Raw genomic sequence first — 57,671 nt, 5'->3', positions numbered from 1 at the left:
AGCGGGTGAGCTCTGGCATGGGAATCTCCCTGGTTTGCAGGAGAGATTCAGGTTTGCAGAACTAGCCACCAACTCGCCAGCTCGATATTCGCTCAAATCCGGCCAATCCCGGCAAACCTGCGTCAGGCGGCTATTCCCCCGAAATCTCCCTACCCCGCCAGGTAAATGCTACCCGCCTGACCTGCTGCGACTCCCGATCAAAAGCGTCCCACAGCGCGGCGTAGCTGCGCCCATCGACCGGGTGGCGATCCTCCGGCGCGAGTTCCGACAAGGGGCGCAGCACAAAGGCGTTGGTGAGGATTTCCGCCCGCGGCAGCTGCACGCCGTCGACCTCACCGGCGCTGTCGCCGTAGGTGAGCAGGTCGATATCGAGCTGGCGCGGGGAGTAGCGCGTGGCGTCGGGCAGGCGGCCGTGCTCGGTCTCGATGCGGCGCAGGTCGCGGGCCAGTTCGGCCACGCTGGCCTCCGTGTCGATGCCCACCACCATATTGAGGAAGGGCTGGCCGCTGAAGCCGATGGCCTCGCAGTCATACACCGGGGACAAATCCAGATGACCGTACAGTGCCTCGAGGGCATCCAGGCCCGCCGCCAGGTAGCGCTCGCGCTCGATATTGGAGCCAAGGCCGAGGTAGACGCGGGGCATCAGGGCCGCTCCCCGCGCTCGATCAGCACACCGACATCCTTCGCCGCCGCCACGGCGCCGGGCTTGCACAGGCGCAGGCGCAGCCAGGGCACGCCGAACTCGGTGCGCACCAGGGCGGCGATTTCCTCGGCGGCGGTTTCAATCAGCTGGAACTGCTGTCCATCCATAAAGGAGGCAATGCGCGCAGACACGGCGGCATAGTCCAGCGCGTGTTGCAGGTTGTCGCCGGCCGCGGCGGGGCGGTTGTCCCAGCCCATGTCCAGGTCCAGCAGCAGGGTCTGGCGCACGGCGCGCTCCCAGTCGTAGACACCGATCACCGTATCCACGGCCAGTTCCCGGATAAACACGGTATCCATCAGCCCGCCACCTGTGTAATGGGGGGCAGTTCCGCCATCGGCCAGCGCGGGCGCACTGCGGTGCCACCCTCGTCGCGCTGCCCGGCGGCCAGGCGCTGGGCCCCGGCGTAGGCGATCATGGCGCCGTTGTCGGTGCAGAATTCCGGGGCGGGGTAGAAGACTCTGGCGCGATCCTTTTTCAGTGCCATTTCCAGGCTGGCGCGCAGGTTGCGATTGGCGCTGACCCCGCCGGCCATCACCAGGGTCTTGAGACCCTCCTGCTTAAGCGCCCGCCGGCACTTGATGACCAAAGTGCCCACGACGGCCTCCTCAAAGGCGCGGGCGATGTCGCACTTGTCCTGCTCGGTGAGCTCACCGGCGGCCCTGCAGTCATTCACGGTGTTGAGGGTGTAGGTCTTGAGGCCGCTGAAGCTGAAGTCCAGGCCCGGCCGGTTGACCATCGGTCGCGGGAAATCAAAGCGCGACGGATCGCCCTGCTCCGCCAGCCTGGCGATATGGGGGCCGCCGGGGTAGGGCAGGCCGAGCATCTTGGCGGCCTTGTCGAAGGCCTCGCCGGCGGCGTCGTCCAGCGATTCGCCGAGCAGCCGGTATTCGCCGATCGCGTCCACCCGCACCAGCTGGGTGTGGCCGCCGGACACCAGCAGGGCCACGAAAGGAAAATCGGGGCGATCTTCTTCCAGCATGGGCGCCAGCAGGTGGCCCTCCATGTGGTGCACCCCCAGCGAGGGTACGCCCCAGCCCCAGGCCAGGGCGCGGGCCAGGGTTGCCCCCACCATCAGGGCGCCCACCAGGCCGGGGCCCGCGGTGTAGGCCACGGCGTTGATATCGCCGGCGGTGCAGTTCGCTTCCGCCATTACCTGCTCGATCAGGGGCAGCGCCTTGCGGATATGGTCCCGGGAAGCCAGTTCCGGCACCACGCCCCCGTATTCCACGTGGATATCCACCTGGCTGAACAGGGCGTGGGCCAGCAGGCCGCGCCCGGTGTGGTAGAGCGCCACGCCGGTTTCGTCGCAGGAGGTTTCAAGGCCGAGGATGAGCATAGGGAGTCGTTTGTGGAGTCTGGTGGCGCATGATACGGGGTTGCGGGGTGGGAGTCATTTTTGATCTCAATTCACGCTTTGCAAATGCCTGAACTTGGGTATAGAATGCGCGCCCTTTCAGGCGTTGTCTGCTCAATTTGCAGGCAGCCATAAACTATTGGATACAGGTGAAGACTTAATGCCTCACGTTAAGGTCAAAGAGAACGAGCCGTTTGACGTTGCCCTGCGCCGCTTCAAGCGCTCCTGCGAAAAAGCTGGCGTACTGGCTGAAGTACGCAAGCGCGAGCACTACGAAAAGCCCACCACTGTACGCAAGCGCGCCGCCGCGGCTGCCGTCAAGCGTCACCTGAAGAAGCTGTCCCGGGAAAATCGCAAGCGCGTCCGCCTGTACTAAGCTGTACAGCGCCCCCTCCCTATGAGTGATCCAACCCCCGTCGGCTCTTCCCTGGTAGAGCAGGTCAAGGCGGCCATGAAGGCCGCCATGAAAGCGCGGGACAAGGAGCGGCTGGGCACCATTCGGCTGATTCAGGCCGAATTCAAGCGAATCGAAGTAGACGAGCGCGTCGACGTGGACGATGCTCGGGCTCTGGCAGTGCTGGACAAAATGGTCAAGCAGCGCAGGGATTCCGCCAGCCAGTACCACGACGCCGGCCGCACCGATCTGGCCGAGCAGGAAGAGCGCGAAATCGCCGTGCTGCAGGAATTCCTTCCGGCGCAGCTGTCCGAAACGGAAATCATCGAACTGGTGGACGCCGCCATTGCCGCCTCGGGCGCCAGCGGCATGCAGGCCATGGGCGCCGTGATGGGCCAGGTCAAACCCCAGGTTCAGGGCCGCGCCGATATGGGCGAGGTCAGCAAGATCGTCAAGGCCCGGCTCGCCAGCTGAGCTGACCGCGACTCCCCCGGCGTGGTTCAATAGCCCGCCAGACCCACAACTCACCTGAACTGCGCATGGCCGGACGGATACCGCAATCCTTTCTCGACGAGCTGCTCGACCGGCTCGACATCGTCGAGGTGGTGGACCGTCGGGTCAAACTGAAGAAAACGGGCAAGAACTACAGCGCCCGCTGCCCCTTCCACGAAGAAAAAACCCCCTCGTTCAGCGTCAATCCCGACAAACAGTTCTACTACTGCTTCGGCTGCGGCGCCGGCGGCAACGCCATCGGCTTTGTGATGGATTACGAGAACCTGGACTTCCCGGCGGCGGTGGATACCCTGGCCGGCAGCCTCGGGCTGGATGTACCGCGGGAGCAGAGTGGTGGCCCAGGTGCGGCGGCGGCAGAACAAAGCAACAAGCCCCTCTACGCCCTGATGGAGGACATCGCCCGCTTCTACCAGCAGCAGCTGCGCCAGCACCCGGACGCCAGGCGCGCGGTGGACTACCTCAAGGGCCGCGGCCTCACCGGCCAGATCGCTAAGCAATTTGACCTCGGCTTTGCACCACCGGGCTGGGACAACCTGCTGCAGCGCTTTGGCGGCAGCGAAGCCCAGCGCAAGCTGCTGCTGGATGCGGGCATGCTGGTACAGAACGAGGCGGGCAAAACCTACGACCGCTTCCGCGACCGCGTGGTGTTCCCCATCCGCGACCAGCGCGGCCGTGTCATCGCCTTCGGCGGCCGGATGCTACCCGACGACGATGCACATGGAAGTGCAAGTGCCGCGGGAGGCAGGAAGCCGGGAGCGGCCCAACCCAAATACCTGAACTCCCCGGAGACGGCCATTTTCCACAAGGGCCGCGAGCTCTACGGCCTCTATCAGGCACGCCAGGCCAATCGCAAACTGGAGCGCATTCTGGTGGTGGAGGGCTATATGGACGTGATCGCCCTGGCCCAGCACGGCATCAACAACGCCACCGCCACACTCGGCACCGCCACCAGCAAAACCCACCTGGAACGCATCTTCCGCCTGTGCCCGGAAGTCCTGTTCTGCTTCGACGGCGACGAGGCCGGGCGCAAGGCCGCCTTCCGCGCCCTGGAGTCGGCCCTGCCGTCCCTGGAAGACGGGCGCCAGGCGCGCTTCCTGTTCCTGCCCGAGGGCGAAGACCCGGACACCGCCGTGCGCGCCCAGGGCACCGAGGGTTTTGAGAAAATGCTGGGGCAGGCCCGCCCGCTGGAAACTTTTCTGTTCGAGTCGCTGTCAGATGGCGTAGACACCGACAGCCTGGACGGCCGCGCCCGCCTCAGCAAGATGGTGCTGCCCTACATTCGCCAGCTGCCCGAGGGTGTGTACCGCCAGCTCATGTTTCGGGAGCTCGCACGGCGCACCGGCCTGGAGTTGCAGAGCCTGATGCAGCTGGAAGTGCCGCCACTGCCGCAGCAAACGGAAGCAACGGCCCCTAGCGACGAGGGCAGCGGTGAAGAAGAAACCCTGCCGCGCCAGCGCAGCCCGCAAACGGAGCTGCCCCGCGGCTACTCCAACCTGGCCCAGGCGGCCCTGGCCCTGTTGCTGCACAAGCCGGAAGTAGCGCGCCTCGGCAACACCGATATGCTGGCCTCGCTGGACGGTGAGGACATTGACCTGCTGCGCGACATGCTGGGCCTGCTGCAGCGGCGGCCGGAGTCCTCCACCGCCATGTTGCTGGGGCACTGGTACGGCACCCCCCAGGGCGAATTGCTCAACCGCCTGGCCGGCCAGGAACGGCTCATACCGACCGAGGGCATCGAGCAACAATTTGCCGACACCATGGCGGAACTCGCGCTGTTACCGCGCAAATCCGCCCTGGCCGCGCAAGTCGACAAACTGAAACTCACCAACTACGCTCAGATGAGCGCAGAGGAGAAGCAGCAGCTGAGAGAGCTGCTAAAAGAAAAGCAGAAACTCGATGCCGAGCGGGGCAAGCGCGGACGCTAGACACTCGGCGGCTGACAGCGCCACCTTGCAATTGCAGGACTCGCCCCCATGTAACGGCGTGCCCGCCCCCGACACGCCGGGCCGCACACCGCGCAGGCACCGGAAATAGCCGTTGAAATGACGTGATTCGGGGCAAATCAGCGGTAAAAAGCCTGAAATTACCCGCCCTTGCGGTGGTTATACCGGCGCCCCATCCGCTACAATATGCGGCTACATTTTTTTTACGTTTATAGGTATGCACTCGATGACCAACGTCGTGCAACAACAGTCCCGCCTCAAGGAGCTTATCGCCCGCGGCAAGGAGCAGGGTTACCTGACCTACGCCGAGGTGAACGACCACCTGCCGGAGGACATCTCCGATCCGGATCAGGTCGAAGACATCATCCAGATGATCAACGACATGGGCATCCAGGTGTTCGAAGTGGCGCCCGACGCCGACGAGCTGCTGATGAGCGAAGGCGACGGCTCTGCCGACGACATCGCCGCTGCCGAAGCCGCCGCCGCCCTGGCCGCGGTGGAAACCGAAGCCGGCCGCACCACCGACCCGGTGCGCATGTACATGCGCGAAATGGGCACCGTGGAACTGCTGACCCGCGAAGGCGAGATTGTTATCGCCAAGCGCATCGAAGAGGGTATCCGCGAACTGATGGCCGCCCTGGCCCACTACCCCGGCGCCGTGCAGTCCGTGCTCGACGAGTACGACCAGGTCACCCGGGAAGAGCGCCGCCTGGGCGACGTGATGGTCGGCTACCTCGACCCCGCCGATCACGTGCCCTCCGCCGCCGAAGTCGCCGCGGAGAACAACAACAACGATTCCGACGACGAAGAGACCGAGTCCGGCCCCGACCCGGTCGAGGCCAAGAAGCGCTTCACCGCGCTGAAGCGCCAGCTCAACAAAGCCGATAAAGCCATCGCGGCCAAAGGGCGCGGCGACGCTGAAGCCCAGAAGGAGATGGAAAAGCTCGGCGAACTGTTCAAGTTCTTCAAGCTCACCCCGCGCGTATTCGACCCGCTGAGCGATTCACCGCGCAACATCCTCGCCGGTGTCCGCGACCAGGAACGCGAAATCATGAAAATCGCCGTGCGCGAGTGCAACATGCCGCGCAAGGATTTCATCGAGAGCTTCCAGGGTTCGGAAGCCGACGCGAAGTGGTTGAGTCGCGTCACCCGCGGCAAGAAGGACTATGCCGCCAAGCTCAATGCGCGCAAGGAAGACATCCAGCGCCTGCAGCGTCGTATTGCCCAGATCGAGGAGCAGAGCGGCCTGACCGTTGCCGAGATCAAGGAAATCAACCGCCGCATGAGTATGGGTGAAGCCCGTGCCCGGCGCGCCAAGAAAGAAATGGTGGAGGCCAACCTGCGCCTGGTGATCTCCATCGCCAAGAAGTACACCAACCGCGGCCTGCAGTTCCTCGACCTGATCCAGGAGGGCAACATCGGCCTGATGAAGGCGGTGGACAAGTTCGAATACCGCCGCGGCTACAAGTTCTCGACCTATGCCACCTGGTGGATTCGCCAGGCCATCACCCGCTCCATCGCGGACCAGGCACGCACCATCCGTATCCCGGTGCACATGATCGAGACCATCAACAAGCTGAACCGTATCTCCCGCCAGATGCTGCAGGAAATGGGCCGCGAGCCCACGCCGGAAGAACTGGGCGAGCGCATGGACATGCCGGAAGACAAGGTGCGCAAGGTACTCAAGATCGCCAAAGAGCCGATCTCCATGGAGACGCCGATTGGCGACGACGAAGATTCCCACCTGGGCGACTTCATCGAGGACCACACCATTTCCTCACCGGTCGACGCCGCCACTGGCCAGGGCCTGCAGGAAGCCACCAAGGAAGTGCTGGCCGGCCTCACCGCCCGCGAAGCCAAGGTGCTGCGCATGCGCTTTGGTATCGACATGAATACCGACCACACCCTGGAAGAGGTGGGCAAGCAGTTCGATGTCACCCGCGAGCGTATCCGCCAGATAGAGGCCAAGGCACTGCGCAAGCTGCGCCACCCGACCCGTTCGGACTACCTGCGCAGCTTCCTTGACGAGTAAGCGAATCCTCCGCTCCACCAAAGGCCCGCCATGTGCGGGCCTTTTGCTGTCGGCGAAGAGGCCGGCAGGGCAATCGCTCAGAGCGGCTACAACACCAGCAGGGTGAGGAATGTGGCGGCACCCGCTGCCACCCCCAGGCGCGTACAGCGCCTGAACAGTGGCTTGCCCTGACCGAAGTGCCCCATCATGGCGTCGATGGGCGCCTCGCCCGAGCGGATGCGCCGTGTCACCGGCAACTCCAGGAACAACACGAAGACCAGGCTGCCCACCATGCCCGCCAGCAGGGCGGCCCGTCCAGGGCTCACCACCGGCAGGCTGTACAGCGTCAGCACAATAACCAATACATTGCCCAACGGGCCGCCGGCCGAGAGCGCAAGCGTCTGCCGCGCCGTGCTGCCGGCGTAGTCAAAATCAAAAAACAGCGGCGCTGGCTGCGCCTTGATGGTCGTTGCGGCCCCGGCCAGGCGAGCGCCGAAGAAGTGCCCCCACTCATGAAAAATATGGCTCATGAAGAAGCCTGCGAGCAGCCCCGCCAGTATTGCGAGTAGCGTGGGCACCCCCGCCCCGGTTGCCAGGGCCCAGTTATCGAGGCTGATAAATACGCCCGCCGACGCGAGGAAGGCAGACAGGTGCACCAGCGCCTGCGTTCTCAGTTTGCCGGTGGGCCCAGCCGCGGAATCTTCATTGCTCACCGGCTGCCCTCTCAAAAGTTATAGCGGAATTCCAGCCCGTACATGCGCGGCGGCGCCGTCGTGGTCTGGAAGGCGCCGGTGCTGTCACCCACCGCAGCGGCACCGAAGTAATACAGCTCGTCCGTCAGGTTGGTTGCATACACCGCCCCTTCCAGGCGGCCCGACTGCGAGCGCCAGCCCAGGCGGGCATTCAGCAAACCGTAGTCATCGAAAGTGGACTGGTCGAGGTTCTGCCCGGCGCCGGCATCCAGCCCCATGAAAATCTCGTCCACGTAGCTGTAGTCGAGACGCGGCACGAAGGTACCCCAGGACGTATCCCAGGTGTACTGTACGGCCAGGCTGTAGGTCAGCTTGGGCACCTCGGCAAAGGGCTCGGACGAGCGGTCAGTGATGGGCAGCGGCTGCTGGGCAAAGAGCGCCCTGGAACTGAACTGCGGCTCTTCAAAGTCGAGATAGTCGTAGTCGTTGTAGCTACCCGTTGCCATCAGCAGCAGGTTGTCGGTGGGCAACCAGGACCACTCGAGTTCCCCCCCGGTAATCCGCGTACTGGAGGCATTGGTCAGTACCACGCGCGGCGAACCGCCGCTGTCGAGCAGCACCTGCCGTAGTTGCATGTCATCAAAGTCGGTGCGGAACAGGGCGCCGTTCAGGCGCATGCTCGAACCGAAGAAATCGATCTTGAAACCCAGCTCGTAGTTGACCACCGTTTCCGGCTGTACCGTCGCCTGGCCATCGATACCCACCGGCTCGAAGGTGCCCGACTTGAAGCCCTCTGCGTAACCCAGGTACACCATGGCCGACTGCATGCCCAACGCATCCAGCGTCGCCTCCGGCAGGTGGTAGGCGAGACTGAGCATCGGCGTGACTTCTTCCCAGGTTTCGTCGGCATGGTGATCCACCGCCGGTAACAGGGGGTAAATCTGCTGGCCTTCGGCGTCCAGCGGGAAGGCATTGTTGATGGTGGTGAAGATATCCGCCGCCAGCAGGGCATCCAGGTCGGTCACCAGACCAACGCCGGCGGCCTGCAGGGGAATAATGCCGGGTGTACCGGCAATGGCGGCAAAGGCGGTTTCACGGAAGGCCGCCTCGTCCAGCAGCAACTGCGATACCGACTGCTCGCGCTGTTCGCTGGTCCAGCGCAGGCCGGCGGTCAGTTCCAGTTGGTCAGTCAGCTCATAGCTGCCCTGGAAGAAGGCCGCATAGGTGGTGTTCTCCAGTTCGTAGGTCTGCAGTTCGGCGGTGGGTGAGTTGATGAGCATGATGGGCACGGGCGCGAAAATCAGCGACCCCGTGGACCAGCTCACCGAACCATCGGTGCCGTCGTCGATATTCTCTTTCATGGCAAACAGGCCAAAGGTGTAATCGAGACGGTCATCAAAGGCGCTGCCGATAAACTGCAGTTCCTGCGAAAAATGGTCGCGGTCACTCGGGCTGCCACCGGGGCGATAGCGCGTTGAAAAGGGCAGCTCGGTAACGTCGTTGTCAGGGTTGCCGAAGTTGCCGGACTTCTCCTGCTCGCCGAAGCCGGTGATGCTTTTCAGGCTGAGGCTGTCGTTGATCTCCCACTCCACCGTCAGGCCCAGCAGCAGGTTGTCGAGGTTGTATTCGATGCGCTGGTCGGTGGTGGTGCGGTAGTCGTCCTGCAGGGCCTCGGAGCGACGGCAGGCGGCCTCGAAGCTTGGGCTCTGGGCGCTGAAGCCGGGCATCACCGGCGTGTCGTTATCGTTGTAGGCATCTACCGGCACCCGGTCGCCCGGCAGTATGCGGTTGCCGAACAGCGAATCCTCGCCGTTGAAACTGCTGCGCTCAAGCCAGCGGCAATTGGTGGTCGGCTGGATTTCCGCGGTCTCGCCATAGTAGGCCAGGGCATCCACGGTCAGCGTGTCGGCCGGCAGCCAGCGCAGTTGCAGGGCGGCGGAGAGGCGATCCTCCGACGCCGCCTCCTGGCCGGTCACGATGTTGCGCTGATAGCCGTCCCGGCGCACCGAGCCCACCGTGACCTTGGACAGCAACACATCGTCAACCAGCGGGATATTCGCCGAGGCCTTCAGGTCGCGCCGTTCATAGTTGCCCACTCGGGCATCCACGAAGCCACTGAATTCGGTATCTGGCATCTGGGTGGTGACCACCAGCGCCCCCGCGGTGGTGTTCTTGCCGAACAGCGTACCCTGGGGGCCGCGCAGTACCTGGATGCTCTCTACGTCGATCAGGTCCAGTAGCTGGCCGTCCTTGCGCGGAATGTAGAGGCCATCGACATACACCCCGACCGGCGCATCCACACGCGAGCCATCGTCGCGCTGGCCAATGCCGCGAATCCAGATCTGTGCCGCGCTGGACTGGTCAATCTGCACACCCGGCGTCTGGTAGCCCAGGTCCTTCAGGTTGACAATGCCAGCGTCCCGCAACTGGTTGCCGGTAAAGGCGGTCACCGACACCGGTACGTCCTGCATCGCCTCCTGGCGTTTACGGGCGGTGACGATTACTTCTTCAAGCACCTGCGCCTGCACCCCGGCAGTGGGCACCAGCAGGGCGCCACCAACGGCAAGTGACAGAACATTGAGGCCCAGGGCCGGGCGCATCCAGGTACGGTCTCCGAATTTCAACATCGCATCACCTTTTCGCTTATTGTTATATCGCTGGGTCTGTCGATCGAACTCTGACCTCAGTGTACCCGCCCCCATCGCGGTGACTATGGCGAAACCGGCCACCCAAAGGCGGCACGATTTAGCACCACACCGCGGGCAAATTGCCGTGTTGGGGCTTCAATGGCGCCGTCCGCCACACAGTCACTATCCGTCTGACAGTTCCCGCTCTGCCATCGCCAGCTCGAAGTCCTCACGCGCCGCCTGGGCGCGGTGGCTGGCGTCGGATTTGCGTTCGGCGGCCTGGGTGGCCTGCAGCTCCAGGGTTTCGAGCTGGCGCAGTTCCTCTTCTCCCGGTTCACAGTCGCGCAGGCCCTGCTTGTAGTCCAACAGGGCGGATAGCGCCGCGCGCTGCTCCGCCGCGGCCTCCTGGGCCTGGGCCTTGGCCAGGCGGAAGCGCTTGCGGGCCAGGCCTTCCGCCGACCAGGGGTCGATGTCCGGCAACTCGTCCATGTTGAACACCGGCTTGCGATAGGCGGGGTGGTGGAACAGGTCGTAGTTCGCAGCCGTCACCGCCGACGCCGCCAGCATCACCGCGATCACCAGCAGCGGCGCGCCACCGACGATGGCTGCAGTCTGCAGGGTATCCAGCCCGCCCAGGAACAGCAGCGTGGTCGGCAGGATGGACAGGGCAAAGGCCCAGAACAGGCGGTTCCAGCGCAGCGGCTCACCCTCGATATCCGTCTGTACCACCGAGGCCAGGATGTAGGAAATGGAGTCGAAGGTGGTCGCCGTGAAGATCACCGCCAGCAGGGTGAACACCACAATCACCAGGGTGCCGAAGGGCAGGGTCTGCAACATGGCGAAGATGGCCGCCGTGGCTGACTGCTCCTTGAGAATGGCGATCACGTCCAGCTCACCGGTCAGTTGCAGATGCAGGCCGTAGTTGCCAAACACCATGAAGAACAGGAAGCAGCCCATCGAACCAAAGAAAATCGAACCCACCACCATTTGCTTGATGGTGCGCCCGCGGGAGATACGGGCGATGAACAGGCCCATGCTGGGGGCGAACACCAGCCACCAGGCCCAGTAGAAAATGGTCCAGTCCTGGGGGAAGTGGGTATCGGAAAAGTCCGCGAGGCCACCGAAGGGCTCGGCCCAGGTCGCCATCTCGAAGAAATGGGTGAGCATCCGTCCGAGGCTGTCCAGCCCGGTCTCGAACATGAAGTTGGTCGGCCCCACCGCAAAGATAAAGGCCAGCAGTGCCAGGGCGCCCCAGAAGTTGATGTTGGAGAGAATCTTGATGCCCTTGTCCAGCCCGGCATAGGCCGAGTAGGCGAAAATGGAGGTACACACCATCAGCACTACGATCTGGCTGCCCACGGTTTGCTGGATACCGAACAGGGTCGTCAGTCCCTCGTTGATCAAGGGCGCCGCCAGGCCGAGGGTTGTGGCGCCGCCGCCCAGCAGGCCGAAGATAAACAGCACGTCCAGGACCTTGCCCGGCCAGGCCTCGGCGCGGCGCTGGCCGATCACCGGCATCAGGGCGGTGGAAATTTTCAGCACCGGTCTTTTGCGAATGTAGAAAAAGTAGGAAATGGGCAGGGCGGGAATCAGGTAGATCGACCAGGGAATCAGCCCCCAGTGGAAGACACCGTAGGTGGCCGCCCAGCGAATCGCCTCGTGGCTGCCGGGCTCGGCCTGGAAGGGCGGGTCGTTGTAGTAGAAGGCCCATTCGATCGGCGCCCAGTACAGGATACTGGCGCCGATACCACCGCAGAACAGCATCGCCGCCCAGGAGCCGGTGGCGAACTCGGGGCGCTCGTCCGGGTCGCCGAGCTTGATGTTGCCGATTTCGCTGAACACGATGTACAGCATGAAAAACAGGGCGCCGATGCCCAGCAGCAGGTAGAGACCACCCAGTTGGTCTGTCATAAACGCCCTGGCATGGGCGACAGCCTGGGCGCCCTCCTCGGGCCAGACAACCAGCGGCACCGTGACCACAAACAGCAACAGCAGCGCGCCGATGAAGGTGGGGCGATCGATCAGGTGGAGCCCGGGGATTTGCATAGGCCTCTCGCATCTGCAGGGGTTACCCACACAGCGTAGACCATCTGGCAAGTCGGGCTTCAGTCGAGCCGCACAACCCAGCCGAAGGGATCTTCGACGCTGCCGTACTGGATGCCAGAGAGCGTCTCGTAAAGGCGCCGGGCGACCGGCCCGGGCTGGCCGCCGCCGATCACATGCTCGCTGCCGCGGAAGGCGAGCCTGCCAATCGGGGAGATCACCGCCGAGGTGCCGCAGCCGAACACCTCGGTAATCTCGCCGGCATCAATGCCCGCCAGTACCTCGTCGATATCCAGCTGCGCCTCTTCCAGCGAGTGCCCCAGCCGCGGCGCCAGCTGCATCAGGGAGTCGCGGGTGATGCCCGGCAGAATGGAGCCGGTCAGGGCCGGCGTGCGGATGGAACCATCGGCATAGACGAAGCAGATGTTCATGGAACCCACTTCCTCGATGAAGCGGCCCTCGCGCGCATCCAGCCACAGCACCTGCTGGTAGCCCTGGCGCGCTGCGGCATCGCTGGCGTAAAGGCTGGCCGCGTAGTTGCCACCGGTTTTGGCCTCGCCCACGCCCCCCACCACGGCGCGACGACACTGATCCGAGACCAGTACGTCCACCGACTGGAAACCGGCGCCAAAGTAGCCCCCCACGGGGCTGGCGATAATGAAATGCAGGAATTCGGTAGCGGCGCTGAGATCCAGCCTCGGCGCAGTCGCAATCATGGTCGGGCGCAGATACAGCGATGCGCCCGGCGCTGCGGGCACCCAGTGCCGTTCCAGGTCGACGAACTGCTTCAATGCCGCGAGGTGCAGCGCCGCGTCCACCTCGGGCATCACCATGCGCCGCGCCGAGCGATTGAAGCGCGCCACGTTCTGGTCGGGCCGGAACAGGTTGATGCCGCCATCGGCGCGGCGGTAGGCCTTCAGGCCCTCGAAAATTTCCTGGCTGTAGTGCAGCACCGCCGCGGCGGGGTGCAGTGCCAGCGGCTGCAGCGGGCCGATGCGCGCATCGTGCCAGCCGGCCTCTTGCCGGTAGCGCTGGCTGAACATGTGGTCGGTGTAGGTGGCGCCGAATACCAGGGTTTCCGGCAGCTGCCCACGCTCAGGAGCGACATCTATAGCAATTGGCACGGTCATCGTCACGTCATGTAGTTAAAACCGATCAGGTTCCAGTAGAAATAGAACCAGATCGCCAACAGCCCCACCAGCGATACGAGGCTGTGCCGCACTCGGGGCCAGTAGCCGGCAAACAGCCCTTGTCGCCAGACCTGTGCACTCTGGTAAATGTGGAAGAGTGTGATTGGCACCAGCAGCAGGGGAAACACCAGCGCGGCCTTGATGGTCCCCGCGATAGCAAAATAGAAGGTATCCAAGCCACTGCTGAGCCCCAGGCCGACCAACCCAAAGAAGGCCACCGTGCACACCGCAAAGGCCAGCGTGACATATTCCACGCGGCGTTCGTCAGCGGGGCCGCCGCGAATCGCGCGCCACTGGTAGCCGATACGGATAAACGACAGCGCAGCCACCAGCACAATCAGCCCTACCAGCAATAATGTCACGTCGGCCGTCTCATAGAACGGCACACGATACATCTGGAACACGCCGAAGCCGTCCATAACGAAGCCGTCTATGGCGCCATCCGCTGCCTCCTGGAAGGCGATTCGACCACTGCCGTACTGCTCGCGGAACAGCAGTGGCTCCACCTCGATGTAGCGTTTTTCACCGACCAGCAATGTGTTGTCCGGCATCGGTACCACTTTCATGCCGCCCAGGGCGCGCAGGACCGACTCCAGCGTGGAGAAATTGGCGCGGGAGCTGTTGTACACCCCGGCGTAACGGGAAGCTCGCTCGGCGAAGTCCGTCGGCGGCTCGAGCGCGGGTACCGGAACCGGGAAGAACTCGTCGTAGAACGCCTTCACGAACTTCCGGTTGACCGCGCCGCCCTCGGGCCCGCTGAAGGACGAGAACAGCATGAAATCCTCAGAGCTGGACACGCCGAAGTGGGAGAAGAACCGCGAGGTCGCCCCGTCATGACCAAAACTGTTAAATCCTGTGGGGCCATACTGGTACTTGAGAAAGCCAAGGCCAACGCCCCGCACCCGCTCGTCATGGACGAACCCCTGGTCCAGCATTTGCTGCAGTGTCTCCGCCTGGAGAATGCGCCTGCCTTCCAGCTCACCGCCGTTCAGCAGTGCCCGGGCGAAGCGCAGCATAGCCGACGCGCTGACTGCGGCGGCACCGGCAGGACCGAAGTTGGAGATAATCTCGTAGGGCGTTTCCTCGTACTGACCCGCCCTGAAACGGTAAGCACGGGCCATGTAGGGCTCAAGTGATTCTGGCAGGGGTTCGGCGAAGGTGGCGTGCTCCATGCCAAGCACATCGAAAATGTTCGCCTTGACGTAGTCGTTATAGGCCTGGCCGCTGACATTGGCAACAATCAGCCCCGCCAGGGCCGTGCCCCAGTTGGAGTAGGCCACGCGCTTACCCGGAGGGAAAACCCGCTTCGGCTGGTAGTAGGCGAGAGACTCGGCCAGCGGCTTGATCCGCGCGACATCATCCACAATCAGGAAGCCGAGAGCACCGTCTTCAAAGCCCGCAGTATGGGTCATGATATGACGCAACGTCACCGGCTTCCCGGGCCAGGTGTCGGCCACCTCAAAGGTCTTCAGGTAGGTATTCACGTCGACATCAAGATCGAGCCGGCCCTGCTCCACCAACTGCATGACCGCTATCCAGGTGAAAAGCTTGGAGATAGAGCCCGGGCGGAACATGGTCTGCTCGCCGTCCACCGGGATGCCCTGCTCCAGGTTCTGGTGGCCATAGCCCTTGACCAGAATGACCTCTCCCCCCTTCATCACCGCCACCACTCCCGAGGGACTGTGGTGCTCCTGCATGGCAGGCTTTACAGCACCGTCCACAAAGGCCTCGACGATCGCCGGATCAGTGACATCGGAAACAGGCGCCTGAGCGCGCAAGCCGATCGAGCAAAAGGCGAGCAGTACCACGACGGCCAACCTGGAGAAATGTGGGTAGGGCATGGTCAGAGTCCTTGAATCATCGAGTTCTTTGGGCCTCAACCCCACAACCGGGGCACGGGCGCTTCGACCACACCACCCTCGCCATAGGTCAGCCCGTATTCAATATCCCTGGCCAGCAGCAAGGGTCCGTCAATATCGACAAAACGGCAGAACTGGCCAATCACGAAGGCCGGGGCCATCGACAGGGAGGTGCCGGTCATATTGCCCACCATCAGCGCCTTGTTATCCGCCCGGGCGAGCTCGGCCAGGCGCAAGCCCTGGGTGAGGCCTCCGCACTTGTCCAGTTTGATATTGATGACGTCGTAGCGCGGCGCTACCGCGGCATACTCCCCGGCGTGCAGGCAGGATTCGTCTGCGCCCAGGGGCACCGGTGAGCGAAAGCCCTCCAGGCACTCGTCGGCACCGCGGGCCAGAGGCTGTTCGATCATGGCAATACCGAGACGCTGGGCGGCCGGCGTGTACTCGCGAAGCTCGTCAAAGCTCCAGCCCTGGTTGACGTCAATCACCAGTGTCGCATCCGGCCGTGCGGCGCGAATGGCTTCCAGCCGCTCGATAGGCCGGTCGTCGCTGAGCTTGATCTTGAGGTTGGGGTAGCGGCTGTAGGTGCGGGCCAGTTCAGCCATGGCCTCCGGCGTGTCGATACCGATCGTGCAAACGGTGTGCAGGGGCTTCGGGGACATGTCCAGCAATTGCCAGACAGACACACCCGCGCGCTTGGCTTCCAGGTCCCAGAAAGCACAGTCCAGGGCATTCAGCGCGCCTCCAGGGGGGAGCAATTCCTGGACCTCCTCGCGGCAAAGGCCAGACTCTACCGCCTGCCGCACGCTCTCCAGCTGCGCCACCATGCCATCAATCGTGTCGTCGTTGTAATAGACACCGATGCCCTCGCCACGTCCGCAATGCTCTCCATCTTTCAGGGTCACCTGTACCGTATCTGTAGAGTTGAATACATAGCCGGTAATCGAGAATGGCCGCGCCAGGGGGTAATTCCCGCGCTCAATCAACATCTTCACAGTGCCGCTCCTGCTTCTCGCGCGGAAGCGCTGTTCGTTTCCAAGCGCAGTCGCTCAACAATCGCGGCCATGCCGTCAATCAGCGGATCGACACAGGGCAGGCCCAGTTCGCGCTCCAGCTGCTCCAGATAGGGACGCCGCTCGTCGGGCGCCAGCGTTGATGTGTTCACACTCACCCCCACACAGTGGATACCGGGATTGGTGATCGATCCCACAGCGACGGTGCGCTGGATAATTTCGTCTATGGAAGGCAGCGGGTAGTCTTCCCATCCGGAGACCTGGCTACGCCCTGCCTCGTGGCAGACCACGAATGCATCCGGCTGGGACCCGAGCAGAAGTCCTGTAGTGACCGCCGCGTAGCCGGGGTGGGTCAGGGCACCCTGCCCTTCGATAATATCCCAGTGGTCCGGCGCATTATCCGGCGACAACAATTCCGCCGCACCGGATATAAAGTCGGCCACTACCGCATCGATGGGCAATCCCTCACCGGCGATCATGACGCCGGTCTGGCCAGAGGCGCGAAAGCTCGCCGCCATCCCGGCATCGCGCATGGCCGCCTCCAGGGCCAGCGCGGTGTACTTCTTGCCGACCGCGCAATCGGTCCCCATGGTTAGCAGGCGCATGCCGCTGCGTTTTTTACCGGTACCCACCGGCAGGTCCGCGGGGGGGATGCGCACATCCACCAGTCGGACTCCGGAAGCCTTGGCCGCAGTCGCCAGGCGAGCGTTGCTGGCAAGACGCACGTGCAGGCCGGCGACAATGTCGAGTCCTGCCTCGGCCGCCTCCACCAGAGTGCTTTCCCAAGAGGGCTGGATCCCGCCCCCCACCGAGGCCGTGCCCACTACCAGCGAGCGCACACCCTGAGCTTTAGCCTCGGCAACTGTCATGGCAGGCAGGCCAAGATCCACGCCACCGGTTACCAGGCTCAACTGGCCCGCACAAAGTTCCGGGCGCCACTGAGCCAGACCGGCGCCGGTTTTGGCGTATGTCATAGTCGTTACATCACCCAGGAAAATCAGGTAGGGCGGTGTCAGTTCGATTACATTCATGGTTTTGCATTCTCCTCGGCCGCCTGCCCGGCAGCGGAAGCTTGCGGACTCCCGTTACCCCGGCCTGTGATAGTTGAACGGTCAGCGCGACCGATTCGCCAGAGCCCGTAGCTCAGCAGCGGCAGCACCAACACGGCAATAAAGACCAGGGTAAGCGCATTGTAGCCTTGGGCAATCAGGTCAATGATGCCGATCCGGGCGGCGGCAAAGATCGCCACACACAGGAAGGCCAGTGCCACGGCAGGGCGGGCCAGCCTGGGCAGGGACTGTCCCGAGTCAACCAGCCAGCCATCCAGCCGCTCGTTCACCGCGTGCAACAGGGCCGTGCCTGTCTCGATGAAGGTGCCGAAGACGACAACCTGGAACAGCAACTCAAACCACTTCATTCCCAACAGGGTCATCAGGTAATTGGCGGGCACCGCCTGTTCGCCTATGGCGGGGTAGGCGCCCATCATCGCGACGTAAAATCCCATTGCCGGAATAATGGCGACAAGGCCGGCCAGTAGTCCCGCACCCACCGCCTGGCGGCGGCGGGTCTGCCGGGCAACCACAAACAGTACCGCGGGAAGCACAGCGAGGTTGTATCCCGAATACAGGATGCCGCTTTGCAGCCAGCCACTACCGACGTCAGCCTTGGTGTAGGCGGTGACAATGTCGTCCCCAAACTGGTGAAAGGCCAGTACAACCAGCAGGGCGTAAACGAAGTACAGCAGGAAAGACCAGCCAGCCAGCACCTGCTTGATTGTCTCCGAGCCCGTAAAAGTTAGCACGGAGATCGCGACCATCAGCAACAGCGTTCCCGCGAGTGGAGGCGCGCCCAGGTTGTCTGCCAGCATCTCGCCGGCCGCCGAACCAATTACAGACAGAATAAGTAACAGAAGCACGCAAAAGGCCAACTCAAAGAGAACCCAACCCCGGCCCAGCAGGGCCTGGCAGAAGTGCCGGTAGTCATAGGCGCGGAAAACACGTGCAAATTCGAAACCCGCGGCCAGAACCAGGCCGAACACAGCACCAGCAACCAGCAATCCCAGCAGGCCGCCCACCGGCCCGCTTGGCAGGAAGAACTCGATCAGCTCACGCCCTGTAGCGTAGCCGCCACCAATCACTACCGATTGAAAGACAAGACCGGGCAGCAGATAGGTGCGGTACCAGTTCACATTTCACCGCTGGATTGTGAGGGCTGGTCATTGCGAATCGCCTTGCCGGGAAGCACGTCTGTATCCAGTTCGCCGTTCTCGACCAGCACCTGGCCGTTGACGATGACGTAGTTAATTCCACTCGATGTTTGTGCAGGCGCCGTATAGGTCGCATTGTCGGTAACACGGACAGGATCAATGATCACAATATCCGCGTCTGCACCAACCTGAATGCGCCCCTTGCGTTGCATCTGCGGAACTGCAGCTTCAAGCAAGCGCGCAGGACCATAGCTGACTCGCTCAATAGCATCCAGCCAGCTTAGCGTATTACGCTCTACAACATAGTTGCGCAGAAAGCGCGCATAGGTGCCTGCACTGCGAGGGTGGCTCCAGGCTTTTTCTGGTAGTGGCCAGGTGTCGCTTTCCACTGGCTTGCCATCCAGACTCCAGTCGCCGCCGTCTGACGCTATCACTCCGCCGGGAAACAGTACTGACTGATCCAGGAATGCCTGGTCTTCCGGTACCGCGGTATCCAGCAAATGAACCACCACGCCCGTTTCAGGCGCCTCACTCTGCAAGCGTTCGAATTCTGCTTCCTCCAGGCGAGCCCCATTCACATCGAAATTGTGTGCGGTGATACCGCCAATTTTTTCCTGCCAGTTTTCTTGCCTGAACATGGCAGCACCGATATGGGTTGAACCTGCACCGTAGGGATAAGCCTCTGTCGAAAGACGCACCCCCTGATCCCTGGCCGAGGAGATCATTCGCCCGATGGGACCAATATCCCGCAGGCTGATGGAGTTCAGATGGACGATGTGAGCGTGCGCCCCGGTGCCGGCGGCAGCGGCGACGATTTCCGCCATTGCTTCGAAGGAACTATCGGGTTCCAGCATGGAAAGATAACGGGCATGCGTAAAAGTAGGCACCTCGTTCCGGGCTGCCAGATCCGTCAGATGAAAGTATTCCTTACGACCCACATCCGGCGCATAGCCCAGCAGAAAGCCAATACCCAGCCCCCCCTGATCCAGCCCCTGTTGCACGCGAGTCATTATTTCGTCGAGTTGGCTATCGCTGGTCAGTTTTGCCTGCCACTCCGCCCCCGCGAACTGCTCAGTCAACCAGTCATCATCCCCTTCTGGCCCGGACCCAAGCAGCGCGTCTACGCGTGCAAACGCCCAGTTTACTGAAGCTCCATAGTTAATGGGGCGCCCTTCCTTCGCCAACTCGGCGTACCAGCGATTGACCGGCCAAACACCGGCCTCAAGTTCCAGAGCCGTGGTGACACCATCCAGCGCCTGCACGCGACCACTCAGGATGTTCTGGCCGTGGGCATGCATATCAATGAAGCCCGGACTCACTAGCTTCCCTTGCGCGTCGATGACTCTTGAGGCAGACATATCGTCGGCAGTGACGGAAACAATCCGGCTTCCTCGAATTCCAACGTTGAGGACTGCGTCAGTTCGCGACTCGGGATCGATAACCCGGCCGTTAATGATCACCAGGTCCAGGTCGCTGCCCATGGACTTGCCACAAGCCCCTACAAGCAGGACCGCAACCAGAAAACGCGCGATTAAAACCATAAATCAGACACCATTCGCAGTGATTTTTCTGGACTGTGGAAACGTAAATGGCAACCTCCGGGCGCATCGCCCGGAGGTTGCCCCGGGTACCTTACCTAGAAGTCGACTCTGAAGCTTACTCCGAACGCTCGCGGGCGGTTAATGGCCAGAGAGTTGAGAGGCGCATCAAGTGCAACGCCATTCTCATCGCGCGAAGCGGACACAGCTGCAGGACCTTTTGCAACCGCTTCTATGTCATTCAGCGCGTTCGAAACGTAGGCCATGACGGAATAGCCGTCCTTTTCAAACCCGAGGCGCAAGTTCAGGTTTTCAATCGAATCAAGTTCTGTTGAAGGAAAGTTCTGGTTGCTTGAATACCGGCTGCCAATGTACTGGTAGGCACCTGAGGACTTGAGATTCCAGCCGCTGTCGCCAATGGCCATAATGTAGGTATAGCCTGTCGCAAATGACAGCTTCGGTGCGTTGACGGCGCGATCGCCCTTTTCAATGTCTACGCCCAGGCCAGTAATACTGAAATCGCCCTCAAACTCCGTATCCATCGCGGTCGCGTTGAAGAACGTGGTCAGGTTGCTGTTCCAGACATACTGAGTTTCCAGCTCAACACCGATGAGTCGCTGGTCTGGCCCGTTTGTGACACTGGTCGCAGGCGATTGAATAGTGATCTGGGTGTCTTTGAACTCAGTGTGAAACGCGCTCATGTTGACCAGCAGATTACCTTCCAGCCACGTTGACTTGAAGCCTGCGTCAATGGTCACCACGCTGTCGTCATCATAGAAGAGCTCATTGGCAAAGTTCTGCGCGAAGTTGGGGTCGTTCTCGTCACCCGCCGCGGCAAGCGCCGCAATGGCCTGCCCGACACCGCCGTTGCGAATGCCCTTTGCGACGTTCGCGTACAGCAGCATATTGTCCTGGACATCGAACTCCACCCCTACGTGGGGCAAATACTCATTGAGCTCGAACTCATAGGGCCCCGGTACACCGGCGATGTCCAGCACTTCGGCCGGATAGACGAATCCGATAGGGTTATCTTCGGTCCAGGGGCCATTGGACGGAATAAAATTAATGGTTTCATTAAAGACAATTTCGGAGGTGTAGGTGTCATCCACGTAGCGCACGCCACCGATCAACCGGAGCGCTTCAGTTAGCTCGTAGGTAGCCTCTACAAAAACAGAGAACTGTTCCGACTCATTGGCACTTGTCGAGGTGAAAATGTTCGACGTTGTGGGTTCAGTCACGGCAGCAATACCGGGAGACACCAGGGACTCATCAAGCAGCACGTCCCGATCCCGGTAATACAACCCCGAGGTGAAATTCAGAGGACCGTCGAAATTGGAGACGAGCCGGAACTCCTGCGAAAACATTTCACTTTCGTTGGTAATCGAGGTAAACGTGGTTGTATCGACCGTCGGGAAGAACGGCGCCAACCCCAGGGTATTTCCCACGCTCAGCGAATCAGCCACGATGTCACGGGTGTAGTACCCGGTGATGGAGGTTAGTTCAAATTGATCCCAGTTGTAGGTCAGCCTGCCGGAGAAGAGATCAAAGTCATCCTGCCCCTCGCCAATAAAATCGGGGAAACTGCCATCCGCGAAGCCTGCCAGCCCGTAGATCGCGTCTTCAGGATCTGTACCGACCTGAATTTGTGAATCCAGTTCATACTCGTCCCTTGCAACAAACGCTGACAGCCTGACTTCCAGGTTATCGGTTGGACGAGCCAGTACGACAGCGCGGCCGCCATAGCTTTCAAAACCATTGGCCTCTTCTTCGTCAGCCAGGCGGTTGTATATGAAACCGTCATCCTCAGTGCCGTAAGCAGACAGTCGTACGGCGAGTTTGTCTGGATTGAGAACAAAATTTGTCGCGCCGTCTATTCGCTTGGCATAGCCGCCGCCATCGATGGATTCCATCGAAGCATGCACCGTGCCAGTGACGTTTTCGCTGGCTAGATCGGGATCTGCCGTGAAGTAGCGTATTACACCGCCCACCGCACCTTCACCAAACAAGGTGGGCTGAGCACCCCGGATAATCTCGACACGATCAAGATCGACAACACCGAAATCACGCTGGCCTGTTGTCGCAGTCACGGAAACATCGTCGACATAGAAACTGATCACGTTACTCGATGCGTAGAATGCGCTCAGATCATTGGCAATACCGCGTATTTGCACGTTATTGCTGTTTTGCTGGGTTCGTACGTTAGAGATACCGACGACATTCTGAATGAGGTCGTCAAAGTTTTTGACTCCAAGGTTCTCAATCGAGTCAGCCGTAACCCCGGACACTGCAACACCGATGTCCTGCACCGTTTCCTCGCGGAACCGTGAGGTAACAACGACTTCCTCAATGGCATTTGAAGCCGATTCCCCCGAGCTGTCCGTGGACTGCGCAGAGGCTGGAATAGCTGTTGCCAATACAATCGGCCCCAGCAGGAGCGATGACCTGGAACGATGCTGCATGTGACTCTCCCCAAATTAAGGCTGCTCTAATAAGCATTATGGCTGTTTTGCCTGCGTGAACTTGATCATTCATTGACCAAATATAGCAGTTATAGCACCGATTATTGCATTTTAGAACAGCTGAAATTAAATATTTTTTACTTTAACGCAGCTATAATGGCGGGCATCTGGAGTATTGGGGCGATAACTCCATTGCGCGCCGGAGGCGGGTATAGTGTCAGCACGCAATGCGGACCAATAGCCCGGCTCCGCGGCTGATAACTGACCAGGGGGTGCCAATGCGCAGGCAGACATACAAAAAAGCAGAAGGTGATGACGCCTACAGCGCCATCATGGATGCGATCGTCACACAACAGCTGGCGCCGAGCCAAAAGGTGTCGGAGAACATTCTCAGTGACATGTTTGGCATCAGCCGCACCGTGGCCCGCAACCTCATCGAGCGCCTGATTGCCCAGCACTTCCTCGTTTCCATCTCGCCCAGGGTGACCCAGGTTGCACCGCTGACAGCACTGGAGATCAAACAGAACTTCGCCCTGCGCAAGGTATTCCTGCCCTCGATCTGGACCCAGGCCGCCGCCTATGTGGACTACGACGAACTGGACCGCCGCAATGCCGAGATCGAGGCCATGCACCCCATCGACAGCGACGACACCGCCCTCAACATCCTCAAGAAAAATAAAGAACTGAACATGATGGTGTGCGAGAAAACCGGCTACCCGCTGATGCTGGACTGGGCCGGACAGCTGGAAGACACCGCCATGCGCATCTACTGGCTGTACATCAAGGCCAACGACTCATCACCCTATTCCAGCGCCCAGCAGGGCATGATATTCGACATCATGCGCGGCTATGAACCGGCGCGCATCAAGATGGCGGTGCACGACACCCTGAGCCAGATTGAAGACCGGGTCCTCAATACGATCTTCTCGAGCAAACAGTTCTACACCCGCGACCTGAAAGTCTGACCCCGCGCCGGGGTCAGCCCAGCGCCCTGGTCAAGGCTATGCCGATAAAGGTCGCAATCGCGTAGCCCAGCAGCCCCACCAGCATCCCCGGCGACACCAGGCCGCGCCAGCCGCGACTGGCGGCGAGCGCCGCGGCCGGCGCCGGACCCAGGATGCAGGCGTTGGAGGCGATCATCACATCCGCCAGGTCGAGGCGCAGGACACTCCCCACCGCCAGCAGCAACAGCAGGTGAACCACCACCACCACCCCGATAAACCACAGCATGGGCAGGGCGGTCTCTATCACCAGCGCAATGTCGGCGCCGGCGCCGATGGCGGCAAAGAAGATGTACATGAACAGCGTGCCCAGTTCGAAGTCGTACTGCACATGGCGCACAATGCGGCCACCGGCGTTGGCCACCACCAGCGCCAGCAGCGTCAGCACCAGGATGAACAGACTGTCGGCTTCGAGCACCGCGGCCACGCCCTGGGCGATGGCGCATAACAACAGGCTCAGGGCCATCCCCAGGCTGATGCGGTGTAGTTGCAGGGGCTCGCCGGGTGCTTCCTCCTGCGGCGTTACAGTTGCATCCGCAGCCGCGCCGCTGGCCAGGTAGCGCGACGGCATGGCCCGGCGCACCCACGCCAGGGCCGGCAGGCTCATCAGGGCCATCAGGAAAAACACCGCGCCCACCGCATCCGCCGACATGGCGACACTGTAGAGCGAGGGATCTTCCAGGCCCACCGCTTTTGCAGTAGCGACGAAGTTGAGGGAACCACCGATATAGCTGGCCACCAGCGTACCCGCCACCTGCGGCCCGATCTCCCCGAGGTCGACCAGGTAGAACGCCGCCACCCCGCCCGCCACGGTAAACACCACCGCCAGCAGGAAGGCCAGCAGCAAGGGGCCCCCATCGCGAACCACGCGGCGGATATCGGCACGCAACATCAACAGGGGAATGGCCAGCGGCACCAGCAGGCCGCCAACCGTGTCGTACAGGCCACTGGCGTGGGGAATGACCCCGACGTTGGCGAGCGCCATGCTGAGGAACAGCACGATCAGCGGGCCGCCCACGTTCAGGCCGATACGGGTGCGCTCGGCCCAGAAGCTGAAGGCAACGCAGGCCAGCAGCACAGCGCCGAGGGTGAAGGTATCCGCGGCGTCTATCATGTGTCCTGTCGCACTCCGCGCTGGCTACGCCACCCGTTGCTAGGCCAGCCGGCCGGCAACACCGCGGTGCCTGCCGGCCGCAACCCCGTGGTGATCATACGAGGTAGTTGAAGCCCAGCAGGTTCCAGAAGTAGTAGAACCACAGGCCGAGCAGTGCCACCAGCGTCACGATGCTGTAGCGAATGCGCGGCCACAGCCCCTGGAACAGGCCCTCGCGCCAGACCTGCACGCACTGGTAAAAGTGATACAGCACGACCGGCACCAGCAGCAGCGGGAATACCAGGGAGAACTTGAGTGACGCCGGCAGAGCATAGAAGAGGCCTTCCAACCCGCCGCTGACCGCAACACCCACCAGGCCGTAGAAACCCAGCGTCAACAGGGCAAACGCCAGCGAGGTGTACTCGGCCCGCTGCTCGGCACTGCCAGCTACGCGAACCTCGCGCCGTTGATAGGCCAGTCGCAACACCACCAGCACCGAGACCAGCAGGGACAGGCCGATCAACAGCAGGGTGAAATCCGCCGACTCATAGAAGGGAACACGGTAGAACTGGAATACGCCGAGGCCGTCCATCACGAAACCTTCGATGGTGCCATCCTCGGCCTGCTGGAAGGCAATGCGCTCGGTGCCGTACTGGGCGCGGAACAGGTTGCGTTCTTCTTCCACGTAGCGCGTGTCGCCTACCAGCAGGGTGTTGTCCGGCATGGGCACCACCTTCATGCCGCCCAGTGGGCGCATGATGGCTTCGATCTTGGTGAAGCTGCCCCGGGAACTGTTGTAGATGCCGGCAAAGCCCGCGGCCCGCTCAGCGAAGTCTGCCGGGGGTTCGAGCTTCGGCGCCGGCCGGGGGAAGAACTCGTCGTAGAAAGCCTTCACAAAGTGCTGGTGCACCGCGCCGCCGTTGGGGCCGCTGAAGGAAGAGAACAACATGAAGTCTTCCGACTTCGACAGGCCGAAGTGGGAGTTGAAGCGGGTGGTAGAGCCATCGTGGCCGTAGTTGTCAAAACCCTCCGGACCGTACTCCCGCTTGAGAAAGCCCAGGCCGACGCCGCGCACCCGGTCGTCGTGCACAAAGCCTTCATCCAGCATCTGCTGCAGGGTTTGCGGCTTGAGGATGCGCCGTCCTTCCCAGGCGCCATCGTGCAGCAGGGCGCGGGCGAAGAAGGTCATGTCGCGGGCGCTCACCGCGGCGGCACCGGCGGGACCGAAGTTGGCCACGATCTCGTAGGGCGTCTCGACGTACTCGCCTGCTTCAAACAGGTAGGCCTTGGCCATAAAGGGCTCAAGACTCGCCGGCAGCGGTTCCACAAAGGTGGAGTGCGTCATGCCCAGCACATCGAAGATGTGGGTCTGCACATAGTCGTTGAAGGACAGACCGCTGACATTGGCCACAATATGGCCCGCCAGGGTGGTCGCCCAGTTGGAATAGGCCACGCGCTCGCCGGGGGCGGTGACGCGGGCGGGCTGGTAATGGGCCAGCGCTTCCGCCAGCGGCATGATCCGCTCAGGGTCATCGATAATCAGGTAGCCCACCGCGCCGTCTTCAAAACCAGCGGTATGGGTCAGCACGTGGCGCAGGGTCACCGGCTGGCCGGGGTAGGTATCTTCCACCTGGAAGGTCTCGAGGTAGGTATTCACATCCACATCGAGGTCGAGCTTGCCCTGCTCCACCTGCTGCATGACGGCAATCCAGGTGAACAGCTTGGAAATCGAGCCGGGGCGGAACATGCTTTCGCTGGCATCGACGGGAATGCGCTTCTCCACATCGATATAGCCGTAGCCCTTCTCCAGGATAACTTTGCCGTCCTTCATCACCGCCACCACACCGGAGGGACTGTGATGCTTTTCCATGGTCGGGATCACCGCGCCGTCGACGAAGGCCTCGACCACGGCCGGGTCTGTCACATCCGGCACACTCGCAAACACCTGCCCCACAGCGCTGGCGCACAGCACCGCCGCAGCGGCCACCCGGCGCACACTGCGGCACCAAAAACCTGCTTCAGTCATCGCTAACCTGTCTCCCTTATGTATTGCACTGCGGAACCGGGTCCGGCGCTATCGCCCGGCCCTGATTCAGCGTGTGTTGTTATGCTTTCCAGATGGTGCCCAGCGCGCGGGCGAAGTTGCCGCCCAGCACACCGCGGATGTCATCGTCGGAAAATTTGCGCTTGATCAGGCCCTCGGCGAGATCGTAGATCCGGCGCGGATGGTCGTAACCATCGACGTCCAGCTTCTGGCGGAAGGCATAGCTGGCCGAATAACCACTCTTCAGCGCCTGCTGGGCGTCTTCCGGCATATCGTCGTAGCCGTGCATGTCCTGGTCGGAGCCGACACCCACATGCTCCACGCCCACCAGGTCGGCCACGTAACGGATGTGATCGATGTACTGCTCGATGGTGGTCGGCTCTTTGTCACTCACAAACTGGCGCACCGCGGTAATGCCCATCACCCCGCCGCTGCGGGCCATGGCCCTGATCGCCTCGTCGGATTTACAGCGCACGTGGCCGCCGGCCAGGGCGCGCACATTGGAGTGGGTAATCAGGACCGGCTTGCTCGATACCTCAAAGGCGTCGAGGGTGGTCTGGTCGCCGCAGTGGGACACGTCCACCGCCATGCCAAGTTCGTTCATCCGTTCGACCACCGCCGCGCCGAGGGAGCTGACGCCACCGTCCACCCGGTCGGTAGCCCCGCTGCCCAGCAGGTTCTGGCGGTTATAGGTGAGCTGGCTGACGCGCTGACCCAGGTGGTAGTACACGTCCACGTCGTCGGGCTCGCGGAAATGGTCGGAGTTCTGCACACCGAGGATGATGCCGACACTGCGACCTTTCTCGAGCCGCTCCATGTCGGCCAGGGTATCGATGCGCACGATCTGCCCGGGGCGCTCCGCCACCAGCGCGTTCATGCGCCCGATAAAGGCCATGACTTCGTCGCCACCCAGCCCCACCGCCGGGTTGAACACATCCACACCGGACTCCAGCACCAGCGCCATCTGCTCATCGGGAATGGCAAAGCCGTCCTTGCGCTTGGGCTCTGCCGACATCAGGGCCTGCACCATCGGCCCGTAGGCGTAGGGCGCAGACAGCATGTCGAACACACGGGTGGAGGTCACCAGGTCCACGGCGCGGCGGCTGTAGCGTTTGTCGCTGGCCGCGAACACCTTGAAACTGCCGAGGTTGATCATCGGCGCCGCCACGGCGGCTGTACCGATTCCCTTCAAAAAACGTCGACGGTTCCACGCCGCCTGGCTGCCTGCGGTCATCTTTATCTCCGGTTATCCTGTCGCTTCGCTTTGACGCGGGGCTTCAGCCCCACAGTGCCGGTGACGGAACGGCCACTACGCCGCCCTCGCCGTAGTCCAGTCCGTTTTCGATATCGCGGCTCAGGAACAGTGCACCGTCGATGTCGACAAACTGGCAGAACTGCCCGATCACGAAGGCCGGCGCCATGGACAGGGAAGACCCTGTCATATTGCCCACCATCAGTGTTTTGCCATCCCGCTGGGCGAGCTTGGCCAGTTCCAGGCCCTGGGTCAGGCCGCCGCATTTGTCGAGCTTGATGTTGATCACCGAGTAATAGCGCGCCACCCGCTCGTAGTCTTCGGCGTGCAGGCAGGATTCATCGGCACCCAGCGGCACCGGTGACACGTAGCCCTCCAGCGCCTCGTCATCGCCGCGCTTGAGCGGTTGCTCGATCATCGCGATACCCAGGCGCTGGGTCGCGGGGGCGTACTCGCGCAGTTCCTCGATGGACCAGCCCTGGTTCACGTCGATCACCAGTGCCGCGTCCGGTCGCGCCGCGCGGATGGCTTCCAGGCGCTCGATAGGGGCGTCTTCGCTGAGCTTGATTTTGAGGTTGGGGTAGCGGCTGTGCTGGCGGGCGAGATCCGCCATCACCTCGGGCGTGTCGATGCCGATGGTGCAAACCGTGGTCAGCGGCTTCGGCTGCATGTTCAGCAACTGCCACACAGAGGTGCCGCCGCGCTTGGCTTCCAGATCCCACAGCGCGCAGTCGAGGGCGTTCAGCGCGCCCCCGGCCGGCAGCAAGTCGCGCACGTCCTGGCGGCCAGCACCGCTTTCCACGGCGCTCACCACACTTTCCAGTTGCTCCGCCATGCTCTGCTGGTTTTCACCTTGGTAGTAAACACCCATCCCTTCGCCGCGGCCGCTGTACTCGCCATCACTCAGGCGCACCTGCACGGTGTTGGCGGCTTCAAAGCGATAACCGGTGATGGCAAAGGGGCGTACCAGCGGGTAGCTCACCTGCTCGACTTGCATTTTCACGCTGCTTCTCCTTGCCTTAAAAATCGTAGCGCAGGTTGACACCGATGGTGCGCGGACGCTCGAAGACGCCGGTGGAGTTAAACACGCCCGGGCCGGCGATCTGGTCGGTGCGGCTGTTCAGGGCGCGCTCGTCGAACAGGTTGGTGGCGTAGACGCCGACAGTGTAGTTCTCGTAGTTCACACTGAGATTGACGTCTGTCAGGGTGCGGCTGTCCACTTTTACGGCCTGGTTGGTGGTGGACTGGCTATAGGCAGACTCGTACTCGCCGGTGTAACGCACACCGCCGGAGAAGGTGCCGCGCCAGTCACCCATCAACGGGAAGTCGTAGTTCCAGCGCAGTGACGCCGTCCACTCCGGCAGGTTCGGCACTTGCTCCCCGTCCACGCCGCCAAGGCCTGGCTCATCGTCATTGAGTGTGCTGTCGGCGTAGGCGATGTTGGCGAGGAAGGTCAGGTTGTCGGTCGGGTTGATCGTCAGCTCACCTTCCATGCCGTAGGCGCTCAACCCGTCCTCGGCGTTGGCGCCAGTATTAACGCCATTGGCAAAAATCGTGGTCTGGAAGTTGTCCCAGTCCAGCATCCACAGGGCCAGGTCATACCCCAGGAGACCATTGGCGCTTTGCCCCTTGGCGCCGAGTTCATAGCTCCAAACCTCGTCGGATTCGATCAGTGGATCGGCAAGGTTCTCACCGGTCACCGGATCCAGCAGGGGCAGGTTGGTCATGGCAGGGCGGTAACCACTGGCAATGCGGCCGTAGAGGGACAGGTCATCTGTCGGGCGGTAGCTGGCTGCCAGCAGGTAGGTGTCGACGGTGTCTTCAATCTTGTCGCCGCTGAAACTGCTCTCTCCCGCCAGAATACCCGCAGTATCAACCTGCAGGGTCACTTCAGAGCGACTTACCCGCACACCCGCGGTCACATCAAATGCCGGGGTAAAGTAATAGGTAACATCACCGAAGCCAGCCAGCTCCTTGTAGTCGGAGGGCAGCTTGGCGCTGAGTACTTCAAAGGGTAACACCGGCGTCGCCGACACCACCTGGTTGTTGAAGGTCTCCTCTTCCGTGTAGTAAACGCCGGCAATCCACTCCAGAGTGTCGCTTGGGGCGGAGGTCAGGCGCAATTCCTGCACGTACTTGTCAGAGCCCTGCTGCAGGTCAGCCACAACCAGTGTTGTGGTACCGGGTGGCTGCCCGGCCACCTGGTCCAACAGCCCGCCGATGGCGGAGGTAAAGTCCGACTGCTGGCCGTAGCTCAGCTCAACGTTGCTGCTGTTGAATGTCAGGGTGGCCCAGTCGAAATCGTAGTTCAGGGTACCGGCAATAATCTCGTATTCGACTTTTTCCGCACCGGGTTCGGAGATGGTCGTATAGTCGCCGAACATGGCGTCATCGCTGTCGATACCTGCCAGTTGTACCGTGGAAGCGATATCGAAGGTGGCTTCCTGCTTCACGTACTTGAAGCGGAGGTCCAGCCGTTCGACTGGGCGGTAAAGCAGATCAAACGAGCCGCCTTCATTGTCGGCCTGATCGACGTCTTCATCGACCACTTGACCCGTGGCCGGATTGACATAGTCCACGTAGCCGCCGCGGTCCTGGCGGAAACCCGACAGGGTCACGCCGAGGGTGTCCTTGATCAGCGGCAGGCTGATAGTACCGCTGATGGTATTGCCCGACTCGCCGTTCTCGATTTCATTGGCGTCCACGCTGATGGTGCCGCGCATCTCGTCGAGGGCGGGATCCCTGGAGATGTAGCGCATCATGCCGCCGACCGAGGTGGCGCCGTACAGCGTGCCCTGGGGGCCTTTAATCACTTCGATGCGCTCCAGATCCATCAGCAGGCCATCGAGGAAGGTACCGCCACCGGCGAAGTTGGTATTGGGGGACAGCGGGGTGTCATCCAGATAGACACCAAAGACCGGGATGGCCAGCACCTGGGGTACCCCGCGGGCGGAAATTGTACCGCGGCCAATGGCACCGGAATCGTCAAAGGTCACACCCGGGGTATAGGCGAAGATATCCGACACCTGCTGCAGGCCCTGGAACTTGAAGTCCTCGGGCGCCACCGCCACCACCGCGGCGGGCACGTCCTGCAGCTTTTGCTCACGGCGACTGGCGGTGACCAGCACCTCTTCCAGCTGCGCGCCTTCCTGGGCGCTGGACACCTGGGCGGACGCCGCCATGGATAGACTCGCTGCCGATACCGCAGCCCCCAGAATGGAATACTTCATCAGACCTGCTTTCATGACTTCCCCCTTCTATTTTTTTCAGCCCCCGCACTGGGCGGAAAGCGCTATGTAAAACCTTTCACGTAAGCTGTTATATCACGAGGAATGAAAGGTTAACACTGCCTAAACTAAGCTTGTTGCAATTTTATGGCTGCCATAAGACGATGAATTTCCGCAGGCGAAGCGGGAAAACGCGGCCCCACCATCCAGGAGCACACCAGAACATGAGCAAAAGCAGCGCGGCGACAACCACACCTCCACATTCATTGCAGGGCTCTCGGTCCAGCCGCGGGCTGCGGCCCCTGGCGCTGGCCATCGGCCTGCTGGCGGGCGCACCCGCCGCCCTGGCCGCCCCCTCGGCGTCCGACATCGAGAAAGACATCGCCCGCGCCATGGACACTTTCCAGGTACCGGGCATGGCGGTCGCGGTGGTGCACCAGGGCAAGACCTGGTACAGCGGCGGAACGGGCATCGCCGAGATGAACACGGCGAACAAGGTGGACGACGACACCCTGTTCCAGATTGCCTCGGTGACCAAGGCCTTCACCGCCGCCGCCCTGGCCCTGCTGGTGGACGAAGGCAAAGTCGAGTGGGACGCACCGGTGATCGACTACCTTCCGGACTTTCGCATGTACGACCCCTGGGTGACCCGGGAATTTACCGTGCGCGATTTGCTGACTCACCGCAGCGGCCTGCCGCTCGGCGCCGGCGACCTGCTGCTGGTGCCACAAACCAACACCACCCGCGACGAAGTCGTGCGCGCCATGCGCCACCTCAAACCCAGCTCCAGTTTCCGCTCCGAGTTTGCCTACGACAACCTGCTTTTTATTATTGCCGGCGAGGTAATCGCGGCGGCATCCGGTATGCCTTACGAGGATTTTGTCGAGCGCGAACTGCTGGCCCCCATCGGCATGGGCGACTGCACCGCCGGGCTGACCCGGGTACCCGCATCCGCCTCCAAAGCAACGCCGCACCTGCTGGTCGACGGCGAATGGCAGATCACCGACTCGCTCGCCAACCCGCTGATCGCCCCCACCGGCGGCATTAACTGCAGCGCCGGCGGCATGGCCCTGTGGATGCAGTTCCTGCTGGCCGATGGCAAAACCCGCAATGGCGAGCAGCTGGTCAGTCGTGAACAGATGAAGGAACTGTTCAACCCGGTCACCCTCACCCAGTCGCGCAGCTACCTGGTGGAACACGCCGGCGCCTTTCTCACCGCCTATGCCCTCGGCTGGAATGTCTCCACTTTCTATGGCCAGCCGGTGTACACCCACGGCGGCGGCCTGTGGGGCATGACCACCTACATCGCCCTGCTGCCGGAACAGGACCTTGCGGTATTCGCCAGCAACAACCTGATGTCCAGTGCACCGCTGGCGGTGGTCAACGACATCGTCGACAGCTTTCTGGCAGAGACCAGCAACGAGAGCGGCAAGGACTGGGTGGCCATCGCCCACGACGCCGCCAACACGCGTGTGGCCGATGCCGACAGCGAAGTGGCGCAAGCCGCCGCCGAACGCGACAGCGACAGCACCCCGCGGCTGCCACTGAAGGACTACACCGGCACCTACAACGACCCCTGGTACGGCAATATCGAGATCAGCCTGAACAAGAAGGGGCAACTCTGGTTCACCTCAGAGCGCAGCGCCACCCTGGAAGGCCCCCTTGAGCACTTCCAGTACGACACCTTTATCGCCCGCTGGACCGACACGACACTGAACGCCGACGCCTACGTGTCCTTTGAACTGAGTCCCGAGGGCGGGGTGGAAGGCATCCAGATGAAAGCAGTGTCGCCGGCGACGGACTTTTCCTTCGACTTCCACGACCTGAACCTGCGCTACGTGCCGGAAGAAGGCTGAACGAAAAAGGGCCGGGAGAACCCCGGCCCTTTTCGCTACTTTTTAGGCACTTCCCCTGCGGCGTCAGTACTCCAGGTTGAAGCCCATCAACTTGCCAACCCAGGCGACCCACACCACGCCCAGCAGGGCCGCGGCCAGCACCAGGCTGAACAGGATGGCGCCCCAGCGACCGCTGCCAATACTCAACCTCACATTCCACAGACCGACGGCAGCCGCCACCAGCGGCACCACCGCGGCGAACTGCAGGCTGCGCAGCAGGCCATCCATCCCCAGACCATAGGCGTCCAGCTGGTTTTGCAGCAGGGGCTGGAAGGCAAAATACCAGCCCACCAGGTAGGCCAGCGAGGCCAGTGCGGCGACCCGGGCCAGGCGGTAGGCCAGCAGCGAACGACCGGCCAATGGGGGCGGCTGGCGGTACAGGCGGCGATAGCGCCAGGCCACCGGCCAGGCCAGCACCGCGAACAGCAACACACCGGCAGAGGCCAGCAACACAAAAAGGTTGAGGCCCGCGCTCTCGGCGGCAGGCACCGCCTGCATCACAGAGACCGGGTTATCACTGTCGGTGAGCGTGAGCCGCCCGTCCACCGGCGCGATATGGAGCAGCTTGTCACCGCCCTCTTCCCGCCAGGTGTTGGCGGCCACGTAACGGAAGCGCTTGTCCGGCTCGGCGGACAGCCCCAGGGTGCCGTCTTCGTTGGCCACCACTTCCGCCTGCTGCAGCACATACACCAGCTTGAGGAAGGCCGTTTCGATACGGCGCGAGCTCTGGTAGTAACCCGCCACCGCCCGGGCCTGCTCGGCGGCATTTGCCAGCGCCGGCTGTTCTGCCGCCTCGGCGTCCGCCGGGAAGTAGCGATCCATGAAATCGTCGAACAGGCGCTGGCGCACACCGTACACCGCGTCCTGGCTACCGCGGCTGTTGAAACTGACGAAGAAGCCGACGCCCTCGTCGGGCAGCAGGTTCATGTCGGTATGGAACACCACCGTGTCGCCGCCGTGGCCGATAAAGCGGTGGCCGTTCTTCTCGCCGTAAAAGAAACCGTGGGCCAGGGTGGCAAAGCCGGGCTGCGACGGAGCGCTGGGACTGTGCATCTGCTGTGCCGTCTCCGCGCGCAGGATCACCTGGCCCCGATACTCACCCTGCTGCAGGTGCATCAGCATGAACTTCGCCATATCGTCGGCCGTGGCGCTCAGGCTGCCGGCGGGCGAGGAGGTCACAAATTCAAAGGGCCAGGGCTCATCCTTGCTGGTCATATAGCCGCGCGAGAGGTTTTCCGCCAGGGCCGGTGGCAGCGGCTGGCGGAAGCTGGAGTGCGCCATGCCCAGGGGCTCCAGCAGATGCCTGTCCACATAGTCGTCAAAGGGCTCGCCGGAAATGCGCTCCACAATGTAGCCGGCCAGCGCCGTACCGTAATTGGAGTAGGCGGGCGTCTCACCGGCGGCAAAAATGCGCGGCCGCATGTGCTCCTTGAGATAGGTCTCGTTGGAGATGTACAGCTCCGGGTCGGTGATCAGCAGGGCTTTCAGGCCCTCTTCAAAACCGCCGCGGTGGGTCATCAGGTCGTTCATGGTGACCGCGCGGCCGTCCCGCTCCGGCAGGCGGAAATCCAGGTACTCGTTCACGTCCTGGTCGAGATCCAGGCGGCCCTGCTCGACCAGTTGCATCACCGCCGTCCAGGTAAACAGCTTGGAGGTCGAACCCACGCGCACCAGGGTGCGGGCCGGGTCCATTGGCTTATCGGCTTCCACGTCGGCGTGGCCGTAGCCCTGCGACAGCAGAATCTCGCCGTCCTTCACCACACTGACCACGGCACCGGCGATATCCGCCGATGCCAGCGAAGCACCCAAATAACCGTCCAGCCAGATACGCAGATCCTGTGCAGTGAGCGCGGGCTGCCCGTCCTCGGCGCTGTCTTCCACACCCGCCTCTACAGGCGCATCCGCCACCTCATCCTGCAGTGTCTGTTGCGTAATACTCGGCGCGGTGATCGCCGGCTCCTGTGCGTAGACCGTCGCAAAACCCGCGAAGGCCAGCAGCATTGCCACTACCTTGAATCCCTTGTTCATGCGATATCGCCCTTTCAAGAATTTTCTTAACCTACAGTGTAGGTTTGTGTAACCTACAGCGTAGGTTTGAGACTGTCAAGGAGAACCACGCAGTGCCCAAGGCCCCACTGAACCGGGAAAAGATCGTCGCCACCGCCATCCGCATCGCCGACAAGAGCGGCCTGCACGCCGTGACCCTGCGCGGCATCGCCAAGGTACTGGGGGTGCACGTCACCTCTCTCTACAACCATATCCCCACCAAGGAAGCGTTAATGGTGGAAATGGCGATGGCACTGATGGCGGAAACGGAACTGCCGTGCGGCGCGATCAGCTGGCAGGCATGGGCGCGGGGCTTTGTGGAAGCGATACAGGCGCTGGCCCTGGAGCATCCCGGCGCCTTCCAGCTGCTGCAGCAGGGCCCGGCCCAGGGTGAGCGGGCCATGGAATCGCTGGAAGCCGGCATCAAGGCCTTCGAGGCGGACGGCTTTGACCTGGAGTCGACCCAATGCGCCATCAAGGCCGTGAGCGCCGCCGCCATCGGCCTGGCCCTCGACGGCCTGGCCAGGCGCCTGGATACCGCCCCCGAGCCCGATTTCAGCCAGCTGCCGCAGGACCGCTACCCCGCCATCCACCGCCTGGTGGCCACCGGCGATAACACCGACACCCACCGCTTCGTGATCGACACCCTGATCGACGGCATTGAGGCCAACCGGAACCGGGCCATGTTAAAGCCGGAAAGCTGAATGCCTAAACGTAGAGCTTGCTGGCCATCGCCCGGGATTTGGCCGCCAGGCGATCGGCGAGTTCGGTCGACATGCCCGCCAGGAATTTGAACGCCACATCCGGTGCTAGCCGCTGCAGCGTCGACAGGCTCGACTGCGTCATGCAGTAGCATTGCACCTCCCCCCGCGCATAAGCCGTACCGTAGCGCTTGCGGTTTTCCAGCACGCCGAGCTCCCCGCACAGGAACCCCGGACAGATGCTCTGTACCGTCTTGTCGGCGCTGTTTGAAACCCTGACCCGCACGTCCACCTGCCCGCTGGCCAGCAGAAACACGGTATCGGCGTCGCCATCCTCAAAGAACAGCGCCTCACCGTCGGCGTAATGGGTTAGGTGAAAATAGCCCCGGAGTACCTCGACATCCGCCGCTTCCAGCTTCCGGCACAGGCCAAAATCAGCAAAGGCGATTGCCGACTGGTAACGCTCCGACCCGAGAGCATTTGCCAGCAGTTGGTCCTCGGCGAAACGCAATGCGTCGTTCAGATAGACAAAGTGATGCCCCTCAAAGTTGTCGAGGGTGCCGATGCGCTGCAGGAAGGCATTGTCGGACTCGCGCAGGTCGACACCACTCAACAACAGTCGCTGGCCAGCCTCCCGGCAATAGGTGTTCATCCTGGACAGCATCTCGGCACCGGTAGCATCCACTTCAGTGATGCGCCGCAAATCGAGGACAAGGTACTCGGCCCGCTGCTCTGCGCACTGCCGGATGCGGTCGGCCACGGTATCCGCCGTGCCGAAGAACAAGGCCCCCTCGACTTCAATAAGCCGGATTGCCCGCCCGCGCGCCTTCAGCAGAATCTGCTCCCGGTGACTGCGAACGGCCCCTGAATTCACTTCAGTGCCATTGCTGTCGCCACGGATGATCTCCTGCCCCATACGCAGAAGAAACAGCGCCAGTGAAATTCCCATGCCCGCCGCGACGGCCTCCAGTACACCCAGCCCCAGCAAAATCCCCAGCACCAGCAGCATAATGCACAGATCGCGCAGGGCTTCGCGGGACTCCACACCACCGCCGAAGGCAATGCGCGCCATCCGCAGGCTCCAGGGATCGATGGCCTGCACCGAAAACACCACCAGCACGCCCGCCAGCAGCACGGCAGGGATATGCGAGATCAGCGGCCCCAGGAACATCAGCACCGCCAATGCAAACACGCCACAGCTGACCCGGGATACCCGGGTACGGCCGCCGTTATCGTAGTTGACCAGCGTATTCGAGTTGCCCGCCACAGAGACCCCGCCAAAACAGGCCAGCAGCATATTGCTGGCCCCCTGGCTGAGCAGCTCGACATTGCCGTTACTGCGCCCGCCCTGACGATTGTCCCCCGAGGCCATGAACAGCAAGCTCCACAGCGACAATACCCCCGCCAAGCCAAGGGCATAGGGCAACACATACAGCAACTGGCCGGCAAAGTCGGGCGCCAGGCGAAGGAATGCCAATCCCGTCGCCGGCGTGGGCAGACCGCTCTCCAGCTTCCCCAACAACGGCCCGGGCGCGACACCCGTGAGGTACTGCACGAGATAGAAGGTAGCGCAGCCCAAGCCGATGCCAGTGAACACCGGCGGTACCGGCCCCGGCAGACGCTTCCCGGCAACGATGCCCAGGATGGTGATCGCGCCGACCAGTAAATTCCAGGGCGCCCACCCGCCGCCTTCGGAGGACCAGTCCAGCAGCGATGCTCCCACGGGCATACCCAGCAATACCGGCAGCTGGGACAGGAATATCAGCACAGACACGCCATTGATCAGGCCCGAAATCACCTGCCTGGGTATCAGCCGCGAGAGTCCACCGAACTTCACCAGCCCCGCCAGCACCTGGAAAAAACCGGCCAGAAAAATCGTGAGGAACAAGAGTGACAGCGCGAGGGATTGCCGCGCCTCTGCCGGCAGGTTCGCCAGGCGCTCCAGCAAACCCGCCAACAGCGCAGCCAGCATCAGCGACGCCAGCGACAGCGTACTATTGATGACAATCGGGCTGCCGCCGCGGAAGCTCAGCAGGTTGCCAAAGGCCAGGGAGATAATGCCCGCCATCAGGCCGGTGGCCACGTAGTCCGGCCCCAGCGGCACAAACACCAGAGCGCCATAGGCCATTGCCTTGGGCAGGGTGACAAACGACGCGGTGAGCCCGCCGGTGATATCCGCCAGACGCCCCGAGCGCCGGCCCTCAATTTCGGAAACGATCTTTGGTCCTAGTGATTCCACTTGCACATACCCGGTGTCGAACTCCCTTCGAACAGTGCCATACCGGGCTATCGCGCGGTGGCGTTCATCCTGAATCAGCCAGTGATGCGCACTGGGAAGCAGCCGTCCCTGGCCACTCAACAGGGAAAGCGGCGAATGACCGGACTTATGCCCAGAATTTTCGAAAAAGTTTTACAGGAGGTGGCCGCACTGCCCGGTGAAACTGTCGACCGGTCGAGGATCCAGGCCTTTCCCGGCCCGCCAATCCACTTCCTGCTACTGGCCGTATACTCACCTATCTCACATACGTTCTGGTTGGCATGAATCTCGGCAAATGTGAACTCCGACAAGCTGCCATCGTCATTGCCACCGCGCTGGCCATGACCGCCTGCAGTGACGGGTCCTCAAGGAGCGGCGGTACATCCGGGCCGGAGGCAAGCGCCTTCTGTGAGGCGTCTGATGTCCCCGTGGTCAACCCGTTCGACCCATCGACCCTGCCGCCGCTGGCGATTACGAAAGAGAAAAAGGCGACCCTGCAGTCCATTCGCAACGCCATTTTTGGCGGCAGCCAGATAAACGCCGCGCTGCAGCAAACCACCATCTCCGGCAAAGAGCCGCCGGTATTCGCCCTGAATGTGGATGACCGGGCCCTGCTGGTATGGACAATCGGCGAGGGCGATGCCGGTGCGTTTGCGCTGGAGATCGACTTGCCCGCCGGGCTCGCTCTGGCCCGGGCCTCACTCCCCGCCACGCCCGCCCCCGATGCGTCCCGCTATTACCTGCTGGCGGACATCGGTAACGCCTCCCGGGCCAGTGAAGGCGCGCGCATTGAGTGGAAGACTTTCGTCAGCGAGAACGGCGACCCGACGCCGCGCCTGTACCGTTTTGACAAAGCCGCTGCCGCAGCGGGACTGGATCTGCTGGAAGCCCGTATCGAAACAGGCAGTGACCTGCAGGTGACCCAAACCGCGTCGAGCCTGGAAGTGTCCCTCAATGGCCCGGCCATCGGGCTGGCGATTGCCGTTCCGCTGGACAGCGCCAGCGCGAGTGGTGAAGTTTTTCTTTCCGAGGCTTTTCTGAACGCCGGCGAGCGCACCCTTGGACCAGGCGGCCTGCGCTCGGCCTACTACTATGACGGCAGTTCAGTCAGCTCGCCTTTCACCGCTATCAACCCGGAGACGGTGCGGGTAAGCGGTAACGTGCCGTGGCTGGCTTACACCGAAGAACTGGCGCAGGTACTGGTGGCGAGCGGGACCACCGAATACATGGTGCAGCCCCTCAATGAGGCGGTTGCCACCGTCACCGACGCCCAGTGCCAGGCAGGAGCGGATGCGGCCGGCAGCGGCTCCGAGTTGTTTACCTGCCTCAGTGGCCAGGTACTGGCGGGCCAGTCGCCCGACAGTGTGTACGCACAGCTCTACAGAGCCGGGGCCAATCTCGGCCTGTCGGTGCCCGCACTCGCCACGCTGCACTATGCGGTTGCCGACCTGTACCATGGCCTGGCGGTCTTCGCGGGTGCGGAAAAGCCAAGGCTGTTCTTCTCTCTGAAGCCCGAGCCAAAGGCCATCTTCATCAACTACGAGATTCCGGAGGAGCGGGTAGCGGATTTCAAACAGGCCTTCCTGCCCGAGAGCTTCGAGCTGGCCAGGATCCGCTTCTACCCCGAACAATGTGAGGCCGTGTACGCGGTGTCGCTCAATGTCTATGAAGCCTCGGGACAGAATCTCGACAGTTTCCGGGCGGAATGGTCTACCTACGTGATAAACCCGGCCGAGGAGGACCCCCGGCCACGGTTCAGCGTGCTCGAAGCACAGTCCACGGCAGGCGGTTTCGATCCGGTTATCGCATTGGAACGCTACACGGACTGGCAGGACCAGAACCCCGGCGAGGATTTCAACTTCCTCGACCCGTCCTCCCTGTTCCTGTTGATCGAAGAGCCAAACCCCGACTTCAGCTACCGTATCGACGACCAGCGTATCCGCATACTGCTGGAGGACATGGAGGAAGGCATTGCCCTCGACGTGGACATTGCCCTGCCCGCAGACGATGACATGCTCACCACACGACCGTTGCCAGGCTGGATGGAGGCCAACGATTTCGTCTACTGGGAAGAGGTTGCCGACCTGCTCAAGTACGACCGCAATGTGATGTTTGCCGAGTTAAAGGTCTTCGAAGCACAGCCCTCCGACACCTTCCTGGACAGCACCTTCGAGGGCTACGTCAATCCCGAGCCACTGCCCATCATCCTCTGGAACGGCCCGCAATTCATCGCGCTGGAACCCTGGGGCTACCTGGACGAGATTCCGGTAGCCAACCCGTAGCAAACTCCCGGTTTTCAGGGAACAGGTTTCAGTCGATATCAGCCCTGCCCGGAGGGTCGTGCTTCACCCGGATTTGTCCGCTATAATCGCGCCCTCTTCGCCGGTCCAACGGCACCCGGGGCCCATAGCTCAGTTGGTTAGAGCATCCGACTCATAATCGGCAGGTCGAAGGTTCAAGTCCTTCTGGGCCCACCACATCCCTTTGTTTTTTATCAGTTTTTTCTATGCATCGACCCGCCAGCTTTCATAGGCGGGTGGGGGATTTGGCGTGCGGAATTGTCAACTGGCGACCCGCTGCTTTCTCGGCCCCTGCAATGCACACCAGCTCACCACAGCGTGCCGTTGCCCGCGGCTCACGGGTCGCACGCCGTGCAGGTAGCGAAAGTCCGAGGGAAACATCAACAGCATGCCGGCGCAGGGCCGGATCTCGAAATCGAGATTGGGGAATACCAGTTCCCCGCCCTCGTAGTCTTCATCCAGGTAAAGCAACAGGCTGAGGTCCCGGTCCAGGGTCTTTTCCCAGCGCCCGGTATCCGGATTGAGCTGGTCACTGTCGGCGTGGGGGCGGTAATAACTACCGCTGCTGTAGCGCAGGATATGCGGTGATTCCAGCGAACGCAGGCGGCAGTGATAGAACGGTTCGGCGTAGTCGCGATAGATTCTGCGCACCAGGTTGAGCACTTCGTCAGCGTACGCCCCCTGCTCGACCAGCTCGGTCTCCCGCCAGGCGGTTTTGCGCAAATCATTGTCACCGGCCACCACCCGTGCGGGTTGCGCATGGCTCTCGGCTACCATCGCGGCGGCTACCCGCTGCCAGTCCCGCTCGCCTGCCATGTCGCGTACCAGGATACCCCGCGGCAGGGCCTCACCGCGGAACTCGCACTCTGGTTCCTGGGCCAGGAGATGGGACCAGCGGGGAGTCGTCAGCGTCTCACTCAGGCGCCCCGGTGCAGCCTCACCCCAGATACGCGGATCGAGCTGGCCACAACACCGGATAAACGCGGCTCCGCTGCCACAGGGGCAGGGGCCGGCAAGGGGTTCATTGGCCATATTCGAGACCCTTGGCGAATTTTCACTGACTCGCCCTACCCTACCGGGAGCCTACGAAACGCGCAATATCGCGCTGATCCTGCTGGTCGTGACCGGGCGCAAGGTAATCCCGGCGTGCAGGGGCTTTGGCTTCTTGATACGCGCCAGTAATCCGCCTCCGTTTTAACTGGCTTGATGTCCATGGCTTTACCTCTCCCACCAACAACGGGAACTAAATAGTTTGCACGTCAATCTTGTCGTACTGTGCGTAAGTACTGTTGGCTCAACATCCCCTCCAATTCAACACCCGACAGCCAGCAAGCAATCACTCGCGCCCGTCAAAAGCCCCGCGCTCCATCTGATACAAGGTATCCAGGTACTCCCATACGCCGACAACCAAGCCTTCACGCAGGGCGAAGATAAAGGCATACCGGTTGTGGTAGTCACGCCCGTTGGCCAGGGTCGCATGCAGGGTAAATTGCGCCGCCACCTGCTTGTCATCGCCAAACAGGTTTTCAAGCTCCACGGTCATCGAGCCAGGCTGATAGATGGTGACCCCTGCGCCCAGCAAATCCATGACTGCCGCTTTTCCTACGCGGGGATTGGGCGTTATATCCGGGTTGGATTGCGGCACGGTCCACACGACATCATCCGCCATAAACGACGCAAGTTCGCGATCCTGGCGCTTACCGGTGACGACATCAAAATAGTGGCGAATGGTTTCAAGGTTGTCCGCAGCAGACATAGGGCACCTTTGGGTCTGGTGAACCGATTATAGGTCACTGCATGTGCCATGAAATCTAACACGGACACCCCTCGTTCGGGGTATAGGCAGTAACTGATTAAGAATTCTGTTACTGCCCCGCCACTGCACACGCGAGACATAAGCTCTCTGTCACGGAAATGTGCTATACATACCTAGCACGTCTACAAGGAGACAGTTTCTATGAAAGGGAAAGAACAGCTATTGAAGCTTCTGCTTCTGCCCTGCGCATTTTTCGCGCTGGCATTTGCCGGCATCGCTCAGGCCCAAAGTCAGAAGCCGAATGTCCTGGTAATCTGGGGAGACGACATCGGCACCTGGAATATCAGCCACAACAACCGCGGGATGATGGGTTACAACACCCCCGGCATCGATCGAATTGCCCGGGAGGGCATCAGCTTCACCGACTACTACGGGCAGCAGTCCTGTACCGCTGGTCGCGCTGCATTCCTGAGCGGGGCGGTCCCGGTTCGCTCGGGTATGACCAAGGTCGGCTTGCCCGGCGCTGCACAGGGTTGGCAGGAAAGCGACATCACTATCGCTGGCGTGATGAAGTCACTGGGCTACGCTACCGGTCAGTTCGGCAAGAACCATCAGGGCGATCGGGATGAGCATCTACCGACCAACCACGGCTTCGATGTGTTCTTTGGCCCGCTCTATCACCTCAATGCCTCGGAAGAACCCGAGAACCGCGACTACCCCTCTGACTATGTCCTGCCCAGCGGCAAGACTTTTCTGGAGACCTACGGCCCGCGTGGCGTGATCAAGAGCACGGTCAGCAAGAATGGCAAACAGACCATTGAAGACACCGGCCCACTGACCAAGAAGCGCATGGAAACGATCGACGAGGAAACCCTCGCCGCTGCCAAGGAGTTCATAAGAGACAAGGTCAAGACTGGCGAGCCCTTCTTCTGCTGGTGGAACGGAACACGCATGCACTTCCGTACCCACGTCAAGGACGAACACAAGAACCTCGCTGGCCCGAATTCCGACGAGTACTCTGACGGTATGGTCGAGCACGACATGCATGTCGGCGAGTTGCTTGACCTCCTGGACGAACTCGGCATCGCCAACAACACAATCGTTCAGTACTCCACTGACAACGGCCCGCACTACAACTCGTGGCCAGATGCCGGTACCACTCCCTTCCGCAGCGAAAAGAACTCCAACTGGGAAGGCGCATATCGCGTGCCGGCCTTCGTTCGGTGGCCCGGTCGTTTCCCGGCTGGCGTGACGGTCAACGGGATCGTGGCTCATGAAGACTGGCTGCCCACTTTCGCTGCTGCAGCAGGTAAAACGGACATCAAAGAGGATCTTCTGGACGGCTACAAAGCCATTGGCCGGAATTACAAGAACCACATCGACGGGTACAACATGCTCGACTACCTGTCTAACGCGGATAGCTACAAAACACCTACCGAGAGTTACCAGGCTTCGCCGCGCAAGGAATTCTGGTACTTCAACGATGACGGGGCACCGGTAGCCATCCGACTTGGCGACTGGAAAGCGGTATTCCTGGAAAACCGGGCCTTTGCCTTTGAAGTCTGGCGCGAGCCCTTTACTGAACTGAGGGTACCTCTGCTCTTCAACCTGCGGCGCGATCCTTTCGAGAAGGCCCAGCACAACTCCAACACCTACAACGACTGGTTCCTTGATCGTCCGTACGTCATCGTGCCGATGCAGCAGATGGCCGCAAAATTCGCGCAGACTTTCATCAAGTTCCCTCCCAGCCAGAAGCCGGGCTCGTTCAATCTTGAGGGCATTGTCGATAAACTCAAAGAGGGTACGGGATCGCGCTGAAACGCACGTCGTAGTCAACAATCCGCCCCCGCTTGCTGTTTGCGGCAAGTGGGCGGCACTCTGGCCCATGCGCTGACAGCCGCAACGACAGCCCGGGCCAGAAAACCCTCGATTTCCCCAGAACACCCCCTCGTTCGTGCTAGAGGTGGTAAGTGATCAAAATTTCTGCTATTTTGCCGCCGCTTTGGCCCACCGAACTCAACCTCTCCCCGAAATACCGTCAGGTCGAACGTTCAAACCCTTCCGGGCCACCATTTCCCCCAAGCCCCAGGATTTCCTCCGTGATCACCACCGCCAACATCACCATGCAGTTCGGTGCCCAGCCGCTGTTCGAAAATATTTCCGCCAAATTCGGCAACGGCAATCGCTACGGGCTGATTGGCGCCAATGGCTGCGGCAAGTCCACCTTCATGAAGATCCTGAGCGGCGCGCTGGCGCCGACGGCCGGCAATGTGTCTATCGAGCAGGGCTGCACGGTGGGCATTCTCAGCCAGGACCAGTTCGCCTTTGAGCAGTACAGCGTGATCGACACGGTGATCATGGGTGATGCGCAGCTGTGGCAGGTAAAGCAGGAACGCGACCGCATTTACGCTCAGGCCGAGATGAGCGAGGAAGACGGCATGCGGGTGGCGGACCTGGAAGTCCAGTTTGCCGAGATGGACGGCTACACGGCAGAAAGTCGCGCCGGCGAAATTCTGCTGGAGGCGGGCATCGACGAAGCCCTGCACTTTGGCCTGATGAAGCAGGTTGCCCCCGGCTGGAAGCTGCGGGTGCTGCTGGCCCAGGCGCTGTTTTCCGACCCGGACATCCTGCTGCTGGACGAGCCGACCAACAACCTCGATATCCACACCATCAACTGGCTGGCGGACGTGCTGAATCAGCGCAAAAGCACCATGATCATCATTTCCCACGACCGCCACTTTCTCAACGCCGTATGCACCCACATGGCGGATATCGACTACGGCGAGCTGCGTATTTTCCCCGGCAACTACGAAGCCTTTGTCGCTGCCTCAACGCTGATCCAGGACCAGCTGCGTGCCAGCAATGCCAAAAAGAGCGCGGAGCTCGAAGACCTGCAGAGCTTTGTGAACCGCTTCTCGGCCAATGCGTCCAAGGCCAAGCAGGCCAGTTCCCGCGCCAAGAAGATGGAGAAAATCAAGCTGGACGAGATCAAGCCCTCCAGCCGGGTTTCCCCCTACATCACCTTTCAGCAGCACAAGAAGCTGCATCGGCAGGCATTGGTCCTGGAAGGGCTGTCCCACGGTTTTGACGATCTGCCGCTGTTCAATAACGGCGAAATGATTCTGGAAGCCGGCGCGCGCCTCGCCGTGATTGGAGAAAACGGCGTGGGCAAAACCACTTTCCTGCGCTGCCTGATTGACGAGATCCAGCCCAACAGCGGCGTCATCAAATGGTCGGAAAACGCGGTCATCGGCTACTGCCCCCAGGACAGCAGCGCCGACTTCGACAACGACCTCACCATTTTCGAATGGATGAGCCAGTGGCGCCTGCCCCGGCACGACGACCTGGCGGTACGCGGGATGCTCGGCCGCCTGCTGTTTACCGCGGACGACGCCAACAAGAAAGCCAGGGTCTGCTCCGGCGGCGAGAAGAACCGCCTGCTGTTCGGCAAGCTGATGATGATGGACAACAACGTGCTGATCATGGACGAGCCCACCAACCACATGGACATGGAATCCATCGAGGCGCTGAACAAGGCCCTCGCCAACTACGACGGCACGCTGATCTTCGTGAGCCACGACCGCCAGTTTGTCTCTTCACTGGCCACCCGGGTGGTGGAAATCAAGCATCAGGCGCTGATCGATTTCCAGGGCACTTACGATGAATACCTCGCGGACATAGCGCGCTCGGCTTCGCAGGCGGCTTAGGGGTTGGGTTGCACTGAAGCTTGAGCCGGAAATTGCACGTCGTTGCATTCAAGGGCCAGCGCTGCCCCTCATCACTGAAAGCAACTCTTAAGCCTCTATTTGTGGAATAAGCAACACATATGACTCTATGATGGCCCAAAGAAACCTGTTGATTTCTCAGGCATCCCAACATCATGAGTTCAGGCAACACCTTCTACCGCTACTTCCTCAACCCGGTAATGCGCGGCCTGCTGCGATCGCCGCTGCATGGCATAACCAGCCACAATATCGGCATCGTACATTTCACCGGGCGCAAGAGTGGCCGCAAGCTCAGCACACCGCTGAGCTACACCCGGGAAGCCGATATTGTGCGCCTCCTGTCCAACCGCAGCACTCGCTGGTGGATGAACTTCCGCGGCGATGGCGTACAGGTTGAAATGGAGATCGCCCGCAAGCGTTACCCGGCCACGGCTGTACTGCTGGAAGGTGATAGCGACGCATTGCGCGAGGGGGTACGCCGCTTCATCCGCGCGCTACCCAGAGACGCAAAGGTCTACGGTCTCAAACTGGATGCTGACCGGGAAGTGGAAGAGGCAAGCCTGGCGGCTATCGCTGAACAGCTAGTTCTGGTGGAAATCCGGCTGCAGTGAAGCGCTCGCCCGTCAGGGCCCACTATTAACCTGGGATTCCATAACTTCGAGATCACCCGCGGCGATATAGTCATCGATCTCCTGGTCGCTCAAGCCCAGTATCTCTCGCATCAGGAAGACGGTGTCCTGTGCTGCGAAAGGCGCACCTGTAATGTCAGGGTCGGGCAAAAAGCTTTCTCCCGCTGGGCCGTTTTCCGTAAGCAGGGGAGCCGGGAGTCCGTCTTGCTCATTCGTTCGAAAATAGTTCCGGGCCCGCAGGTGGGCATTTTGCGGTAACTCGTCAACGCGGGCCATGGCACCACTGGGAATACCCGCCTTCTGCAGGGTTTGCTCTACTTCCGCCGGTGATCTGTCCTTCGTCCAGCCGGACACCTGTTCCTCGAGATAATCGCTGAGCGCCAGTCGCCCCGCGGCGGTATACAGTCTGTTGTCCTCTGCCAGGTCGGGGCGCTCCAGCACCTCGCACAGTGCCTGCCACTGCGCGTTATTCTGAACGTCAATTGCGCACCATTCGTCGTCACCAGCGCAGGGGAACAGGTTGGAGGGTGAATCAAATCGACCTCGATTCCCGCAGGGCACCAGCCAACCAGGTTCGAGCGATTCCATAAGCAATTCGCTGGAGAGTGTCATGAGGATGGCTTCGGCTTGCGACAGACTCACAGAGCCACCAAGCCCCGTGTGTTCGCGGTCAATCAGGAGTGACATGATAGCCACCGCTGAAACCCGTGCCGCAAGGTGGTCGGGGAATATGGTGAGGCCATCGCCAAAGCCGGCCTCGTCGTCCGGGTAGCGCCAAAGGCCGGTTAGCCCACTGCTCGCGCGCACCAGTGGCCCATAGCCCATACTCTTGCTCATGGGGCCGGTGCCGCCAAGGGCGCTGCTTTCGGAAACGATGATACGAGGATTGATCGCCTTCAAATCACGGTAGCCAAATCCCAGGGATTCCATGGTGCCGGGCTTGAAGTTGGACATAACCACATCGGATTTCGCCACAAGGTCCATGAACAGCTGCTTGCCCTGTTCGCTGCGCAAGTTCAATCCCAGGGATTTCTTGCCGCGATTCCCCTGGGCAAATGATTCAGTCATTGGCGCCCCGTCCAGCGACTGTCGCAATCCATCCGGATAGCTTCGCGTTTCGATCTTGATCACCGTGGCGCCCTGATCGGCGAACAGGCGCCCCAGCTCCGCGCCGGCAACAATGACGCCGAGATCCAGCACCCGGATTCCACTGAGAGGGCGGCGTCCAGCGTGGTCGCGGCGCGGCGGCAGCTTGCGTGAACGCGGACTAAAAGCCGGTGTGCCTGTGCCCGGCAGGGGGGCCGGATGTCGAATGGCCATGCGCTCCCCGTTAATTTTCAGGAAGCCTGACGGCGCCAGGCCGCGAAGCCCTGGAGCGACTTCCAGTTCGTCGAGGGCACCGCGAGCTGTCAAATGCTGATCCTGCAGAACCTGTTGTGGTGAAGCCACCGCCGCTATGGGGATGCCGCGCCGCCGACCTTCGGCCACCAGATCGTTTGCGTCAACGGTGGCAAACCGTTGCTGGATCAGTGTATTGATCTCGCGCAAGTGTTTGAAACGTTTCCCAATATGGCGGAAAGCAGGGTCAGTGAAGGGATGGCTGTCCCCCAGCCAGTCGCTCATTGCCTGCCACTGCCGCGGGTTAAGCACGCAGATTCTTACGAAGCCATCCGCACAGCGAAAGAAGGGGTACATACTGCCGGCAGGGGGGCGGCCACGCGGGGCCAGTTTCCCTGCCCCCTGTCCTCCAGCGGCGCTGCCTGTCACTCCGAGTGCGGGGTCGAGAACCTGGCAGCTGGCTTCAAATACCGAGATATCGTTGCCACCGCCCCGGCCAGTGTGCAGGCACTGCCAGTATCCCAGCAGTACTACCCATGCCGCCTGGATCGATGCGGACTCACAGGTCAGCTGCCCCGGCGGCAGCAGGGGCTCCCGGCCTTTCAGGCCGGACCGGGCGGTAATACCGGCCATCGCCATGTGTACGGGGTTGCTGCCGAGGTAGTGTGCGCAGGGGCCACTGTTGCCGAAATCCGATATGGCGAGCGTGACCAGTGTGCAGTCCGCATGCTCTGTGAGTGGGCGGATAGTGTCGATCCAGCGCAGGGCCGCATCGGACCGGGGGTATATCAGGAGGTCAGCCTGTGTCGCGAGCTGGAAAAACGCTTCCCTGTCTTGCTGCTGGTTAATATCCAGCACGACACTTCGCTTGTTGGCGGCATGGGTAGCGAAGTACATGCTGACCCCGGCAACCAGCGGCGGGTGTTGTCGGGCGGGACTACCGCCCGGCGGTTCTACGAGAACAACCTCGGCGCCGAGATCGGCGAGATATCTACCGCAGCTGGCCCCCAGGCCGTCGCAGAGGTCCAGCACACGAAGGGACCGCAGTGGCAGTTCAAATTCAGTCGAGGGCATAGCACGATATCTCGTTGGCGGTCAGGTTTCCGATGAATTAAGGTAGTCCACCGCCAGTGTGGTCAGGGCCTCGACACCCAGCTTGAGTGCGTCTTCGTTGACGAAAAAGTGAGGAGAATGGTTCATGGCCGCTTCGCCGATACCAACACCGTCCTTGTTGACGCCCAACAGGAATATCAGCCCGGGGATTTCCTGTTGGTAGAATGAGAAATCTTCGGCGCCCATGGCAGGGTCGGTTTCCCGCAAGCGCTGCTGCCCCACCACCTTTTGCAGTGACGGCACGGCAAACTGGGTCAAGGCCGGATCATTGTAGGTAACGGGATAACCGCGATCCACGGTCACCTCCGCAGTGGCCCCCGCCGCTTCGGCAATATTGCTGGCGGTGATTTGCAGGCGGCGGTGAAGGTCATCCTGCATAGCGCTATCAAAGGTGCGGATGGTGCCGATCATGGTGACCTTGTCCGGGATGATATTGTTGCGTACGCCGCCTCTGATGGAGCCGATGGAAATCACCGCCGGAGCTCGCGTGACATTCAGCTGTCGCGCCGGAATCAACTGGATAGCGTTGGCAATCTGGCCCGCCACTACAATCGGGTCGATGCCCGCCCAGGGGGATGAGCCGTGGGTCTGTTTGCCTTCCACTGTAATCTCGAACTTATCCGATGCAGCCATGATCCCCTTGGCTCGATAACCGATAAACCCGGTCGGGAAGGGGCCGACATGCAGGCCGAAAATGGCCTCCGGCTTGGGGTCGCCTGATAGAACGCCATTCTCGACCATCAGTTCGGCGCCGCCTTCCTCCCCATCCGGCGCACCTTCCTCGGCAGGCTGGAATATGAATTTAACGGTGCCTGCCAGTTGCTCGCGATGCGTGGCGAGAACCTCGGCCACACCCATCAGAATGGCGGTGTGGGCATCGTGCCCGCAAGCGTGCATGACCCCCACTTCCTCGCCGCGATACTGGGTTTTGACTGTTGAGGCGAAGGGCAGGTCCACCTGTTCGGTGACCGGCAGGGCGTCCATGTCGGCCCTCAGGGCAACGGTACGACCGGGTTTGCCGCCTTTCAGGATGGCCACTACGCCCGTGTGGGCGACACCGGTCTGTACTTCCAGGCCGAGATCCTCCAAATGTCCGGCAACCAGTTTGGCGGTGCGGAACTCGCGATTACTCAGTTCCGGGTGCTGGTGTATATCGCGGCGCCAGGCAATGACTTTGTCATCGACGGCGCGTGCCGCTTCCGACCATTCTCCAGCAAAACTGGAGGGAACGACAGCGAACGCGAGGCCCAGGCCGAGAGTCAGCGCTTGTATCCATGTGTTTCTCATCATAGTTGTACCCTTTATAGCCTTGGCAGGCTCATTCATCACGCTGTTAGTAGTGGTAGCTGGCCTCGATGCCAAATGTGCGAGGCTCGGCAATGACCGCCTGAAGCACACCGCCGAGTGACAAGGCCGAACCGTTGATAAAGCTGCGGTAGCGCTCATCCAGCAGGTTCTTGCCCCAGACGGCCACTTCCCAGTTCTCTGCGGGGGTATAAAAGCTGATTCGACCGTTGAGGATGCTGTAGGCTTCCTGACGGTTGGCTGAATCCGGCAGGCTTTCTACCAGGCTTGGCGAGCGCTGGTAGTGGTCATCGGTATAGCTGTAGTTGAGGTTGGTACGCAGCGAGCCAATGTCGGCAAGTGGTACCTCGTAATTGATTCCGATCAGGGCGGAGACTTCGGGTGCCCAGGGGCGCTCGGTTCCCTTGGCCACACGCTTCGTGCCCTGCGCATCATAGACGTCGTCACTGTACTCGGCATTCAGTAGTGACAGATTAAGGTTCAGGCTAAGGCGCTCAGTGGCAAGGAAGGTCAGGTCCGTTTCCCAGCCACGGCCGGTGACTTCCGACGCGTTGATGGTGCGTGATACGGGTGAGGAAGAGTCACCCATCAGGATCTGCAGATCTTTGTAAATGTACTGGAATATTGACGAGTCCAGACGCAGCCGGCCGTCCAGCAGTTTCGATTTCAGGCCAATCTCATAATTGATGTTGGTCTCTTCGTCGAAGGGTTCGCTTGCATAGGCCGGCGTGATGAAGCCTGCGTCGGTGCTCTCTACGGTCAGGGTGGTATTGAAACCACCGGACTTGTAACCCTGACTGACGCTTGCGTAGAGCATCGTGTCGTCGGTCAAGTGATAGTCCACTGCCACACGGCCGGAAATATTGCTCCAGTTATCGTGTACTGCCTGCATATCCGGGTCGGCAAGTTGATCCAGGTTCGGGAAAAGGATACCTCCACCGTTGAAGGTGTCGTTGCCGGTATCCTCCCGGCGATAGCTCTTGGCGTCATAGGAATAGCGCAGGCCGGCAGTCAGGTTTAAGTTGTTGCTAACGTGCCAGGTCGCGTCACCAAATGCGGCATAACTTTCGGTCTTGTTGGAACCTGCGCTGCTTTCACTGACATTGGAGCCCAACCCGGCCAGCCCCAGCCGCCCCAGGGACACAATGGAACTGGCGAAAGCGTAGCCGGTAGCGCTGCGGTCCTGGCGATAGGCGTTGACACCGGCGAACCAGTCGATGGCGTTACTGCTGTAGTTGAGCCGGATTTCCTGGTTGTACTCCTCGGTGGAGCCGCTGCTGCTAGTGTTCACCAGGCCCAGGTCCGAGCCATCAGCGTCCACTGCCTGGGCGGTATCCGTCTGGCGATAGCTACTGACGGAGGTCAACATCAGGGCGGAATTGATGTCCCAGGTGACTTTCAGGGAGTTGCCGCGAATCTTGCGCTTTTGCGCAGGGTCCACGGCGTCTGCGGGGATAATCGGTACGGTAAAGCCACCCATGTCGAGACTGAGTCCATTATTGCCACTGGCAAAATCGTTATTCTTTTCATCGAAGAAGCTCTCGGGGTTCGCCTGGTCGTAAACCGCCAGCCAGGTGGCGAGCGGGTTGATCGCATTGGCGTTCTCGTAGCCGATATGGTCATCCTGCTCGGACCAGTCACTGCTGAACTCCAGCTCCACCGCGTCGCTGGCGAGCCATAGCGCTTTCACGTATCCGGACCAGCGATCCTGGGCGAAGCCGTCTTTTCTCCCGGTGACTACATTAGTCTGCCAGCCATCGCGATCACGCGTGGAAAAACCGCCCCGCATCAACAACTTGTCTTCAATCAGCGGCGCATTGAAGAGGGTTTGCACTGTGCGCAGATCATAGTTGCCGGCACCGACACTGACGGAGGCTTCTACCTCATTGCCCGGGCGGTTGGTACGCACGTTGATGGCGCCGCCGGAGGCATTGCGGCCAAACAGCGTTCCCTGAGGGCCTTTGAGGACTTCCACCTGCTGTACGTCGAGCAGGTCTCCCAGCATGGCCGACCCGTTGCCCAGGTACACACCGTCCAGGTAGAAAGGCACGCTTTCCTCCAGACCGAAGCCAAAGGCAAAGCTGCTGACCCCACGCACGGCGGCAGTACTGAAAGCACCCTGGGTATCCGCAATTTTGACGCCAGGGGAGATATCGCTGATATCACTCAGGCTATCGATACCGTTTTGCCTGAGCGCATCGGCGTTGAGGGCCTGCACCGCCAGCGGGACATCCTGCAGGTTTTGCTCCCGCTTCTGCGCCGTGACAACCACTTCCTCGAGTGCCACCTGTCGTTGCTGTGCCTGAACCTGGCCACTGGCTGTAATGACTGCCACGGCCAGGCTTGCTGTACCCAATAGAGGGGGATGTGCGATTCGTTTCATAGTGGCTACTCTTCCTCAGCGCTAGTTAGTTCTTTTAGGGATTTTCTTATATCGCGTGTGGAGTATCCCGAGTGACCGCCGGCCTGGCTTCCGAACTTACAAAGCCGTAAGAAATAATTGCGAAAAATCTCGGAAATAATTAATTCGAATTAATTATTCTAATAAAAACAAAAAGTTAGACCTTGGCTGCCCGCGAGCGATGAAGAGGGCCGGGAGGTGCAGAACTCAGGCCTGAACCTGCTGGCGATACTGCCTGGGAGTGAGTTGAAAGCGCTTTTTGAAGTGCGAGAAGTAGGTGGAATTGGAATTGAAACCGGCTTGCAGGCCGATGTCGGTCACCGACAGGTGCCGCTGGGCCGGGTCTTTTAGCAGGCGGGCGGCTTCATCGACCCGATACTGGTTGATGAAATCGTAAAAGGACTGCTGGGCAAAGCCATTCATCACCTCCGATAGATGGTGGCTGGGTATGTTCATCATGTGGGCCAGGTCAGCTATCTTGAGGCCCAGATCCAGGTGGGGCTGCTGCTGTTCCATGGTGCGCTGCAACTGCTGCCAGATGGCTTTGGCTTTCTCGGGGGACAAGCTGCTGGTCTGGTACTTCTTCTCCGCTTTCCCGGCATTCTGGTTCTTCGGCATATTGCCGATGGGCTTCCCAATGTCGACGACAGGTTCGCTGAGTTGAATATTGCGCTGCTTCAGTCCAAACCAGCCCATCAAGAGTGTCAGGAGCAGGGGCGAGAGCGACACCAGTGCACCCGGGGTCCATCCGTCGGGGACCAGAAGTGTGCGAATTTCCAGCCCTATTGCCAGTAAAATGGCGAGCAATCGAATAAAAATCAGGGTTTTCAACCAGTTAAGGTTGACCTCTTCAATCGCCGAATAGCTTTCCTTGATGCGTTGCAGGTAGGGCCTCAGTATCCACAATGAGGCGATGGAGTAGGCAGTCATTGATAGATAGACCGATAGTCGGTGGATAAAGCGACTGCGATAGACGAGGTCGCAGCTATCCGGGTTCAAGCAGGCCAGATTGAGAGGGCTGTCGGGGGACAAGGGCAGTTGCAAGGTCCACAACAAGGCCATCAGCGGTGCCGGCAGGAAATGCCAAAGATACTGCTTGCGCCAGCCAAGCCCGGGGTCTGTCAGCAGGCGAGTGTATAGATAGAACAGGGGCCCCATAAGGAGCTGAAGAGAAAAGACGACGTGGAAACCGGCCGCACTCTCCGCCTGTTCGATGTAGTAGACGTAGGCCCCTGCCAGGATGACATAGTTGGTCAGATGCAGGCTCAAAACACGATTGGCCCTGCGATTGCCCCAGGGTATCAACCATAATTGCAATGCCAGCAGTGACCCCGCGGTGATGCCACAGAGAACGATCAGGCTGAGAATATGCAGGGTGAGTTCCATGGGCGATGGCATAGCTCGTTGTGGGGGGCATTCTACCGGCCTGGATATTGATCGCAATCGCCTCCGCCGGAGCCGGGCCTTGCCCACCACTTTCCCCTACAATTCACAGTCTCACCCGTAGCCAGAGCACCCCGCTCTGCCCCCTCATGCGAGTACCACATGAACAGAATAGAGAAACTGAAAAACGACGTGTACAGCTTTGAAGAGCTGGATACCCTGGAAAAGAACGCCATCAAACTGCGTGACAGCGAAACCCTGGAACTCATCGCCATTAGCCGCGCTTCAAAGACGGCCAAGGGCGAAAAACCCAAAAGCACCGTCGACGCAGAAGGCAGGCCGCTGACCAAACGGGCTCGCCGGGATGCAAAGGCCGGGCGTTAGTCGGAAGCCGATGCCCGGGAAATATAAGTCACCACCCGCACATCCACGCTCACGGTAAGGCCCTCCAGTTTGAGCAGGGCTTCGCGCGCCGCGACACTGGCCCGGTGGTAGTGCGGGGTCATGGCCAGCAGGTCCGCCAGGTTGTCGCTGCCCTCCAGTTGCAGGGGGTATTGGACCCGCACCTCGCCCAGGCGTGAATACTCCGGTGGCAGCACTTCATCGCGGGCAGCGGCGGTCTTCTCTTCAGCGTAGATCAGGTCGCGCAGTTCCTTCAGGTGCCCGGCGCCAGCATCCACCTTTATCAGCAGGCCGCCGGGCTTCAGCACGCGGAAAAATTCCGGGTATACCGGAAAACCAAACAGGCACAGAATGCGATCGAGGCTGGCGGGCTCTGCCGGTATGCGGGCATTGCTGGCCACTACCCAGGTGGGGCGGGCATCCTGCCGGGCGGCAGCCTGCACCGCCCACTTGGATATATCCAGGCCGAGCAGGTGCAGCGTTACGCCGCTATCAGCGGCGGCCAGTTGGCGCAGGTAGTAACCTTCGCCGCAACCGGCGTCCAGGCAACTCAGCTCTGCCTTACCTTCAGCGTCGGACAGCGCGGCGCTCGCTACCGCCTCGGCTATAGGCCGGTAATAGCCGGCCCCCAGGAAGCGCCGCCTGGCGGCCACCATGGCCTTGCTGTCGCCCGGCTCGCGGCTGCGTTTGTGCTGCACCGGCAGCAGGTGGGTGTAGCCCTTGCTGGCAATATCGTAGCTGTGGCCGCTGTCGCAAACCCGGCGGGACGCCTCGCCGCGCAGTGGCTGCGCATCCAGCGGGCAGGCCAGACGCTGAAATGGAACGACTTTCAAGGTAATCTACTCTTCACCCGGACTGTAACTGTTTGGCCCACTAGTTTAACCGCAACAGACCGGGCCCCCTACCGCCGCCAACTGGACAAGCCCATTACGTGAAAACCCCCAAACGCCTTCAGCCACTGGTCGACGACGGCCTGATCGACGAAGTTGTCTACCCGCTGATGAGCGGCAAGGAAGCGGACGTCTTTGTGGTGCGCTGTGGCAGCGAGCTGCGCTGCGCCAAAATCTACAAGGAAGCCGTCAAGCGCAGCTTCAAGAAGGCCGCCCAGTACACCGAGGGGCGCAAGACCCGCAACAGCCGTCGCGCCCGCGCCATGGAAAAGGGGTCGAAGTTCGGACGCCAGCAGCAGGAGGAGACCTGGCAGAATGCCGAGGTCGACGCCCTGTACCGCCTGCATCGGGCCGGGGTGAGAGTGCCGCAACCCTATGGCTGCCTGGAAGGTGTGCTGCTAATGGAGCTGATTACCGACGAGGATGGCGGCGCGGCGCTGCGACTCAACGATGTCGACATGTCTGCGGAACAGGCCAGGGAGGACCACGCCCTGATGATGCAGTATGTGGTGCGCATGCTGTGCGCCGGGCTGGTACACGGTGACCTGTCGGAATTCAATGTGCTGGTGGACGAAGACGGCCCGGTGATCATCGACCTGCCCCAGGCCGTGGACGCCGCCGCCAACAACAACGCCCGCGCGATGCTGGAACGGGACGTGGCCAACATGCGCGAGTACTACGGCCAGTTCGCCCCGGAACTTCTCGACACCCACTGCGCGCAGGAAATCTGGGCGCTCTATGAAGACGGTGACTTGCACCCGGACTACGCCCCAACTGGCGAATTCGAGCTGGACACCCACAGCGCCGACACCGATGCGGTGCTGGAAGAAATCCGCGCGGTGCTGGCAGAGGAAGAGGCGCGGCGCGAGCGCCTGAAAGCTGATGAGGCGGACGATCCGCTCTAGCGCGCACCGCTCAAGTCCAGCTCCGCCAGCAATTGCCGGATCTGCGTTCGCGCCTCCTGCTGGTATTGCGGATGGGATTCGGTCAGCGCCAGGGCGCGCTCCAGATACCGTTTTGCCGGGACTTCGCCCTGCCGTTCGAGTTCGACGCGCGCCAGGCCCAGCAACGTGCTTTGCAGGTCCGGGTGATCAGGCCCCAGTACGGCCTCCCTGCCGGCGAGAACGCGTTCCAGCAGGGCTTCGGCCGCAACCAGCTCGCCGCTGTCCAGCAGCAGGTCAGCCTTTTCCTGCGCGGCGATCAGTGTTGCCGGGTGCCGAAAGCCCTGCTGCGCCACCTCCTCCGTCAACGCGTGTTCGATCAGCGGCCGGGCCGCGTCAAAACGCCCCATGAGCCGATAGACACGCGCCAGTTTCATCTCGGTCTGGAGGGTTTCGATATGGCGATTACCGAGGGCCTCGCGCCGCCGCTGCAGCACCGCAAGGAACAGGGACTCCGCCTTCGGGTAATCGCCCAGCCCCCGGTGCGCGTCTGCAAGGCTGTGCAGCGAGCGCAGTGTCTGCGGGTGTTCCGGCCCCAGCACCTGTTCCGCCAGGGTCAGGTGCCGCGCCAAGGCTGCGGCGGCCTCCCGGTGCTGGCCGATGGTTTCCAGCACCAGGCCGAGGCCGGACAGGCAGCGCAGCGCGCTGCTGTTCGTCTCCCCGTGGGTTTCGCGCGCCAACGCTTCGCAGCGGCGGTACAGGTTCAGCGCCTGGTCATAGTTGCCGAGCCAGTGCTCCATGACAGCGTTGCTGTACATCGTGCCAAGTGTCCGCGGGTGCGACGCGCCCAGTGCCCGCCGGCGCTGTTGGTAGATAGCGGCGAACTGGTCCCGCGCCAGCTCCAGCTTTCCGAGCATGTGGTTGGCGCTGGCCACGGCACCCAGCGCTTCGAAGGTTCGAAGGTCTCCGGGGCCATACAGTTGCCTGCTGAGCACCAGCGCCTCTTCGGCAAGCACCAGTCGCGCCTCCGGCTCGAACGACAGTTTGTAGGTCATGGACAGAGCGAGCATGGTCTTCAGCATTTCCGCGTCGTCGCCGACCTGCCCGGCCCGGTGCAGTGATAGCGCCCCGGTCAGGTGCTCCCGCGCCGGCTCGATCAGCCCGAGTTCATTGTAGGTCGCGCCGATAATCCGGCGGACCACGGCCCTCGTCGCGGCTTCTGCCGCGTCCCGGCCGGCCTCGCTGGCCGCCAGCCTGCTGCCGGCCTGGTCCAGCATCTCGCGAACCGTGATTTCCCTGCCGCCGCTGTTGTCCGGGTACAGTCCGGTGAACATGTCTTCCACCAGGCCCAGTACCGCAGTAGTGCGGGCGAGCTGGTCGCGCGCCACATCGCGCTCGACCGCCAGCAGCTCTGCCTGTCGCCACAGTGCCACGCCGAGGCCGGTCACGGTGACGGTAAAAGCCAGTATCAACGCGCTTGCCAGGCG

Annotated in this window: 42 protein-coding genes and 1 tRNA gene (2 of these 43 cut by a window edge); 14 read left to right on the top strand and 29 right to left on the bottom strand. The window is 61.5% G+C overall.

Going from position 1 to position 57,671, the window contains the following annotated elements:
- The 4 genes from FVW59_RS17915 to tsaD form a co-directional block, all read right to left on the bottom strand.
- Positions 1-19, bottom strand: the beginning of a protein-coding gene (locus tag FVW59_RS17915) for a DUF4160 domain-containing protein (RefSeq protein ID WP_148065753.1). The gene continues 230 nt to the left of window position 1, outside the view; the window shows 19 of its 249 coding nt (coding positions 1-19); its start codon is at positions 17-19; its stop codon lies beyond the left edge, outside the window.
- Positions 20-130: 111 nt separating this feature from the next.
- Positions 131-643 (bottom strand): 2-amino-4-hydroxy-6-hydroxymethyldihydropteridine diphosphokinase, encoded by a 513-nt coding sequence (gene folK / locus FVW59_RS17910; RefSeq protein WP_148065752.1) that lies wholly within the window; start codon positions 641-643, stop codon positions 131-133.
- On the bottom strand, positions 643-999 hold the full coding sequence (folB, locus tag FVW59_RS17905) for a dihydroneopterin aldolase (RefSeq protein WP_148065751.1): 357 nt from the start codon (positions 997-999) through the stop codon (positions 643-645). Before folB ends, folK begins: the two co-directional genes overlap by 1 nt.
- Positions 999-2,039: a tRNA (adenosine(37)-N6)-threonylcarbamoyltransferase complex transferase subunit TsaD gene (gene tsaD / locus FVW59_RS17900; RefSeq protein ID WP_148065750.1), complete on the bottom strand. Its 1,041-nt coding sequence runs from the start codon at positions 2,037-2,039 to the stop codon at positions 999-1,001. The genes folB and tsaD overlap by 1 nt, the downstream gene beginning before the upstream one ends.
- A gap of 178 nt (positions 2,040-2,217) precedes the next feature.
- Here tsaD and rpsU point away from each other — a divergent pair, with 178 nt between their 5' ends.
- The 4 genes from rpsU (at position 2,218) to rpoD (ending at position 6,939) form a co-directional block, all read left to right on the top strand.
- Positions 2,218-2,433, top strand: a complete 216-nt coding sequence (gene rpsU / locus FVW59_RS17895; RefSeq protein WP_116368301.1) for a 30S ribosomal protein S21 — start codon at positions 2,218-2,220, stop codon at positions 2,431-2,433.
- Between the two features lie 21 nt (positions 2,434-2,454).
- Positions 2,455-2,925, top strand: a complete 471-nt coding sequence (locus FVW59_RS17890; RefSeq protein WP_148065749.1) for a GatB/YqeY domain-containing protein — start codon at positions 2,455-2,457, stop codon at positions 2,923-2,925.
- A gap of 65 nt (positions 2,926-2,990) precedes the next feature.
- Positions 2,991-4,889, top strand: a complete 1,899-nt coding sequence (locus tag FVW59_RS17885) for a DNA primase (RefSeq protein WP_148065748.1) — start codon at positions 2,991-2,993, stop codon at positions 4,887-4,889.
- A gap of 244 nt (positions 4,890-5,133) precedes the next feature.
- Positions 5,134-6,939: an RNA polymerase sigma factor RpoD gene (rpoD, locus tag FVW59_RS17880; protein WP_148065747.1), complete on the top strand. Its 1,806-nt coding sequence runs from the start codon at positions 5,134-5,136 to the stop codon at positions 6,937-6,939.
- 86 nt (positions 6,940-7,025) lie between these two features.
- On the opposite strand, the gene FVW59_RS17875 is transcribed toward rpoD, so the two are convergent.
- From FVW59_RS17875 to FVW59_RS17830, 10 genes are all read right to left on the bottom strand, one after another.
- Positions 7,026-7,631, bottom strand: a complete 606-nt coding sequence (locus FVW59_RS17875; protein ID WP_148065746.1) for a hypothetical protein — start codon at positions 7,629-7,631, stop codon at positions 7,026-7,028.
- 11 nt (positions 7,632-7,642) lie between these two features.
- Positions 7,643-10,237, bottom strand: coding sequence for a TonB-dependent receptor (locus tag FVW59_RS17870; protein WP_187275963.1), 2,595 nt, complete (start codon positions 10,235-10,237; stop codon positions 7,643-7,645).
- A gap of 183 nt (positions 10,238-10,420) precedes the next feature.
- The gene (locus FVW59_RS17865) at positions 10,421-12,283 is read right to left on the bottom strand and encodes a BCCT family transporter (RefSeq protein ID WP_148065744.1); all 1,863 of its coding nucleotides are present in this window, start codon (positions 12,281-12,283) and stop codon (positions 10,421-10,423) included.
- A gap of 59 nt (positions 12,284-12,342) precedes the next feature.
- Positions 12,343-13,410 (bottom strand): branched-chain amino acid aminotransferase, encoded by a 1,068-nt coding sequence (locus FVW59_RS17860; RefSeq protein ID WP_148065743.1) that lies wholly within the window; start codon positions 13,408-13,410, stop codon positions 12,343-12,345.
- Between the two features lie 2 nt (positions 13,411-13,412).
- Positions 13,413-15,311 (bottom strand): serine hydrolase domain-containing protein, encoded by a 1,899-nt coding sequence (locus tag FVW59_RS17855; RefSeq protein ID WP_148065742.1) that lies wholly within the window; start codon positions 15,309-15,311, stop codon positions 13,413-13,415.
- Between the two features lie 35 nt (positions 15,312-15,346).
- Positions 15,347-16,318, bottom strand: coding sequence for a dipeptide epimerase (locus tag FVW59_RS17850; protein WP_246139793.1), 972 nt, complete (start codon positions 16,316-16,318; stop codon positions 15,347-15,349).
- Between the two features lie 2 nt (positions 16,319-16,320).
- A complete protein-coding gene (locus FVW59_RS17845) occupies positions 16,321-17,373 on the bottom strand; it encodes an N-acetyltransferase DgcN family protein (protein WP_148065740.1) in 1,053 nt (350 codons plus the stop codon).
- Positions 17,370-18,416: a hypothetical protein gene (locus FVW59_RS17840; protein WP_187275962.1), complete on the bottom strand. Its 1,047-nt coding sequence runs from the start codon at positions 18,414-18,416 to the stop codon at positions 17,370-17,372. Before FVW59_RS17840 ends, FVW59_RS17845 begins: the two co-directional genes overlap by 4 nt.
- A gap of 110 nt (positions 18,417-18,526) precedes the next feature.
- Positions 18,527-20,089 carry an amidohydrolase family protein gene (locus tag FVW59_RS17835; RefSeq protein ID WP_148065739.1) on the bottom strand — a complete coding sequence of 521 codons (1,563 nt, stop codon included), beginning with the start codon at positions 20,087-20,089 and terminating at the stop codon, positions 18,527-18,529.
- Between the two features lie 95 nt (positions 20,090-20,184).
- Entirely contained in the window at positions 20,185-22,545 is a 2,361-nt protein-coding gene (locus FVW59_RS17830; RefSeq protein ID WP_148065738.1) for a TonB-dependent receptor, read from the bottom strand.
- Positions 22,546-22,823: 278 nt separating this feature from the next.
- On the opposite strand from FVW59_RS17830, the gene FVW59_RS17825 reads away from it, so the two are divergent.
- Positions 22,824-23,510: a GntR family transcriptional regulator gene (locus FVW59_RS17825; protein WP_148065737.1), complete on the top strand. Its 687-nt coding sequence runs from the start codon at positions 22,824-22,826 to the stop codon at positions 23,508-23,510.
- A 13-nt stretch (positions 23,511-23,523) separates the two neighbouring features.
- On the opposite strand, the gene FVW59_RS17820 is transcribed toward FVW59_RS17825, so the two are convergent.
- The 5 genes from FVW59_RS17820 to FVW59_RS17800 form a co-directional block, all read right to left on the bottom strand.
- Entirely contained in the window at positions 23,524-24,660 is a 1,137-nt protein-coding gene (locus FVW59_RS17820) for a DUF819 family protein (RefSeq protein ID WP_148065736.1), read from the bottom strand.
- 94 nt (positions 24,661-24,754) lie between these two features.
- Positions 24,755-26,665, bottom strand: a complete 1,911-nt coding sequence (locus FVW59_RS17815) for a serine hydrolase domain-containing protein (protein ID WP_148065735.1) — start codon at positions 26,663-26,665, stop codon at positions 24,755-24,757.
- 79 nt (positions 26,666-26,744) lie between these two features.
- A complete protein-coding gene (locus tag FVW59_RS17810; protein ID WP_148065734.1) occupies positions 26,745-27,917 on the bottom strand; it encodes a dipeptidase in 1,173 nt (390 codons plus the stop codon).
- A 43-nt stretch (positions 27,918-27,960) separates the two neighbouring features.
- Positions 27,961-28,932, bottom strand: coding sequence for a dipeptide epimerase (locus FVW59_RS17805; RefSeq protein ID WP_246139792.1), 972 nt, complete (start codon positions 28,930-28,932; stop codon positions 27,961-27,963).
- 22 nt (positions 28,933-28,954) lie between these two features.
- Positions 28,955-31,180 (bottom strand): TonB-dependent receptor, encoded by a 2,226-nt coding sequence (locus FVW59_RS17800; protein WP_148065732.1) that lies wholly within the window; start codon positions 31,178-31,180, stop codon positions 28,955-28,957.
- A 206-nt stretch (positions 31,181-31,386) separates the two neighbouring features.
- On the opposite strand from FVW59_RS17800, the gene FVW59_RS17795 reads away from it, so the two are divergent.
- On the top strand, positions 31,387-33,018 hold the full coding sequence (locus FVW59_RS17795) for a serine hydrolase (protein WP_187275961.1): 1,632 nt from the start codon (positions 31,387-31,389) through the stop codon (positions 33,016-33,018).
- A 63-nt stretch (positions 33,019-33,081) separates the two neighbouring features.
- On the opposite strand, the gene FVW59_RS17790 is transcribed toward FVW59_RS17795, so the two are convergent.
- A complete protein-coding gene (locus FVW59_RS17790) occupies positions 33,082-35,085 on the bottom strand; it encodes a serine hydrolase domain-containing protein (protein ID WP_148065730.1) in 2,004 nt (667 codons plus the stop codon).
- Between the two features lie 92 nt (positions 35,086-35,177).
- Between FVW59_RS17790 and FVW59_RS17785 the strand changes: the two genes are divergently transcribed.
- Positions 35,178-35,807, top strand: coding sequence for a TetR/AcrR family transcriptional regulator (locus tag FVW59_RS17785; RefSeq protein WP_148065729.1), 630 nt, complete (start codon positions 35,178-35,180; stop codon positions 35,805-35,807).
- Between the two features lie 4 nt (positions 35,808-35,811).
- Here the strand turns inward: FVW59_RS17785 and FVW59_RS17780 are convergent, their stop codons facing one another.
- Complete coding sequence (locus FVW59_RS17780) at positions 35,812-38,043, bottom strand: SLC26A/SulP transporter family protein (RefSeq protein WP_148065728.1); 2,232 nt, start codon at positions 38,041-38,043, stop codon at positions 35,812-35,814.
- Positions 38,044-38,342: 299 nt separating this feature from the next.
- Between FVW59_RS17780 and FVW59_RS17775 the strand changes: the two genes are divergently transcribed.
- Together FVW59_RS17775 and FVW59_RS17770 are read left to right on the top strand one after the other, a co-directional pair.
- A complete protein-coding gene (locus FVW59_RS17775) occupies positions 38,343-40,343 on the top strand; it encodes a hypothetical protein (protein ID WP_148065727.1) in 2,001 nt (666 codons plus the stop codon).
- A 118-nt stretch (positions 40,344-40,461) separates the two neighbouring features.
- Positions 40,462-40,538: transfer RNA gene (locus FVW59_RS17770), tRNA-Ile, on the top strand.
- Between the two features lie 84 nt (positions 40,539-40,622).
- On the opposite strand, the gene FVW59_RS17765 is transcribed toward FVW59_RS17770, so the two are convergent.
- The gene (locus FVW59_RS17765) at positions 40,623-41,393 is read right to left on the bottom strand and encodes a 2OG-Fe(II) oxygenase (protein ID WP_222711564.1); all 771 of its coding nucleotides are present in this window, start codon (positions 41,391-41,393) and stop codon (positions 40,623-40,625) included.
- 304 nt (positions 41,394-41,697) lie between these two features.
- On the bottom strand, positions 41,698-42,117 hold the full coding sequence (locus tag FVW59_RS17760; RefSeq protein ID WP_148065726.1) for a nuclear transport factor 2 family protein: 420 nt from the start codon (positions 42,115-42,117) through the stop codon (positions 41,698-41,700).
- Between the two features lie 201 nt (positions 42,118-42,318).
- Between FVW59_RS17760 and FVW59_RS17755 the strand changes: the two genes are divergently transcribed.
- The 3 genes from FVW59_RS17755 to FVW59_RS17745 all read left to right on the top strand — a co-directional run bounded on the left by FVW59_RS17755 (position 42,319) and on the right by FVW59_RS17745 (position 46,453).
- The gene (locus FVW59_RS17755; protein ID WP_148065725.1) at positions 42,319-43,935 is read left to right on the top strand and encodes an arylsulfatase; all 1,617 of its coding nucleotides are present in this window, start codon (positions 42,319-42,321) and stop codon (positions 43,933-43,935) included.
- 281 nt (positions 43,936-44,216) lie between these two features.
- Entirely contained in the window at positions 44,217-45,824 is a 1,608-nt protein-coding gene (locus tag FVW59_RS17750; RefSeq protein WP_148065724.1) for an ABC-F family ATPase, read from the top strand.
- Positions 45,825-45,997: 173 nt separating this feature from the next.
- A complete protein-coding gene (locus FVW59_RS17745; RefSeq protein WP_148065723.1) occupies positions 45,998-46,453 on the top strand; it encodes a nitroreductase/quinone reductase family protein in 456 nt (151 codons plus the stop codon).
- Between the two features lie 12 nt (positions 46,454-46,465).
- Here the strand turns inward: FVW59_RS17745 and FVW59_RS17740 are convergent, their stop codons facing one another.
- The 4 genes from FVW59_RS17740 to FVW59_RS17725 form a co-directional block, all read right to left on the bottom strand.
- Positions 46,466-48,883, bottom strand: coding sequence for a CaiB/BaiF CoA-transferase family protein (locus FVW59_RS17740; RefSeq protein ID WP_148065722.1), 2,418 nt, complete (start codon positions 48,881-48,883; stop codon positions 46,466-46,468).
- Positions 48,884-48,904: 21 nt separating this feature from the next.
- On the bottom strand, positions 48,905-50,212 hold the full coding sequence (locus tag FVW59_RS17735; RefSeq protein ID WP_148065721.1) for an amidohydrolase: 1,308 nt from the start codon (positions 50,210-50,212) through the stop codon (positions 48,905-48,907).
- 43 nt (positions 50,213-50,255) lie between these two features.
- Complete coding sequence (locus FVW59_RS17730) at positions 50,256-52,610, bottom strand: TonB-dependent receptor (protein ID WP_148065720.1); 2,355 nt, start codon at positions 52,608-52,610, stop codon at positions 50,256-50,258.
- Positions 52,611-52,835: 225 nt separating this feature from the next.
- Entirely contained in the window at positions 52,836-54,014 is a 1,179-nt protein-coding gene (locus FVW59_RS17725) for a helix-turn-helix domain-containing protein (RefSeq protein ID WP_187275960.1), read from the bottom strand.
- 159 nt (positions 54,015-54,173) lie between these two features.
- Here FVW59_RS17725 and FVW59_RS17720 point away from each other — a divergent pair, with 159 nt between their 5' ends.
- A complete protein-coding gene (locus FVW59_RS17720) occupies positions 54,174-54,395 on the top strand; it encodes a hypothetical protein (protein WP_148065718.1) in 222 nt (73 codons plus the stop codon).
- Here FVW59_RS17720 and FVW59_RS17715 read toward each other — a convergent pair.
- Positions 54,392-55,246 carry a putative RNA methyltransferase gene (locus tag FVW59_RS17715; RefSeq protein WP_148065717.1) on the bottom strand — a complete coding sequence of 285 codons (855 nt, stop codon included), beginning with the start codon at positions 55,244-55,246 and terminating at the stop codon, positions 54,392-54,394. The genes FVW59_RS17720 and FVW59_RS17715 overlap by 4 nt on opposite strands.
- A gap of 98 nt (positions 55,247-55,344) precedes the next feature.
- On the opposite strand from FVW59_RS17715, the gene FVW59_RS17710 reads away from it, so the two are divergent.
- The gene (locus tag FVW59_RS17710) at positions 55,345-56,208 is read left to right on the top strand and encodes a PA4780 family RIO1-like protein kinase (protein WP_148065716.1); all 864 of its coding nucleotides are present in this window, start codon (positions 55,345-55,347) and stop codon (positions 56,206-56,208) included.
- Here FVW59_RS17710 and FVW59_RS17705 read toward each other — a convergent pair.
- On the bottom strand, positions 56,205-57,671 hold the 3' portion of the coding sequence (locus FVW59_RS17705) for a serine/threonine-protein kinase (protein ID WP_148065715.1). It continues 1,170 nt past the right edge of the window; only the last 1,467 of its 2,637 coding nucleotides appear in the window; its start codon lies off the right edge, out of view; its stop codon occupies positions 56,205-56,207. The two genes, FVW59_RS17710 and FVW59_RS17705, sit on opposite strands and share 4 nt — an antisense overlap.

Origin of the sequence: Parahaliea aestuarii (assembly GCF_008064635.1) — a bacterium.
In the GTDB taxonomy this organism is placed as follows: Bacteria; Pseudomonadota; Gammaproteobacteria; order Pseudomonadales; family Halieaceae; genus Parahaliea; species Parahaliea aestuarii.
The sequence above is the reverse complement of the archived record's forward strand: the minus strand, read 5'-3'. Positions and strand labels throughout refer to the sequence as shown.

Bases quoted from the DNA above. Each gene is read 5' to 3' on its own strand.
- folK (WP_148065752.1), bottom strand. From the start codon at position 643: ATGCCCCGCGTCTACCTCGGCCTTGGCTCCAATATCGAGCGCGAGCGC.
- folB (WP_148065751.1), bottom strand. From the start codon at position 999: ATGGATACCGTGTTTATCCGGGAACTGGCCGTGGATACGGTGATCGGT.
- tsaD (WP_148065750.1), bottom strand. From the start codon at position 2,039: ATGCTCATCCTCGGCCTTGAAACCTCCTGCGACGAAACCGGCGTGGCG.
- rpsU (WP_116368301.1), top strand. From the start codon at position 2,218: ATGCCTCACGTTAAGGTCAAAGAGAACGAGCCGTTTGACGTTGCCCTG.
- FVW59_RS17890 (WP_148065749.1), top strand. From the start codon at position 2,455: ATGAGTGATCCAACCCCCGTCGGCTCTTCCCTGGTAGAGCAGGTCAAG.
- FVW59_RS17885 (WP_148065748.1), top strand. From the start codon at position 2,991: ATGGCCGGACGGATACCGCAATCCTTTCTCGACGAGCTGCTCGACCGG.
- rpoD (WP_148065747.1), top strand. From the start codon at position 5,134: ATGACCAACGTCGTGCAACAACAGTCCCGCCTCAAGGAGCTTATCGCC.
- FVW59_RS17870 (WP_187275963.1), bottom strand. From the start codon at position 10,237: ATGTTGAAATTCGGAGACCGTACCTGGATGCGCCCGGCCCTGGGCCTC.
- FVW59_RS17865 (WP_148065744.1), bottom strand. From the start codon at position 12,283: ATGCAAATCCCCGGGCTCCACCTGATCGATCGCCCCACCTTCATCGGC.
- FVW59_RS17860 (WP_148065743.1), bottom strand. From the start codon at position 13,410: ATGACCGTGCCAATTGCTATAGATGTCGCTCCTGAGCGTGGGCAGCTG.
- FVW59_RS17855 (WP_148065742.1), bottom strand. From the start codon at position 15,311: ATGCCCTACCCACATTTCTCCAGGTTGGCCGTCGTGGTACTGCTCGCC.
- FVW59_RS17850 (WP_246139793.1), bottom strand. From the start codon at position 16,318: ATGTTGATTGAGCGCGGGAATTACCCCCTGGCGCGGCCATTCTCGATT.
- FVW59_RS17845 (WP_148065740.1), bottom strand. From the start codon at position 17,373: ATGAATGTAATCGAACTGACACCGCCCTACCTGATTTTCCTGGGTGAT.
- FVW59_RS17835 (WP_148065739.1), bottom strand. From the start codon at position 20,089: ATGGTTTTAATCGCGCGTTTTCTGGTTGCGGTCCTGCTTGTAGGGGCT.
- FVW59_RS17830 (WP_148065738.1), bottom strand. From the start codon at position 22,545: ATGCAGCATCGTTCCAGGTCATCGCTCCTGCTGGGGCCGATTGTATTG.
- FVW59_RS17825 (WP_148065737.1), top strand. From the start codon at position 22,824: ATGCGCAGGCAGACATACAAAAAAGCAGAAGGTGATGACGCCTACAGC.
- FVW59_RS17820 (WP_148065736.1), bottom strand. From the start codon at position 24,660: ATGATAGACGCCGCGGATACCTTCACCCTCGGCGCTGTGCTGCTGGCC.
- FVW59_RS17815 (WP_148065735.1), bottom strand. From the start codon at position 26,665: ATGACTGAAGCAGGTTTTTGGTGCCGCAGTGTGCGCCGGGTGGCCGCT.
- FVW59_RS17810 (WP_148065734.1), bottom strand. From the start codon at position 27,917: ATGACCGCAGGCAGCCAGGCGGCGTGGAACCGTCGACGTTTTTTGAAG.
- FVW59_RS17805 (WP_246139792.1), bottom strand. From the start codon at position 28,932: ATGCAAGTCGAGCAGGTGAGCTACCCGCTGGTACGCCCCTTTGCCATC.
- FVW59_RS17800 (WP_148065732.1), bottom strand. From the start codon at position 31,180: ATGAAAGCAGGTCTGATGAAGTATTCCATTCTGGGGGCTGCGGTATCG.
- FVW59_RS17795 (WP_187275961.1), top strand. From the start codon at position 31,387: ATGAGCAAAAGCAGCGCGGCGACAACCACACCTCCACATTCATTGCAG.
- FVW59_RS17790 (WP_148065730.1), bottom strand. From the start codon at position 35,085: ATGAACAAGGGATTCAAGGTAGTGGCAATGCTGCTGGCCTTCGCGGGT.
- FVW59_RS17775 (WP_148065727.1), top strand. From the start codon at position 38,343: ATGAATCTCGGCAAATGTGAACTCCGACAAGCTGCCATCGTCATTGCC.
- FVW59_RS17765 (WP_222711564.1), bottom strand. From the start codon at position 41,393: ATGGCCAATGAACCCCTTGCCGGCCCCTGCCCCTGTGGCAGCGGAGCC.
- FVW59_RS17760 (WP_148065726.1), bottom strand. From the start codon at position 42,117: ATGTCTGCTGCGGACAACCTTGAAACCATTCGCCACTATTTTGATGTC.
- FVW59_RS17755 (WP_148065725.1), top strand. From the start codon at position 42,319: ATGAAAGGGAAAGAACAGCTATTGAAGCTTCTGCTTCTGCCCTGCGCA.
- FVW59_RS17745 (WP_148065723.1), top strand. From the start codon at position 45,998: ATGAGTTCAGGCAACACCTTCTACCGCTACTTCCTCAACCCGGTAATG.
- FVW59_RS17740 (WP_148065722.1), bottom strand. From the start codon at position 48,883: ATGCCCTCGACTGAATTTGAACTGCCACTGCGGTCCCTTCGTGTGCTG.
- FVW59_RS17735 (WP_148065721.1), bottom strand. From the start codon at position 50,212: ATGATGAGAAACACATGGATACAAGCGCTGACTCTCGGCCTGGGCCTC.
- FVW59_RS17730 (WP_148065720.1), bottom strand. From the start codon at position 52,610: ATGAAACGAATCGCACATCCCCCTCTATTGGGTACAGCAAGCCTGGCC.
- FVW59_RS17725 (WP_187275960.1), bottom strand. From the start codon at position 54,014: ATGGAACTCACCCTGCATATTCTCAGCCTGATCGTTCTCTGTGGCATC.
- FVW59_RS17720 (WP_148065718.1), top strand. From the start codon at position 54,174: ATGAACAGAATAGAGAAACTGAAAAACGACGTGTACAGCTTTGAAGAG.